Annotated in this window: 52 protein-coding genes and 1 pseudogene (2 of these 53 running past the window's edge); 29 read left to right on the top strand and 24 right to left on the bottom strand. The window is 71.8% G+C overall.

What is annotated here, in order from left to right:
* Both ACLVWQ_RS16000 and ACLVWQ_RS15995 read right to left on the bottom strand, forming a co-directional pair.
* Positions 1 to 412, bottom strand: partial view of an AfsR/SARP family transcriptional regulator gene (locus ACLVWQ_RS16000; RefSeq protein ID WP_414109355.1) — the 5' end (the start) only. The gene continues 419 nt to the left of window position 1, outside the view; only the first 412 of its 831 coding nucleotides appear in the window; the start codon lies at positions 410 to 412; the stop codon falls past the left edge of the window.
* Positions 413 to 459: 47 nt separating this feature from the next.
* The gene (locus tag ACLVWQ_RS15995) at positions 460 to 2163 is read right to left on the bottom strand and encodes a fatty acyl-AMP ligase (protein ID WP_414109353.1); all 1704 of its coding nucleotides are present in this window, start codon (positions 2161 to 2163) and stop codon (positions 460 to 462) included.
* Positions 2164 to 2628: 465 nt separating this feature from the next.
* On the opposite strand from ACLVWQ_RS15995, the gene ACLVWQ_RS15990 reads away from it, so the two are divergent.
* Entirely contained in the window at positions 2629 to 3711 is a 1083-nt protein-coding gene (locus ACLVWQ_RS15990) for a MerR family transcriptional regulator (RefSeq protein WP_414109351.1), read from the top strand.
* A gap of 283 nt (positions 3712 to 3994) precedes the next feature.
* On the opposite strand, the gene ACLVWQ_RS15985 is transcribed toward ACLVWQ_RS15990, so the two are convergent.
* Positions 3995 to 4447, bottom strand: coding sequence for a cupin domain-containing protein (locus ACLVWQ_RS15985; protein ID WP_414109350.1), 453 nt, complete (start codon positions 4445 to 4447; stop codon positions 3995 to 3997).
* A 182-nt stretch (positions 4448 to 4629) separates the two neighbouring features.
* Here ACLVWQ_RS15985 and ACLVWQ_RS15980 point away from each other — a divergent pair, with 182 nt between their 5' ends.
* Positions 4630 to 5526 carry an RNA polymerase sigma-70 factor gene (locus ACLVWQ_RS15980; RefSeq protein WP_414109349.1) on the top strand — a complete coding sequence of 299 codons (897 nt, stop codon included), beginning with the start codon at positions 4630 to 4632 and terminating at the stop codon, positions 5524 to 5526.
* Positions 5527 to 5553: 27 nt separating this feature from the next.
* Here ACLVWQ_RS15980 and ACLVWQ_RS15975 read toward each other — a convergent pair whose 3' ends face one another.
* The 7 genes from ACLVWQ_RS15975 to ACLVWQ_RS15945 all read right to left on the bottom strand — a co-directional run bounded on the left by ACLVWQ_RS15975 (position 5554) and on the right by ACLVWQ_RS15945 (position 13187).
* The gene (locus ACLVWQ_RS15975; RefSeq protein ID WP_414109348.1) at positions 5554 to 6117 is read right to left on the bottom strand and encodes an MSMEG_1061 family FMN-dependent PPOX-type flavoprotein; all 564 of its coding nucleotides are present in this window, start codon (positions 6115 to 6117) and stop codon (positions 5554 to 5556) included.
* 59 nt (positions 6118 to 6176) lie between these two features.
* Entirely contained in the window at positions 6177 to 7466 is a 1290-nt protein-coding gene (locus tag ACLVWQ_RS15970) for a PP2C family protein-serine/threonine phosphatase (RefSeq protein ID WP_414109347.1), read from the bottom strand.
* A gap of 126 nt (positions 7467 to 7592) precedes the next feature.
* A complete protein-coding gene (locus ACLVWQ_RS15965) occupies positions 7593 to 8351 on the bottom strand; it encodes an IclR family transcriptional regulator (RefSeq protein WP_414109345.1) in 759 nt (252 codons plus the stop codon).
* A 485-nt stretch (positions 8352 to 8836) separates the two neighbouring features.
* Positions 8837 to 9748, bottom strand: a complete 912-nt coding sequence (locus ACLVWQ_RS15960) for a 5-dehydro-4-deoxyglucarate dehydratase (RefSeq protein ID WP_414109344.1) — start codon at positions 9746 to 9748, stop codon at positions 8837 to 8839.
* A gap of 81 nt (positions 9749 to 9829) precedes the next feature.
* Complete coding sequence (locus tag ACLVWQ_RS15955; protein ID WP_414109343.1) at positions 9830 to 10807, bottom strand: 2-hydroxyacid dehydrogenase; 978 nt, start codon at positions 10805 to 10807, stop codon at positions 9830 to 9832.
* Positions 10808 to 10823: 16 nt separating this feature from the next.
* Positions 10824 to 12098, bottom strand: coding sequence for a glucarate dehydratase family protein (locus ACLVWQ_RS15950; RefSeq protein WP_414109342.1), 1275 nt, complete (start codon positions 12096 to 12098; stop codon positions 10824 to 10826).
* 105 nt (positions 12099 to 12203) lie between these two features.
* Positions 12204 to 13187, bottom strand: coding sequence for a 2-hydroxyacid dehydrogenase (locus ACLVWQ_RS15945; RefSeq protein WP_414109341.1), 984 nt, complete (start codon positions 13185 to 13187; stop codon positions 12204 to 12206).
* A gap of 239 nt (positions 13188 to 13426) precedes the next feature.
* On the opposite strand from ACLVWQ_RS15945, the gene ACLVWQ_RS15940 reads away from it, so the two are divergent.
* The 8 genes from ACLVWQ_RS15940 to ACLVWQ_RS15905 all read left to right on the top strand — a co-directional run bounded on the left by ACLVWQ_RS15940 (position 13427) and on the right by ACLVWQ_RS15905 (position 21705).
* Positions 13427 to 15016, top strand: a complete 1590-nt coding sequence (locus tag ACLVWQ_RS15940) for an ABC transporter substrate-binding protein (protein WP_414109340.1) — start codon at positions 13427 to 13429, stop codon at positions 15014 to 15016.
* A gap of 1 nt (position 15017) precedes the next feature.
* Positions 15018 to 15947, top strand: a complete 930-nt coding sequence (locus ACLVWQ_RS15935) for an ABC transporter permease (RefSeq protein WP_414109339.1) — start codon at positions 15018 to 15020, stop codon at positions 15945 to 15947.
* A 14-nt stretch (positions 15948 to 15961) separates the two neighbouring features.
* Positions 15962 to 17017: an ABC transporter permease gene (locus tag ACLVWQ_RS15930; RefSeq protein ID WP_414109338.1), complete on the top strand. Its 1056-nt coding sequence runs from the start codon at positions 15962 to 15964 to the stop codon at positions 17015 to 17017.
* A complete protein-coding gene (locus tag ACLVWQ_RS15925; RefSeq protein ID WP_414109336.1) occupies positions 17014 to 18039 on the top strand; it encodes an ABC transporter ATP-binding protein in 1026 nt (341 codons plus the stop codon). The genes ACLVWQ_RS15930 and ACLVWQ_RS15925 overlap by 4 nt, the downstream gene beginning before the upstream one ends.
* A gap of 7 nt (positions 18040 to 18046) precedes the next feature.
* Positions 18047 to 19132 carry an ABC transporter ATP-binding protein gene (locus tag ACLVWQ_RS15920; protein WP_414109389.1) on the top strand — a complete coding sequence of 362 codons (1086 nt, stop codon included), beginning with the start codon at positions 18047 to 18049 and terminating at the stop codon, positions 19130 to 19132.
* Positions 19129 to 19860, top strand: coding sequence for a sulfite exporter TauE/SafE family protein (locus tag ACLVWQ_RS15915; protein WP_414109335.1), 732 nt, complete (start codon positions 19129 to 19131; stop codon positions 19858 to 19860). Before ACLVWQ_RS15920 ends, ACLVWQ_RS15915 begins: the two co-directional genes overlap by 4 nt.
* 169 nt (positions 19861 to 20029) lie before the next feature.
* Complete coding sequence (locus ACLVWQ_RS15910) at positions 20030 to 20395, top strand: DUF779 domain-containing protein (RefSeq protein ID WP_414109334.1); 366 nt, start codon at positions 20030 to 20032, stop codon at positions 20393 to 20395.
* An 80-nt stretch (positions 20396 to 20475) separates the two neighbouring features.
* On the top strand, positions 20476 to 21705 hold the full coding sequence (locus ACLVWQ_RS15905) for a phosphodiester glycosidase family protein (RefSeq protein ID WP_414109333.1): 1230 nt from the start codon (positions 20476 to 20478) through the stop codon (positions 21703 to 21705).
* A 66-nt stretch (positions 21706 to 21771) separates the two neighbouring features.
* Here the strand turns inward: ACLVWQ_RS15905 and ACLVWQ_RS15900 are convergent, their stop codons facing one another.
* The 6 genes from ACLVWQ_RS15900 to ACLVWQ_RS15875 all read right to left on the bottom strand — a co-directional run bounded on the left by ACLVWQ_RS15900 (position 21772) and on the right by ACLVWQ_RS15875 (position 27207).
* Positions 21772 to 21966, bottom strand: coding sequence for a hypothetical protein (locus tag ACLVWQ_RS15900; RefSeq protein WP_414109332.1), 195 nt, complete (start codon positions 21964 to 21966; stop codon positions 21772 to 21774).
* A gap of 125 nt (positions 21967 to 22091) precedes the next feature.
* Entirely contained in the window at positions 22092 to 22952 is an 861-nt protein-coding gene (locus ACLVWQ_RS15895; RefSeq protein WP_414109331.1) for a phosphatidylinositol-specific phospholipase C/glycerophosphodiester phosphodiesterase family protein, read from the bottom strand.
* Between the two features lie 246 nt (positions 22953 to 23198).
* Positions 23199 to 24293: an acyl-CoA dehydrogenase family protein gene (locus tag ACLVWQ_RS15890; protein ID WP_414109330.1), complete on the bottom strand. Its 1095-nt coding sequence runs from the start codon at positions 24291 to 24293 to the stop codon at positions 23199 to 23201.
* Positions 24290 to 25501: an acyl-CoA dehydrogenase family protein gene (locus tag ACLVWQ_RS15885; protein ID WP_414109329.1), complete on the bottom strand. Its 1212-nt coding sequence runs from the start codon at positions 25499 to 25501 to the stop codon at positions 24290 to 24292. The genes ACLVWQ_RS15890 and ACLVWQ_RS15885 overlap by 4 nt, the downstream gene beginning before the upstream one ends.
* Positions 25498 to 26475: an NADPH:quinone oxidoreductase family protein gene (locus tag ACLVWQ_RS15880; protein WP_414109328.1), complete on the bottom strand. Its 978-nt coding sequence runs from the start codon at positions 26473 to 26475 to the stop codon at positions 25498 to 25500. Before ACLVWQ_RS15880 ends, ACLVWQ_RS15885 begins: the two co-directional genes overlap by 4 nt.
* 150 nt (positions 26476 to 26625) lie before the next feature.
* The gene (locus tag ACLVWQ_RS15875; protein WP_414109387.1) at positions 26626 to 27207 is read right to left on the bottom strand and encodes a helix-turn-helix domain-containing protein; all 582 of its coding nucleotides are present in this window, start codon (positions 27205 to 27207) and stop codon (positions 26626 to 26628) included.
* Between the two features lie 152 nt (positions 27208 to 27359).
* On the opposite strand from ACLVWQ_RS15875, the gene ACLVWQ_RS15870 reads away from it, so the two are divergent.
* The 5 genes and pseudogenes from ACLVWQ_RS15870 (at position 27360) to ACLVWQ_RS15850 (ending at position 32117) form a co-directional block, all read left to right on the top strand.
* A complete protein-coding gene (locus ACLVWQ_RS15870; RefSeq protein ID WP_414109327.1) occupies positions 27360 to 28328 on the top strand; it encodes an NAD(P)/FAD-dependent oxidoreductase in 969 nt (322 codons plus the stop codon).
* Positions 28329 to 28379: 51 nt separating this feature from the next.
* Positions 28380 to 29927, top strand: coding sequence for an ATP-dependent DNA ligase (locus ACLVWQ_RS15865; RefSeq protein WP_414109325.1), 1548 nt, complete (start codon positions 28380 to 28382; stop codon positions 29925 to 29927).
* Positions 29924 to 30349, top strand: a pseudogene (locus ACLVWQ_RS15860) (NUDIX domain-containing protein); the annotation flags it as partial. The gene ACLVWQ_RS15865 and the pseudogene ACLVWQ_RS15860, both read left to right, overlap by 4 nt.
* Positions 30350 to 30463: 114 nt before the next feature.
* Positions 30464 to 31849, top strand: a complete 1386-nt coding sequence (locus ACLVWQ_RS15855; protein ID WP_414109386.1) for an NADP-dependent succinic semialdehyde dehydrogenase — start codon at positions 30464 to 30466, stop codon at positions 31847 to 31849.
* A gap of 25 nt (positions 31850 to 31874) precedes the next feature.
* Positions 31875 to 32117 (top strand): DUF6213 family protein, encoded by a 243-nt coding sequence (locus ACLVWQ_RS15850; protein ID WP_414109324.1) that lies wholly within the window; start codon positions 31875 to 31877, stop codon positions 32115 to 32117.
* A 120-nt stretch (positions 32118 to 32237) separates the two neighbouring features.
* Here ACLVWQ_RS15850 and ACLVWQ_RS15845 read toward each other — a convergent pair whose 3' ends face one another.
* Entirely contained in the window at positions 32238 to 32930 is a 693-nt protein-coding gene (locus ACLVWQ_RS15845) for a transcriptional regulator (RefSeq protein WP_414109323.1), read from the bottom strand.
* A gap of 227 nt (positions 32931 to 33157) precedes the next feature.
* On the opposite strand from ACLVWQ_RS15845, the gene ACLVWQ_RS15840 reads away from it, so the two are divergent.
* The 3 genes from ACLVWQ_RS15840 to ACLVWQ_RS15830 are packed head-to-tail and all read left to right on the top strand — an operon-like array spanning position 33158 to position 36004.
* A complete protein-coding gene (locus ACLVWQ_RS15840; protein ID WP_414109322.1) occupies positions 33158 to 34222 on the top strand; it encodes a type III polyketide synthase in 1065 nt (354 codons plus the stop codon).
* A gap of 1 nt (position 34223) precedes the next feature.
* Complete coding sequence (locus ACLVWQ_RS15835; protein ID WP_414109321.1) at positions 34224 to 35480, top strand: cytochrome P450; 1257 nt, start codon at positions 34224 to 34226, stop codon at positions 35478 to 35480.
* Complete coding sequence (locus ACLVWQ_RS15830) at positions 35477 to 36004, top strand: cupin domain-containing protein (protein WP_414109320.1); 528 nt, start codon at positions 35477 to 35479, stop codon at positions 36002 to 36004. Before ACLVWQ_RS15835 ends, ACLVWQ_RS15830 begins: the two co-directional genes overlap by 4 nt.
* A 404-nt stretch (positions 36005 to 36408) precedes the next feature.
* On the opposite strand, the gene ACLVWQ_RS15825 is transcribed toward ACLVWQ_RS15830, so the two are convergent.
* Positions 36409 to 37638 carry an acyl-CoA dehydrogenase family protein gene (locus ACLVWQ_RS15825; protein ID WP_414109319.1) on the bottom strand — a complete coding sequence of 410 codons (1230 nt, stop codon included), beginning with the start codon at positions 37636 to 37638 and terminating at the stop codon, positions 36409 to 36411.
* 169 nt (positions 37639 to 37807) lie between these two features.
* On the opposite strand from ACLVWQ_RS15825, the gene ACLVWQ_RS15820 reads away from it, so the two are divergent.
* Positions 37808 to 38452: a TetR family transcriptional regulator gene (locus tag ACLVWQ_RS15820; RefSeq protein WP_414109318.1), complete on the top strand. Its 645-nt coding sequence runs from the start codon at positions 37808 to 37810 to the stop codon at positions 38450 to 38452.
* A 106-nt stretch (positions 38453 to 38558) separates the two neighbouring features.
* Here ACLVWQ_RS15820 and def read toward each other — a convergent pair whose 3' ends face one another.
* Positions 38559 to 39098 (bottom strand): peptide deformylase, encoded by a 540-nt coding sequence (gene def, locus ACLVWQ_RS15815; protein ID WP_414109317.1) that lies wholly within the window; start codon positions 39096 to 39098, stop codon positions 38559 to 38561.
* A 143-nt stretch (positions 39099 to 39241) separates the two neighbouring features.
* Here def and ACLVWQ_RS15810 point away from each other — a divergent pair, with 143 nt between their 5' ends.
* The 7 genes from ACLVWQ_RS15810 (at position 39242) to ACLVWQ_RS15780 (ending at position 47210) form a co-directional block, all read left to right on the top strand.
* A complete protein-coding gene (locus tag ACLVWQ_RS15810; RefSeq protein WP_414109316.1) occupies positions 39242 to 40480 on the top strand; it encodes a MurT ligase domain-containing protein in 1239 nt (412 codons plus the stop codon).
* A 19-nt stretch (positions 40481 to 40499) separates the two neighbouring features.
* A complete protein-coding gene (locus tag ACLVWQ_RS15805; protein WP_414109315.1) occupies positions 40500 to 41228 on the top strand; it encodes a type 1 glutamine amidotransferase in 729 nt (242 codons plus the stop codon).
* Positions 41229 to 41393: 165 nt separating this feature from the next.
* Entirely contained in the window at positions 41394 to 42419 is a 1026-nt protein-coding gene (locus ACLVWQ_RS15800) for a 6-phosphofructokinase (protein WP_414109314.1), read from the top strand.
* Between the two features lie 137 nt (positions 42420 to 42556).
* On the top strand, positions 42557 to 43507 hold the full coding sequence (locus tag ACLVWQ_RS15795; RefSeq protein WP_414109313.1) for a cytochrome c oxidase assembly protein: 951 nt from the start codon (positions 42557 to 42559) through the stop codon (positions 43505 to 43507).
* Positions 43508 to 43688: 181 nt separating this feature from the next.
* Positions 43689 to 45161 (top strand): DUF6777 domain-containing protein, encoded by a 1473-nt coding sequence (locus ACLVWQ_RS15790; RefSeq protein ID WP_414109312.1) that lies wholly within the window; start codon positions 43689 to 43691, stop codon positions 45159 to 45161.
* Complete coding sequence (locus ACLVWQ_RS15785) at positions 45098 to 47038, top strand: protein kinase domain-containing protein (RefSeq protein WP_414109311.1); 1941 nt, start codon at positions 45098 to 45100, stop codon at positions 47036 to 47038. The genes ACLVWQ_RS15790 and ACLVWQ_RS15785 overlap by 64 nt, the downstream gene beginning before the upstream one ends.
* Positions 47039 to 47051: 13 nt before the next feature.
* Positions 47052 to 47210, top strand: a complete 159-nt coding sequence (locus ACLVWQ_RS15780; protein ID WP_414109309.1) for a hypothetical protein — start codon at positions 47052 to 47054, stop codon at positions 47208 to 47210.
* Between the two features lie 61 nt (positions 47211 to 47271).
* Here ACLVWQ_RS15780 and ACLVWQ_RS15775 read toward each other — a convergent pair whose 3' ends face one another.
* Genes ACLVWQ_RS15775 through ACLVWQ_RS15760 form a run of 4 tightly spaced genes read right to left on the bottom strand, consistent with a single transcriptional unit; the run spans position 47272 to position 51453 of the window.
* Positions 47272 to 48486, bottom strand: coding sequence for a histidine kinase (locus tag ACLVWQ_RS15775; RefSeq protein ID WP_414109307.1), 1215 nt, complete (start codon positions 48484 to 48486; stop codon positions 47272 to 47274).
* The gene (locus tag ACLVWQ_RS15770) at positions 48483 to 50294 is read right to left on the bottom strand and encodes a cation acetate symporter (protein WP_414109306.1); all 1812 of its coding nucleotides are present in this window, start codon (positions 50292 to 50294) and stop codon (positions 48483 to 48485) included. Before ACLVWQ_RS15770 ends, ACLVWQ_RS15775 begins: the two co-directional genes overlap by 4 nt.
* 36 nt (positions 50295 to 50330) lie before the next feature.
* The gene (locus ACLVWQ_RS15765) at positions 50331 to 50687 is read right to left on the bottom strand and encodes a hypothetical protein (RefSeq protein WP_414109305.1); all 357 of its coding nucleotides are present in this window, start codon (positions 50685 to 50687) and stop codon (positions 50331 to 50333) included.
* A 10-nt stretch (positions 50688 to 50697) separates the two neighbouring features.
* On the bottom strand, positions 50698 to 51453 hold the full coding sequence (locus tag ACLVWQ_RS15760; protein ID WP_414109304.1) for a LytR/AlgR family response regulator transcription factor: 756 nt from the start codon (positions 51451 to 51453) through the stop codon (positions 50698 to 50700).
* Between the two features lie 99 nt (positions 51454 to 51552).
* On the opposite strand from ACLVWQ_RS15760, the gene ACLVWQ_RS15755 reads away from it, so the two are divergent.
* From ACLVWQ_RS15755 to rocD, 3 genes are all read left to right on the top strand, one after another.
* Positions 51553 to 52083, top strand: a complete 531-nt coding sequence (locus ACLVWQ_RS15755; protein WP_414109303.1) for an Lrp/AsnC family transcriptional regulator — start codon at positions 51553 to 51555, stop codon at positions 52081 to 52083.
* 145 nt (positions 52084 to 52228) lie between these two features.
* Entirely contained in the window at positions 52229 to 53050 is an 822-nt protein-coding gene (ddaH, locus tag ACLVWQ_RS15750) for a dimethylargininase (RefSeq protein ID WP_414109302.1), read from the top strand.
* Entirely contained in the window at positions 53047 to 54279 is a 1233-nt protein-coding gene (gene rocD / locus ACLVWQ_RS15745; protein WP_414109301.1) for an ornithine--oxo-acid transaminase, read from the top strand. Before ddaH ends, rocD begins: the two co-directional genes overlap by 4 nt.
* 732 nt (positions 54280 to 55011) lie before the next feature.
* Here rocD and ACLVWQ_RS15740 read toward each other — a convergent pair.
* On the bottom strand, positions 55012 to 55221 hold the 3' end of the coding sequence (locus ACLVWQ_RS15740; protein WP_414109300.1) for a catalase. It continues 2157 nt past the right edge of the window; only the last 210 of its 2367 coding nucleotides appear in the window; its start codon lies beyond the right edge, outside the window; its stop codon occupies positions 55012 to 55014.

The raw sequence follows: 55221 nt of genomic DNA, 5'->3' as shown, positions 1-55221 counted from the left end.
TGCGGAACAGGTCCGCCGCCGACTCGTGGTCGCCCCTTTCGAGCGCCCGGTGTCCGCCGCCGGAGAACCGCTCGTACTCGCGCACGTCCACGGCGCCGCCCTGGGTGTCCAGCAGATAGCCGCCGGGCTGGGTGACCAGCACGCTCTTCGCTCCGTGCGGCAGATCGGGCGACGGCCCTCCGACCGCCGCGGTGATGAGATTGCGAAGTTGGAGAATGTACGTCTGCAGCGTCGTCGACACGCTCGGCGGCGGCGACTCGCCCCATACCTCTTCGATGAGTACCCCGACGGACACCGGCCGGTCGGGGTTGAGCGCCAGAACGGCGAGCACCTTGCGCGGTTTGACCGCGGAAGGCACTACTTGTTTGTCGGACTGAGTCACCCTGCATGTGCCGAGTACATTGATATCCATCGGCATTCTGTTGTCCCCCAAGGTCGTTACATGGTGTTACGCCGGACTCAATTCGTGCTCAAGTCACACTCAAGTGCGGGACCGTGGTGGTACAGAGGGCGGATTCCACCGTCCTCCAACACCCTCCGAATGGCGGACCGCTGAAGCTTCCCGCTCGTCGTACGGCGCACCACTCCCGTGCGTACGAGCAGAACGGCTGCGTCCGTCACGCCGAACTCTCCTTCCAGATGCCGCTGAACCACATCGGCCAGCTCGGGGAACTCGCTGTCGAGCAGTCCTTCGTCATGTACTTCCTGTATCACGACGAGCCGATCGAGATCCGTGCCCGCGATGAACACCGCGGTATTTCTGAACAAAGGATTCTGCTCCTGTACCGAAGCCTCTATCTCCTCCGGAGCAACGTCCGCACCATTGATGTTGACGTTTTCCTTGATCCGGCCGATAACGAACAGCTCACCTTCCTCGTCCTTGACACCCAGGTCTCCGCTGCGCAGAAAGCCTCCCTCTCCATAGCCCGTCCTCGCCCCGAAGCTCACACCGGACTCCGCTCGGCCGCCCCAGTAGCCCGCTCCGACGCTCTCTCCGCGGACCCAGATCTCGCCCACCCGGCCCGGTTCCAGGACCTGCCGGGTCTCGGGGGCGACGATCAGCACCTCGGAGCCGAGTGGCCGCCCCACCCCGACCAGCGTCCGCCGCCGGCCGCCGGGCACGGGCGCGGCGAGCCGGCCCGCGGCGAGCGCGACGGCGTCCACCGAGCGCCGCGAGTGAGCGCGTCCGGGGACGCCGCCCGCGACCAGCAAGGTCGCCTCCGCGAGTCCGTACGCCGGGTACAGCGCCTCGGGACGCAGTCCGGCCGGCGCGAACTTCCGCGCGAACGCGCGCAGTGTCGTCTCCCGGACCGGTTCGGCACCGTTGACCGCGACTCGCCAGCCGCTCAGATCCAGCTTCTCGACCTGCTCGTCCGCCACCTCCCGCACACACATGGCGTACGCGAAGTCGGGGCCTCCGGAGACCGTCACACCGTGCTTCTCGATCATCTCCAGCCAGCTCAGCGGCCGCCGGGCGAACGCGCCGGCCGGCATGACCACTCCGCACGCACCCAGATGGAGAGGGTGCAGCAGTTGGACCAGGAGCCCCATGTCGTGGAACGAGGGCAGCCAGCCCCCGACGACCGACGTGCCGGACGTGCCCAGAGCGCGGGTGAGGGTGCGCTGCGCGGCCAGCAGGTTCCGCTGGGTGATCAGGACGCCGTTGGGGCGGGCCACCGACCCGGAGGTGTACTGGATCAGGGCGATGTCGTCGTCGGCCGGGTGCGGCGGGCGCCAGTCGTCAGGGCTCGGCAGTTCCGCCCGGTCGGCGGCCAGGCACACCAGGAGACCGCCCGCGAGGACGCGGGATACTTCGGGGGCGGTGGCGGAGTCGGCGAGCACCAGGGCGGCGTCGGTGTCCTTGGCGATGAGCGCCAGGCGGCGGGCGAACCGACCGCCGCTCAGTGGAGACGGGCAGGGCACCGCGATCGCGCCCGCGTAGAGACAGCCGAGCAGTGCCTCGATCTGCAGGGGGCCGTCGCAGTGCGGGAGCAGGACCCGCTCGCCCTTGGCTCCCCTCATCTGCAGCCATGCCGCCAATGCGCGTGCACGGCGGTCGAGTTGACCGTAAGTCAAAATACGGTCTGACGTGCTCTTCCGATCGTCGCCAGATGCGACTCCGACAAAACGGAATGCCTCACCGTCCGCGTTCGGATTCGTCATCCGGCACAGTAAGGATCCGACGAAATCACCCATTATGAATCGCCCCCGTCCGCCGCAGTGGCACCTGCCTACTGACCACCACTCAAGGATCGCCCGAATCCCTCTGGATCCCCGATACGACCCTCCTCGTATCGGCATCGACAAACATCGTCGTACACAGGGCGATCACCAGTTCTAAAGCGTAACCCGCGAACGCCTTATCGATCATACGAACGAGGCGAGTTCGCCTGCCGTAGATCCCCGGATTGCGGCAGAGCCGATCATTCGCGAGTGCCGGCAGCCTCCGCGCGAAAACCTCAGCCAACACTCTGCCATCACTCGGAACACGCAATTGCCGACCGCCCCTCCGACACGTCCGGTGAGGGAAACGTGAAGGCGTACGCCCCGAGGACGGGTCGGGCAGGGTTGACGGGGGTTGACCCTCGACCTTGTCGAGGGTTCAGGGTTCCGGATGTGGAGAACGAGATGCGCAGCATCGGGGAGATGGCCCGGGACGGCGGACTGAGCGCGAGCGCGCTGCGGTTCTACGACCGGGCCGGTGTGCTGGTCCCCGCGTGGGTGGACCCGGTCAGCGGCTACCGCTGGTACGAGCCCCAGCAGTTGGCCGAGGCCCGCCTGCTGGCCCGGCTGCGGCGGGCGGGTATGCCGCTGGCCGACATCCGGCTCGTCCTGGCCGGCTGGGCCGGCGCGGACACGGACCTCGTACGAGGTCTCCTCGACGCACACCTGCGCCGCCTGGAACTGGGGCTGTCCGAGGCCCGCGGCGAGTTCTCCACGATCCGAGCACTACTCGACCGCAGGGAGAACTCGATGACCTCGCTCCGCACCACCGCCGCCCGACTGTCCGTCCCCGCCCGGGAGTTGGCCGCCTCGCTGGACACCGTCCGGTTCGCCGCGGGTACCGACCCCGAGCTGCCGATGCTCGGCGGGATCCTCTTCGACATGGAGGGCGATGAGCTCCATGTCGTGGCCACCGACCGCTACCGGCTGGCGGTCGCACGGGCACGCACGACCGGGCACGGCGGGCCCCGGACGCAGGTGGTCGTGCCGCTCCCCCTCGCCGACGCGATGCGGGCGCTGCTGACCGGTGAGGAGCCCGCCCGGCTCACGGTGGACGGGGACAGGGTCACGCTGGAGGCCGGGGACCGGCAGACGGCGGGCCGGAACCTGGGCCACGAGTTCCCCGACTACCGCCGCCTCGTCCACCTCCCGGCGGGCCGCAGGGTCCGTTTCGACACGGCGGCCTTCCGGGCGGCGCTGGAGAGCGGCCCCGTCCGCGGGAGCGATACGCGTGAGCAGGGCGGCGAGCCTCGCGACCTCAGCGTGCTGCGGGTGGCGGGGGACGGAACCGTGATCGTGTGCGCCGACGGTGACGACGACCCCGACAACGTGGCCGTCGACCGCGAGTTCCTGCTGCACGCGCTCACCGCCGCCGCCCGGGACGAACTGCTCCTGGAACTGGGCGCACCCACGGCCCCACTGGCGATCCGCCGCCCCGACGACGAGAGCGCCTTCTCCCTCCTCATGCCGGTCCGCTGGGAGAACTGACCGGCTCGACGACAACGGCTCGGACCCTCGCTGTGCTGTGGGGAGCGGTGGTCCGAGCCGGTCAGAGACCCGACGGACGGCCGGACAGCCGGTCGACATACGACTCACGCATCCGGTCCCGTTCCTCGGACGTGGCGAGGAAGACGTCGGCGCCACCGTCGTAGGGGTGGTGGTCGACGGAGGGCTCGAACTCGTCTGACAGTTCTGACAGTGGAGTACCGCTGCCGGTCGGTGGGTCGACCGACCGGCAGCGGTATTTCCGAAGTTCCCTTCGAGGGGGCGGTCAGGCCGTGGGGCGGGGAGCGCGCAGGTGGGCCCGCTTCTCCAGTTCGTCCTCGTCGACCAGTTCGAGCATGGGCCGGCCCGGCGCGCACATCATGGTCACCACGAACCGGGTTCGCGCGTCCGTCAGCGCGTTGCCGTCCTGGTAGTGGATCACGTCACCGCCGGGCTCCCAGAAGGTGCCGCCCGCTTCGACGACCCGCTCGGGCTCACCCTCCAGTTCGAAGCGGACCGCGCCCTCGACGACGTAACCGAAGGCGGGACCGGAGTGACGATGCGGAGGGGTTCCCGGGTCGCCCGGCTCCCACTCGACCTGGATGGTCATCGCCGAGGCGCCCTCGGGGACGGTGATCGGCGAGGCGTCCTGGAGCATCGTGGCGGCGGTCGTCCAGCCGGCCGCCGCCCCCGGCCGCTCGTCGGCCCCGTGTACGTGTCCTGCGTGATTCTCCGGCACAGTTCGCACCTTCCGTGGGTTGCTCGCGTGGGTTGCTCGGACGGGCCACTCAGTTGGGTCGCGTCGCGCAAAGGGTTCGGGTCTTGGCAGAGTTGACCGGACGCACGACCGATCTGTGACAGCCACGGCGGCCTTCGCACGCCCGCTGTAATATGACGGGCCTTTGGACAGAAGGGACTCCGATGCCCACCGGGGACGACGCCAGCTCTCTGCAGACAGCGACGAGGCAGTTCGTCGCGGCGCGTCCTCAGCTCTTCGGAATCGCCTACCGCATGCTCGGCAGCGCCGCCGAGGCCGAGGACGTGTGCCAGGAGACCTGGGTGCGGTGGCAGAACGCCGACCGCTCGGGCGTCGTCGAACCGGCCGCCTTCCTGGCCACCATCGCCACGCGCCTCGCGATCAACACGGCCCAGTCCGCCAGGGTGCGGCGCGAGTCGTATGTCGGTCCGTGGCTCCCCGAGCCGATCGACACCGGCCCGGACCCGCAGGTCGGGGCGGAACGGGCCGAGGCGGTCGAGATGGCGGTCCTGCTCCTCCTCGAAAAGCTGAACCCGGTGGAACGGGCCGCGTACGTCCTGCGGGAGGCGTTCGACTACCCCTACCGGCAGATCGCCGAGATCCTGGAGACGAGCGAGGCCAACACCCGTCAGCTGGTGAGCCGTTCGCGCAAGCACCTGGCCGCCGAGCGGAGGGAACAGGTCAGCCGCAGCGAGCACCGGCGGCTGCTGGAGGTGTTCCTCACGGCGGCGCAGACGGGTGACCTCAAGGCGCTCGAGGACGTCCTCGCCGCGGACGTCGTCAGCTACTCCGACGGCGGAGGGATGCGGGGCGCGTCGAGGATCCCGGTCGTGGGACTACCGCACGTCTCCCGTTACCTCGCGGCCTTCGCGCCACGGTTCTGGCCGGGGTCGGACGTCCGCTGGGTCGAGGCCAACGGCCGTCCCGCCGTCCTCGTCCGGTCCGGTGGCCGTCCGGTGGCCCTGCTCACCGTCGACGTCTCGGCGCAGGGCATCGACCGGATCATGTGGCTGATGAGCCCGGCGAAGCTGGCACCCTACGTGGCGTCGCTGGACGCCTGAGCCCCTTTCGGGTGTCCGGCCGGCGGCTCAGGCCGTGTGCCACGACGCCGGATCCCAGACGCCCGAGCGGCGCAGTGACGCCGGGCAGTGCAGGTAGATCTCGTGGATCTCCAGGAGCAGCGCCAGTGCGGGCCGCTGGCCCTTCACCGTCATGGCGTCGAAGAACGGGGCGTCGGTGAGGATGCGCGCCTTGCCGTTGACCCGCAGGACCTCTTTGCTGCCGGGGATCAGGTACAGCAGGCCGGCGTGCGGGTTGTCCAGGATGTTGTGGAAGCTGTCGCCCCGCCGGTTTCCCGGCCGGTCGGGCAGGGCGAGCGTGCCGGAGTCGACGACGTGGGTGAAACCCGGGGTGTCCCCTCGCGGCGAGACGTCGCAGTTGCCGCGCGAGTCGGAGGTGGCCAGCAGGCAGAAGGGCGAGCGGGCGATGATGTCCTGATCCTGGTCGGCGAGCCGGTCGTGGACCTTCTCGATCACGACCGGCCAGGGCTCGCCCAGCAACTCGCGCAGCTCGGCGCTCGACCTCAGCTCGACCCAGCCTTCCTCGGTCACGGCGTCCGGCGACTCTTCGGCGGTGTCGATCGTGTGCGGCAAGGCCGACTCCAAACATGCGTGCGTCCGGCGAGTACGTGCACGGGGAACACTAACTGACGTTAGGCATGCCTTACCTGACGGTCCGGACGTGACCGGGGCGGGGGCGCGCCGCTCTCGCCTCGCCGTCGGGCGGGCAGGAGGGGAGCGGGGTCGGGAGCGGCCGCCTCCACAGGGGCCGGCTTGCGGATCAGGAGCATCGCCGCGTCGTCGTGCAGCCGGCCGCCCACGTGCGCCAGCAGTTCCTCGTGGATCGCGTCGAGCGTACGGGCCGGGTCGTCGCCCACGTGCCGGGTCAGACCGTCGGCGAGCGGGTAGAACGCACGACCGCGGTCGCGGGCCTCGGTCACTCCGTCCGTGTAGAGCAGTAACTGGTCGCCGTCTGCGAAGGGGAGCGTCTGCAGGGCCGGGGCGTGATCCGTGAGGGCCCGCAGTCCCAGGGGCGGGGCGTGATGCGCCGGCTCCGCCGCGACGATGTTCCCTGACGCCTCCACCAGCAGCGGCGGCGCGTGTCCGCAGTTCGCCACTTCCAGGAGCCCGGCCCGCGGGTGTCCGGCGACGACGGCGGTCACGAAGTCGTCGTCACCGAGGTTGCGTGCCAGGCTCCGCTCGATCCTGTCGACGACGGCGAGCAGATCGGGTTCGTCGTAGGCGGCCTCCCGGAAGACGCCGAGCACCAGCGCGGCGGTCCCCACCGCCGGCAGACCCTTCCCCCGCACATCACCGACGATCAGGCGTACCCCGTACGGGGTGGGTATCAGGGCGTAGAGATCCCCGCCGATCCGGGACTCGGCCGCAGCGGCGCTGTAGCGGACGGCCACCTGGAACGGGCCGACCGTCGCGGGAACGGGCGTGAGTACCGCGTGCTGGGCGGTCTCCGCGACCGAGCGGACCGCCGCGAGCACCCGTTCCCTGCGGCCGCGCAGCGCGCTCGCCAGGGCTCCCGCCAGGGTGACGGCAAGGAGGGCCGCCAGCACGGCCGCCAGTTCGCGGTCCGGAACGCCGTCGTGGATTCCGAACGTCGCGCCGAGCACAGCGGCGAGGAGGCCCACGCAGAAGACTCCGGGCGGGCCGTTGGTGGTGGCGGCCAGGGCGGGTCCGGCCACCAGCAGGGGCAGCCAGATCATTCCCGCTCCGCCGAAGAGGTCGGTGAGCGCGACGGCCGCGACGATCAGTGCGGGCAGGACGGGCAGGACGGGGGCTCCGACGGCCAGCCGCGTGGCGGCGCGCTTGAGGCGCGAGGTGCCTGTGCCTGTACCGGCGCCTGTGCCGGCCGGGCCCGAGCCGGTTGTGTGGGGCCAGGTCGGTCGTGCCGTCCGGTGGTCGCCGCCGTGATGTCGCGCGTGACTCATGTTCGGCCGCAGTCCTCACTCTGTGTGTGGCATGCACACGGGTACGCGACCTGCGGGGCCGCGCTCCCGAAATGCCTGTTTCCTCCAGGAAACGACGTGGGTCCGGGGTGCCACAAGAAGAGGATTTCAGATAGTGAGCGAGAGGCCCCTGGTCACACGAGTGGCGGCGGGGATCAACCGCGCGCCGATCTCCGCCAGCAGGGAGAGCCTGTGCACGGGCAGCGAGACGCCGAGCGAGCCGAGCGTGTCTCCGCTGTAGACCGGGACGGCGACGCAGACGGTGCCCAGGGCGTACTCCTCCAGGTCCGTGACGGCCGGAGCCGTGGGTGAGGAGTCCAGGCGCCGGAGCAGTTCGGGTCTGCTGGTGATCGTCCGGGGGGTGAGGTCGGCGAGCCGGTGGCGGGACAGGTAGTCCTCGCGGGCCTCGCCGTCCAGCTCCCGCAGCACGGACTTGCCCAGGGCGGTGGCGTGGCCTGCCTCCTCGAAACCCACCCAGAGGTCGACGCGGGGTGCGCGTGGGCCGTCGACGATCTCGGCCACCCTGATCTCACCCTCCTCGTAGAAGGTGAGGTAGGCGGCGGCCGCGAACTCGTCGCGCAGTGCGGCGAGTGCGGGGCGGACGCGGTTGAGGAGGGCCTGGCCGCGGCCCGCGCTGCGCAGGGTCTGCATCTTGTCGCCCACGACGAAGCCGCCGTCCTCCAGCTTCCGGAGGTAGCCGTCGTGGACGAGGGTGCGCAGCAGGTGGTAGGCGGTCGCCAGCGGCAGGTCCGTCTCCCGCGCCAGCTGTTTCGCCGGTGCGCCGTTCTCGTGCGCGGTCACCGCTTCCAGCAGGCGGAAGGCTCGCTGGACGGAGGTGATCAGCGTGGGGCCGTCGGTGGCAGCCATACCGCCCAGCGTGCGTCACGGTGTCGCGGCGGGCAACGCGAGCCCGGGTTCCGGGGGCCCGGAGCCCGGGACGGCGCGGGGCCCCCACCCGGGCCGCGGTGTCGTTCGTGCGCGGGCCGGTGGGGGCTGGGCGCGCAGTTCCCCGCGCCCCTAAAAGCGGCAGGGCGCCTCTCCTCGCGCCCGCGCCCAGCCACCAAGAACCGGCCACCGTGTGTGTCGTACGGCCGCGGGCCCGTCGGGGCTGAGCGCGCAGTTCCCCGCGCCCCCAAAAAGCGGCAGGGCGCCTCTCCTCGCGCCCGCACCCAGCCACCAAGAACCGGCCACCGGGTGTGCCGTACGGCCGCAGGCCCGTCGGGGCTGAGCGCGCAGTTCCCCGCGCCCCCAAAAAGCGGCAGGGCGCCTCTCCTCGCGCCCGCACCCAGCCACCAAGAACCGCGCCCCTGAAAGCGCCTCGTTTCGTAATCCGGCTCGGCCCCGGGCAGTCGTCAGGTGGTGAGTACTGTGCGGGCCTCTGTGATGATGGCTGCCAGTTCCTTGATCTCTTCTGTGCCCAGGGACGTCAGTGGTGGGCGGACCGGGCCCGCCTTGGTTCCCTCCAGGGTCACCCCCGCCTTCACCAGGGCCACCGCGTAGCCGGGGACCCGCTTGCGGAGCCTGACCAAGGGGTGGAAGAAGGTTCGCTGCAAGGCGTCGACCCGTGCGAGGTCGCCCTCCTCCACCGCGCGGTAGAAGGCCAGGGAGATGTCGGGCGCGAAGGCGAACGCCGCCGAGGAGTACAGCCGTACACCCAGGGCGCGGTAGGCCGGCTGGCTCGCCTCCGCGGTGGGCATGCCGTTGAAGAACTGGAACTCCTTGCCGGACGCGGCCAGCGACTCCCGTACGGCCGGGATGATGCGCGCCAGGAGATCGAGGTCGCCGGTGCCGTCCTTCAGGCCGGTCACCGTGGGCAGCTGGGCCACCTGGGACGCCGAGTTCTCGTCGAAGCGCGCGTTCCCCCGGTGGTAGACGATCACCGGCAGGGCTGTCTCCGCGGCGACCGCGCGGGTGTACGCGACCAGCCCCTCGGCGGGCGACTCGACCAGGTAGGGAGGCATGAGCAGCAGGCCGTCCGCGCCCGCCTCGGCCGCGGCCCTGGCGAAGCGCCGGGCCAGTCCGAGCGCGCCACCGGCCCCGGCGTACACCGGGACCCGGCCGGCCACCGCCTCCACGGCGGTCCGTACCACCGCGGTGTACTCCTCGACGTCCAGCGCGTGGAACTCACCGGTGCCGCACGCGACGAACACACCGCCGGGTCCGGCCTCGGTCCTCTCCGCGATGTGCCGGCGCAGGACGGCGAGGTCGACCTCGCCGCTGTCCGTGAAGGGGGTGACGGGAAAGAAGAGGACGCCTTCGAGCATGAGGGTCTACAACTCCTGGGGCAGTAGGACAGCAGGCGGTAGGCCGGCAGGGGGTGAGGGGGCTGGGGTCGAGGTCGGCCGTCAGGGTGCCGTGGTCGCGCCCGCGCGCACCACGTTCGCGAGCGGCCTGCCCTGTTCCAGGCGGTTGATGTTGTCGGCGATCTCCGCCGCTCGGGCGGCGAAGGTGTCGGTCGTGTGACCCGAGTGGTGCGGGGTCATCAGCACGTTGGGCAGGGTGTGGAACGGCAGCCGGCTCGGTGCCTGCGGCGGGCCCGACCACCACACGTCGAGCGCGGCGCCGGCGATGACCCCGGAGTCGAGCGCCTCGTACAGCGCCTCCTCCTGGACGACCGGCCCGCGGGCCACGTTGACCAGCAGGGCCCCCGGTCCCATGGCCGCCAGTTCGGCGGGGCCGATCAGCCCGCGGGTGGCGGGGCCGAGCGGAACCGTGACCACCACGACGTCGGACTCGGCCAGCAGCTCGGGCAGCCGGTCGTCGCCGCCGATCCAGTCGGTCCGCAGGTCGTCCGGGACCGGCGCGGAGGGGTCGCGGCGCACGGCACGCACCCGCAGCCCCACCGCCTGGCAGAGGCGGGCCACCTCGGTGCCGGTCTCGCCGAACCCGATGATGCCGACCCGGCGCCCCTGGAGCGTCGTCCCGAACGGCAGCTCCGGGTCGACGGCCACGTTGCGCCACTGTCCGGCCCGCAGCGCGCGGTCGGCGCCCAGGACGTCGCGGGACAGCATCATGACGGACATGAGCACGTGCTCGGCGATGGAACGGCCGTGGTGGTGCGTGGTCGTGACCGACACCTGAGGGCCGAGCGCGTCCAGCGGGATGCCGTCGTAGCCGGCGCCGACGACGTGGACGAGCCGGAGCCGTCCGGCGCGCCGGGCGTCCTCGGCGCTCAGCTGTGAGCCCACGAACACCTCGGCGTCGGCGACGGCCTCGGAGATCCGTGCGGCGTCCCAGTCGAACGACTCCAGCCAGGTGTGCCGGCCCTGCGCGCGGGCCTTGAGCGGTTCGTGGAAACGGCTCAGGATGCGGTGGTTGAGCATGATCTGCACGGTCGGGTCACCACCGGGGGGTCTTGGTCGAGAACGAGGGGTCGACGCGGCGCATGTAGCCGGTGTCGTCGCGGTCGCGCAGCCCGCAGTCGAGGTACTGCCGGTGGAGCCGGGCGAGCGCGTCCCGGTCCAGTTCCACGCCCAGGCCGGGGGCTGTCGGCACGGTGACCCGGCCTTCCTTGAACCGCAGCACCTCGGTGTCCACGACGTCCTCGTCCGGCTGCTTCCAGGGCGTGTGCGTGTCGCACGCGTAGGTGAGGCGCGGGGTGGCCGCCGCCAGGTGGGTCATCGCCGCGAGGCTGATGCCCAGATGGGAGTTGGAGTGCATCGACAGGCCCAGGCCGAAGGTGTCGCAGATCGCGGAGAGCTGTCCGCAGCGCCGCAGCCCGCCCCAGAAGTGGTGGTCGGACAGCACGATGCCGACGGAGCCGCGGGCCACGGCCGGGGCGAGGTCGTCGAAGGAGACGACGCACATGTTGGTCGCCAGGGGTGTCGTCGTCCCCGCGGCCACGGCCGCCATGCCGTCGATGCCCTCGGTCGGGTCCTCCAGGTACTGAAGGTCACCGTCCAGCTCCCGGGCGACCCGCAGTGAGGTCTCCGTGCTCCAGGCGGCGTTGGGGTCCAGGCGCAGCGGCAGGTCGGGGAAGGCCTTCCGCAGGGCCCTGACCGCGGCGATCTCCTCGTCCGGCGGGAAGACGCCGCCCTTGAGCTTGATGGAGGAGAAGCCGTACGTGTCGATCATGCGGCGGGCCTGGTCGACGAGGCCGGCCGGGTCGAGGGCGGCGCCCCAGTCGTCGTCCTCCTCGCCGGGGTGCGCGGCCCACTTGTAGAAGAGGTAGGCGCTGTAGGGGACCGAGGGGCGTACGGCGCCGCCCAGCAGGTCGCTGACGGGCCTGCCGAGGAGCTTGCCCTGGATGTCCAGGCAGGCGACGTCGAACGGAGACATGACCCGGTCCACGGCACTGCTGCCGGTGACCATCCCGGACATGCCGTCGCCGCCGGAGGTGTCCGGGCCCAGGGCGCTCTTGGTGCGGGCGATCAGGTCGTTGAGGTTCCAGACGTCCAGGCCGGTCAGTTCCTCGGCGGCGCGGCGCAGCCGTGCCAGGTGGAGGGTGCCGCCGTACGTCTCGCCGATGCCGGTGACACCGGACTCGGTGGTCATCTCGACGATCGTGCGCAGCGCGTAGGGCTCGTGCACCCCGACCGTGTTGAGCAGTGGGTAGTCCCGGAAGGCCACGGGGGTCACGGTGACGTCGGCGATGCGTGCTGCGTTCCCTGCCATCAAAGCTATCCTCATATGTAGTCCGCGTTCTCATTTGTAGACAGACGGCCATGGGGCTGTCAATGGCCGCGTCCCCCACGGCCGTCCACGCGGCGTGCGGGCGGTCTACGGAACCGGTGTGAGCAGAACCCCCTCCGTCAGGAACCGCTCGACGTTGTCCAGGACCAGGTCGCCCATCGCCTGCCGCGTCTCATGGGTCCCGCTGGCCACGTGGGGCAGCAGGAGCACCCGGTCCGACTCCAGCAGCGCCCGCGGCACGTTCGGCTCGTCGGCGAAGACGTCGAGGGCCGCCCCGGCGATCCGCCCCTCCCGCACCGCCGCGACCAGGGCCGGCTCGTCGACGACGCTCCCGCGTGCGACGTTGACCAGGTAGCCCCGGGGGCCGAGCGCTTCGAGCACCTCCGCCGAGACCAGTCCCCTGGTGTCCGCCCCGCCCGCGACCGTGACGACGAGCGCGTCGCACTCGGCGGCCAGCTCCCGCGCGGTGGGCAGGTGGCGGTGGGCGACGTCGGGCACCGGGACCCGCGAGCAGTACGCGATGTCCATGCCGAAGCCTTCGAGGCGGCGCGCGACGGCCCGGCCGATCCGGCCGAGGCCGAGGATGCCCACCCGCTTCCCGCTCACCCGGGAGGTCAGCGGGTAGGGCGCGGCGGTCCACCGGCCCGCCCGCACGTACCGGTCGGAGGCCGACAGCTCGCGCATGACGTCGATCAGACCGCCGACGGCGAGGTCGGCCACGCAGTCGGTGAGCACGTCGGGGGTGTTGCTGACGTCGATGCCGCGCGCCCTGGCACGGGCCACGTCCGTGGTCTCGTACCCGACGCCGAAGTGGACGATCGCCCCCAGCCGCGGCAGCGCGTCCATCAGGGCGTTGCCGACGCCGAACCGCGCGCTGGTCACCGCGGCCACCACGCCGCCGGCCTCCTCGCGCAGATACGCCTCGGGGTCGAGCAGCTCGTGCAGACGTACGGTGCGGTAACGCTCGTCCAGCGCCTTCTCCAGGGCGGGGAGCAGCGGGGACACCTGCAGGACGGTGCCCTGGGCCGCCGGATCGGCGGAGGTGGTGGAGGAGGCGTGGGACAGGGACATGGTGGTACTCCCGTCGTGGTCGAGGGTTCGGGGATCCGAGGGTTCTCGGGACGTCCGGGCGCCGTGGTGACGACGGGCCCGAGGAGATCCGACGTCGCACATGTATTGACGCTGCCACTGCGTCGGTTTAGCTTCGGCGTTCACGGATGCGGACCGAGTACGCAATTGTAGACAGCTTCCGGAGGTAGCCCCGAACTCGGAACGTGACACATCAGCACTCCCCCGGAGATACGCCGACGATGAAGTCCTCCGTTTCTTCCCGCCCGCCCGAACGACGGCGGCCCCGCACGACGACCGCCCTGCTGCTGGCGGGCACGGTGCTGGTGTCCAGTGGCTGCGCCGTGGCCAACAGCGCCGGCGGCGACGCCGGCCGGGCCGACGGCCGCACCCTGCGCGTGGTGCTCACCCAGGAACCACCCACGCTCGAACCCTGTGAAGCCTCACTGACCAGTACCGGCGTCGTGGTCCGGTCCAACATCACCGAGCCGCTCGTCGAACGCGACCCCGACTCGGGCGACCTGCACCCCCTGCTCGCGACCGGTTGGAAACAGACCTCGCCCCGCACCTGGGCCTTCGACACCCGCAGCGGGGTGACCTTCCAGAACGGTGAGCCGTTCACCGCGAAGGACGCCGCCTTCTCGATCGACCGCGCGGTCAACTCCGACCTCGCCTGCAACGTCGAGGGCTATGTCTTCGGCGACGACGACCTCAAGGTCAAGGCGGTCGACGACAACCGGCTGACCGTCACCACCCCCGAGCCCGACCCGATCCTCCCGCTGCGTCTGAGCTTCGTGGAGATCGTGCCGCGCACCACCGACACGAAGGCCAAGGTGCGCGTCCCGATCGGCACCGGCCCCTACGCCGTACGCTCCTGGCAGGCCGGCACCTCGATCTCGCTCAACCGCTACGACGACTACTGGGGCAAGGCTCCCGACTTCCCCCGGGCCCGCTACGTCTGGCGCAGCGACGCCAGCGTCCGGGCCGCCATGATCGACAAGGGTGAGGCGGAGATCGCCGTCGCGCTCGACTCGATGGAGGCGGAGAAGGACACCACCGCCTCGTACCCCAACAACGAGACGACCGCGCTGCGCCTCGACGGCCGCGAGGCACCGCTCGACGACCTGCGGGTACGCCGGGCGATCGACCTGGCCGTCGACCGCCAGGGCATCATCGACGCCCTGCTCGGCGGACTGGCCGAACCCGCGGGCCAACTCGTCCCGCCCGGAGTGGTCGGGCACAGCGACGCGATCGAACCGCCCCGGCAGGACGTGGCGAAGGCCCGGTCCCTGGTGAAGGAGGCGAAGGCCGACGGCGTACCCACCGGCCGCACCATCACCCTGGTCGCCCGCAACGGCATGTTCTCCGGGGTTTCGGAGACCGCGGAGGCCCTCCAGTACCAGATGAAGCAGATCGGGCTGAGCGTCCGGGTGCGGATGGCCGACACCGCCACCCAGCTCCAGTACCAGCTGAGGCCGCTGCCGAAGAACGTGGGGCCCATCGCCCTGCTGATCATGCACGGCAACCAGGCCGGTGACGCGGCCTTCACCGCCAGCCAGTACCTGCTCAGCGACGGCCCGCAGTCCACCTTCGGCACCGAGGACCTCGACCGGCGCCTCGCCGCCGCGAACCTGCTGTCCGGCGAGAAGCGCCAGAAGGCCTTCGCCGACCTGCTGAGGCGCCAGAACGAGACCGTCGTGCAGTACACCCACATCGCCCATATGACCGGACTGCTCGGTCTGTCACCGTCGATCCACTACGAACCGAACTCCGCCACCGGGGACGAACTACGGCTGGCCGAGGTCGGCCCGGCCGAGGGGGCGAAGCACTGACATGTTCCCCTTCCTGCGCAAACGCATCATCTCCAGCGCCATCCCGCTGTTCTGTGTGGTGCTCGGCGTCTTCTTCCTGGCCCGGATGACCGGCAATCCGGTCGACCTCTACCTCCCGCTGAGCGCCACCGCACAGCAGCGCGCGGACTTCTCCGCCGCCCAGGGCTTCGACCTGTCGATCCCCGCACAGCTGTGGAACTACCTCGTCGACGCCGCTCACCTGGACTTCGGCACCTCGCTGCGGACCGGGCAGCCGGCCACCGACATGGTGCTCGACGCCTTCCCGGTCACCCTGCAGCTCGCCGGTGTGACCATGCTGCTCGCGATCACCGGAGCGGTGCTGGTCGGCAGCCTGGCCGCCTACCGGCCCAACTCCCTGGTCGACCGGATCGCCAGTCTGCTGTCGATGACGGCCGCCAGCATCCCCGACTTCTGGTTCGCCATCATGGGCGTGCTCGTCTTCGGGGTGAGCCTCGGCTGGCTGCCGACCTCGGGCACGCTCGGCGGACCCGAGATCTGGGTCCTGCCCATCGCCACCCTGCTGATCCGGCCCTTCGGCGTCCTCGTCCAGGTGGTGCGCGGCAGCATGGTCTCCGCGCTCTCCGCCCCCTATGTCAAGGTCGCCCGCAGCAAGGGCGCCACGCCCCAGCGGGTGATCTTCGGCCACGCCCTGCGCAACGCGGTGACACCGGTCCTGACCGTGGCCGGCGACCTGGCGGTGGGCCTCGTCAACGGCGCGGTGATCGTCGAGACGATCTTCGGCTGGCCCGGCATCGGCAAACTCATGATCGACTCCATCCTCCAGCGCGACTTCGCGGTCCTCCAGGCGGCGGTCCTGCTCACCGCGGTGACGATCTTCGCGCTCAACATCCTGGTCGACGTCTGTCACGCGCTGACCGATCCCCGTGTGCGCCAGGCGGTGCCGGCGTGAGCGAAGGAAGCACCATGCCCCGAGAAGACCCCAGCGCCGAAGCCCCCCGCACCGAAGATCCGCACGCCGAAGGCCCCAGCGCCGAGAGTCCCACCACCACGAAGGACACCGGGCCCGGCTCCGGTCCTGGCTCCGGCCCCGAGCCCGACCGGCCCGGACCCCACCGGGCGAACTGGTGGCGGATGCTGGGCCGCGACCGTGCGGCGGCCGTCGCGGCCGTCGTCCTCACCGTGGTCGCCCTCGTGGCGCTCTTCGGCCGGCTCGTCATCGGCGACCGCGCGCAGCAGCAGGACCTGCACGCCTCCTTGCGGCCACCGTCCCTGGACGACGGGGTGTACGGGCTGCTCGGCACCGACGTCCTGGGGCGCAGCGTCCTGGCCCGGCTGGTGGACGCCGCCGCGACGACCCTGTCCGTGGCCGTCCCCGCCGTGCTGTGCTCGCTGGTGATCGGCGCGGCACTCGGCCTGTGGGCCGGCTACCACGGTGGCCGCCGCGAGAGCATCGCCATGCGGGTCGCCGACGTGATCCTCAGCTTCCCCTCGCTGCTGATCGCGGTGGTCGTGCTGTACGTGTTCTCGCCGAGCGCGCTGAACATCGTGCTGATCCTCGCGGTGGCCCGTGTCCCGGTGTATCTGCGCACCGCGCGGGCGGAGGCGGCCGAACTGCGCAGCCGGCTGTTCGTGGACGCGGCCCGCACCTTCGGCACCCCCAGCCGGAACATCATCTACCGGCACATCCTGCCGATCGCCCTGCCGACCCTGCTGACGGTCGCCACCCTCGACTTCTGCTTCGTGATGCTGACCGAGTCGTCCCTGAGTTTCCTGGGCATCGGCATCCAGCCGCCGGACGTCAGCTGGGGTCTGATGGTCGCCCAGGGGCGGCAGTACCTCCAGACCGCCTGGTGGATCACCGTGCTCCCGGGGCTCGCCATCGTGTTCACGACGGTGTCCGCCACGGTGCTCGCCGCCTGGGCCCGCATCGCCACCGACCCCGCACAGCGCTGGCGGCTGACGCTGCCCACGAAGCGCCGCGGTGCCTCCGCCGCCGTACCCCCGGAGTTGATCCCGTGACGACCACCGCCGTGCCCTCGCCGCCCGCCGCCGACGACGCCTCCGACACCCCCGCCCTGGACGTCGAGGGGCTCTGCGTCGACCTGAGCACGCCCAAGGGGCGGGTACGCGCCGTCGACGGTGTCAGCTTCAGCGTCCGTCGCGGCCGCACCCTGGCTCTCCTCGGCGAGTCGGGCTGCGGCAAGTCCATGACCGCGCTGTCGGTCGTGGGGCTGCTGGACCCGGCGGCCGACGTGACCGGCGGTGCCGTGCGGGTCAGGGGCGACGACACGCTGAGGATGAGCCCGGCCCAGCGCCGCAAGCTCGCCGGACCCGTGCTGTCCATCGTGTTCCAGGACGCCCTGACCGCGCTCAACCCGGTGCAGCCGGTCGGCCGGCAGATCGGCGAGCCGTTCCGCATCCACCGCGGACTCTCCCGGCGTCAGGCCCACGAGAAGGCGATCGAGCTGATGACCCGGGTGGGCATCCCGGAGCCGCGGCAGCGGGCCCGTTCCTACCCGCACCAGTTCTCCGGCGGTATGCGGCAGCGGCTGCTGATCGCGATGGCGGTCGCCCTCGACCCGGACGTCCTCATCGCCGACGAACCCACCACCGCGCTGGACGTGACCGTGCAGGCGCAGATCATGCGGCTGCTGCGGGACCTCCAGGACGAGCGGGACATGGCCCTCGTCCTGATCACCCACGACCTGGCCGTGGTCGCCCAGCGCGCGGACGACGTGGTCGTCATGTACGCGGGCACCGTCGTCGAGAACGGGCCGGTGCGCGAGGTCTTCGCCGACCCCCGGCACCCCTACACGAGGGGGCTGCTCGACTCGGTTCCGGAACACGCCGTGCGCGGGCGCCCGCTGCCCGCCGTGCCCGGCAGTCCGCCCGAACTGAGCGCGGTGCCGGCCGGCTGCGTCTTCCAGGACCGCTGCCCGCTGGTGCGTGAGCGCTGCGTCCAGGAGCGGCCGGTCCTGCGCCCGTCGGGCGACGGACGCTCGGCCGCCTGCCATTTCTCCGAGGAGCTCGCCCGTGCCTGAGAGCCGCATGCCTGACAGCCGCGCCACCACCGCAGCCGACGCCGCCACGGACACCGCCGCCGCTGCCACCGACGGGCACCGTGCCGACGGACCGCAGGGGTCCGGGTCCCTGCTGGAGGTCCGCGGCATCACGAAGACCTTCGGCCACGGCCGCCGCCGGCTGACCGCCCTGGACGGGGTGGACATCCAGCTCGGCCGGGGCGAGACCCTCGGCCTCGTCGGCGAGTCGGGCTGCGGCAAGTCCACCCTCGCCCGGGTGCTGCTCGGCCTGGAACGCCCGGACGCGGGCACCGTACGGTTCGACGGCACCGACCCCTTCGCCCTGCGCGGCAAGGACCTGCTGGCCTGGCGCCGCCGTGTCCAGATGGTCTTCCAGGACCCCTTCGCCTCGCTCAACGCCCGGATGTCGGCCGCCGACCTGATCGGCGAGCCCTGGCGCACCCACCAGGACGTCGTGCCCGGTGCGAAGGCCCGCGACAAGCGCGTGCGCGAACTGCTGGCCCTGGTCGGGCTGCGCGAGAGCGACGCCCACCGCTACCCCAACGAGTTCTCCGGCGGACAGCGCCAGCGCATCGGCATCGCCCGCGCGCTGGCCCTGGACCCCGACCTCATCGTCTGCGACGAGCCGGTCTCCGCCCTGGACCTGTCGGTGCAGGCCCAGGTCCTGAACGTCCTGTCGGAACTGCGTGAACGCCTCGGCGTCGCCTACGTGTTCATCTCCCACGACCTGTCCGTGGTGCGGTACATCTCCGACCGGGTGACCGTGATGTACCTCGGCAAGGTCGTCGAGCACGGCGCCACCGAGGACGTCTTCGAGCGGCCCCGGCATCCGTACACCGCTGCCCTGATGTCGGCCGCGCCGGTCCTGGACGCCTCCCGCGCCGGCGGCGACCGGGAGATCCTGCTCCAGGGGGAGATCCCCTCCCCCTTCGACATCCCGTCCGGCTGCCGCTTCCGCACCCGGTGCCGGCACGCCGAGGACGTGTGCGCCACCCAGGAGCCACCGCTGTTCGTACGGGAGACGCGGGGCGCGGCGGACTCCCACACGGCTTTGTGCCACTTCCCGTTGGAGGCGGAGACCGCGTGGGCGTGAGCGGGGTGGGCATGAGCGGGGCGGAGTTCGCTCTGCTCTCCCTCACCGTGGGGATCGGCGCGCTGCTGCAGGTCTCCATCGGTTTCGGCCTCGGCATGATCGCGGCGCCGGTCTTCGCCCTCGTCGACCCGTCCATGGCCCCGACGGTGGTGCTGCTGCTGGCCACCGGGGTGACGGCGACGGTCGTGGCGCGCGAACGGCACGGGGCGGACCTGCGCGGCTGCGGCTGGGCGCTCGTCGGACGGGTGCCGGGGGTACTGGCGGGCGCGCTGCTCGTGGCGCTGCTGCCCGCCCGGTACCTCACGCTGTTCATCGCCGCGGTGGTGCTCGGCGGGGTGGCGCTGAGCATCGCCGGCTACGTACCCCGGGAGCGGCGGTCCTCGGTGCTCCTCGCCGGTATGGCGTCGGGGCTGATGGGCACCGCGACGTCCATCGGCGGCCCGCCCATGGCCATGGTGTGGCAGCGGCTGAGCGGTGCGCGGTTGCGGGCCACGATGAGTTCCTTCTTCCTCGTCGGTTCGCTGATGAGCCTGGCCGCGCTGACGGCGGCCGGCGCGGTGGGCGCGCACTCCTTGCGGCGCACCGCGCTGCTCGCTCCCGCCGCGCTGGCGGGTGTGCTGCTCTCCCGTCCGCTCAGCCGTCACCTGGACGTGCGGCGTACCCGGGCCGCGGCGATGGCGGTGGCGGTCGCCGGGGCGGGGGTCCTGGTGGTGCAGCAGGTCGTCTGAGCGGTCCATGGGCACGCCGCGCAGGTGGTCCGGCAGATGGTCCGGCAGGTGCGGCTCCGGTGGGGGCTGAGCGCGCAGTCCCCCACGCCCCTGAGGAGACCGGGGCGAAGCCGCACATATATACACCGTCCCTTCCCGCTCGGTACAGTCCGGTGAGGAGTGATGCCCGGTGCCCCAGACCAACCCCGCCCCCGCCGTGGAACTGACACCCGCCGCGACCGAGCTGCTGCGGAAACTGCGAGCCGTACACGGCCCCCTGATGTTCCATCAGTCCGGCGGCTGCTGTGACGGCAGCGCGCCCATGTGTTATCCGGAGGGTGAGTTCAAGACCGGCGGCTCGGACGTGCTGCTCGCCTCACTGGCCGTCGAGGGCGTCGAGGAACCCGTCTCGTTCTGGATGTCCCGCAGCCAGTACGACGCCTGGAGCCACACCCGGATCATCGTGGACGTGGTGGAGGGCAGGGGCAGCGGCTTCTCCCTGGAGGCACCCGAAGGGGTACGTTTCCTGACCCGTTCACGTCTCGTCGGCACGTAGTCGTCGTCACGACACCCACTCTGTGGTGAACTCCCCTGTGTCCTGGGCCATTTGAGGAGACAGCGGAGAGCAGGGGCACCGTGACACGACGCACCGGACGACTCAGAACCGCAACAACGGTCTTCGCCGCCTGGAGCGCGCTGGCCGGTGCCGCCCTCGTGGGTGCGGCACCGGCCGACGCCGCACCGGACGTCAACAGGGTCGCGCCGGGCGTGCGCTACTCGGAGTTCGACATTCCGGCCGCCAAGGGTGTGACCCACGCACACGTACTCAGCGTCGACCTCGGCGACCCCCGGGTGAGCGTCGACCTGCTCCACCCCGGCGCGGTCGCGGCACGGGCCCCGGTCTCGCGGCTGGCCGACGCCCAGGGTGCCGTCGCGGGCGTCAACGGCGACTTCTTCAACATCACCGAGACCCAGCACCCGGGCGTCGAGGCGACCGGGGCGTCCGTCGGCCCGGCCGTCGGGCACGGGCACACCTTCAAGGCGGCGGTCCCGGACGGCCAGCGCTTCGGCCCCGCCCTGCCGCCCGGCACGAGCACCGAGGACGTGCTCGGCGTGGGCACGGACCACCGGGCCCGCCTCGACAGCCTGGCCCTGGACGGTTCGGTCTCGGCCGACGGGACACGGTTCCCGCTCGGCGGCCTCAACCAGTACGCGCTGCCCGAGGGCTCCGTGGGGGCGTTCACCTCGGACTGGGGCCAGGTCTCCCGGGTGCGGGCCACCTGCGGGACCGACACCGACCGGGCCGCGCCCTGCAGTACGGACACCCATGAGGTGACCGTCCAGGACGGCCGGGTCGTCTCCTCGACCGACACCCCCGGCAGCGGAGCCGTCGCCGCGGACACCACGGTGCTGGTCGGCCGGGAGGCGGGCGCCCAGCAGCTGCGGAAGCTGTCCGTGGGCGAGCGGGTCGTGGTGCGGCACCGGTTGGTGGCGGCCGCGTCGGGAGTCCCGTACCGCTTCGCGATCGGCGGGTATCCGGTCCTGCGCGGCGGCCGGCCGCTCGCGGGCCTCGACGACACGACAGCCGCGGTACGGACCGCGGTGGGGGTCTCGGACGGCGGTACCCGGCTGCTGCTCCTGGCCCTGGACGGGGCGCCGGAGTTCCGCAGCGGTCTCACCGTCGCGGAAGTCGCCGACACCATGCGGCGGTTGGGTTCGGTGGACGCGTTCAGCCTGGACGGCGGCGGCTCCACCACACTGGCCGCCCGGGAGCCGGGCTCGGCCACCGCCGCCGTACGCAACCACCCCAGCGGCGGGGCCGAACGCCCGGTGCCCAACGGGATCGGCGTGTTCTCACGGACCTGACGCACGGATCCGTCCCGCACGGATCCGGCCCGCACGCCTCACGCGTGCGGGTTCACCGGCGCGGGCTCACGGCCTGAGACCGCTGACGATGTCGGCGGTCGCCGTGAGCCCCTCCTGGATGGTCGGCGCCATGCTGGTGCTCGCGAGATAGAAGCCGAGCAGGACGCAGACCACGGCGTGCGACATCTTCAGCGCGCCGTTGCGCAGGAAGATCACCGTCAGAATCACGAGCAGCAGCACCACAGAGATGGAAATGGCCACCGTCAACCTCCTCCGCCACGTCCACACCGCGGCTTTCGGCCGCAAGTGTGACGTAGCGGGGAGTTCGTCCGTGCGGCTGACATGACCGCCGAACGTGTGTTGACTGCGTGTGACCGGGCGCGGGGTCACGCCCGTCGACGGGCGTCCAGGAAGGCTTCGAGTCCCGCGAGGTCGTCGGTGTTGAGGTGGTCGGCGTCCGCGGCGAGGAGTTCGCCCCAGACCGCGTCACGCTCGGGACCCGCCAGATCCGGGGTGGCCCAGAAGCGGACCCGCTGTCCACGGGAGTGCGCCGCCGAGATGATCCCGCGCAGCTTGCTCCGCTCGGCCTCGGGGAAGGTGCCGACGCCCTGCCAGGTGAAGTTGAGTGTCCAGTTGTCGCTGATCAGCGGGATGAAGGAGGCCGGGGCCGCGCTGCCGAGATCGGTGAGCCGGCCGTCGTAGAAGGCGCGCCGCACGCTCTGGGCCTCCATGGGCACCCGGGCGGCACGGTCGCCGGAGATCACGGCGGTCACCGCGCCGGGCAGCACGCGGCCACGGGCGTACGTGGTGAACAGGTGCCGGTAGGGGCGCAGCCGGCGGTCCAGTTCGAGGTAGGTGGCCGCACCCTCGGTCTTGATGTCGATGAGCAGTTGGAGGGGCCTGCGGTGTCCCCGGTACACCGCGCCGCCGCCCGCCTTCACGCGGGCGGCGAGCGGGTTCAGGTAGAGGGACTCCAGGGTGCGGGCCGGGTCGAGCTCCACCGGGTCGTGGGCGACGAGGAGTTGGCCGTCGACGAGGTAGATGTCGGCCTCGACGCTGCCGAAGCGGTGGTCGAGGGCGTCGAGGAGGGGCCGGGGGTGGAGGTAGTCGTTGTGGGCGTGCGCGCGCCACAGCGGACGCGGGCGGTGCCTGTCCTCGCCCGCCTGTGCGTACGCGGGCAGGGCGATGCTGCCCGCCAGTCCGGCGGCGAGGGTGGTGAGGGCTCTGCGACGGGTGGTGAGGGCCATGTCTGCCTCCCTGGGGGATGCCGTGCGGGGTCACGGTGGCGCCCCGGCGGTGCGGCCGGGGCTGGGGAGAGTATGGAGTGCCGACATGGCCGAAGAGCAGAGCCGTGCGGGGAGTTGGCCGGACTGCCACGGTGAGTTCACTTCGCCGGGAGCACCCGGCGAGGGCCCGCTCCTCCAGGAGCGGGCCCTCGTGGGTTCGGTGCGGGCCGGCGAGCCGGTGGGCCCACGGGTCAGGGAGTCTGCGGGTCAGGGGGCCTGGAGGTCCACCAGGCCGGCCAGTGCCTCCCGGTGGCTGCCCGCCGTGCCGTACGCGAGCGAGTCGGCCTTGGCCCGCTTCAGGTACAGGTGCGCCGGATGCTCCCAGGTCATGCCGATCCCGGCGTGCAACTGGAGCGCCTCCTCGGCGGCGTGGACGGCGACGGGCGCCGCGTACGCCTGGGCGACGGCGGCCGCCACGTCGGCGTCCGTGCTCCCGGTGGCCAGCGCGTCGGCCGCGTAGCGGGCCGCGGCGCGCACGCCGACGGTCTCCAGCCAGAGCTGGGCGAGCCGGTGCTTCAGCGCCTGGAAGCCGCCGACCGGGCGGTTGAACTGCTTGCGCTCCTTGAGATAGCGGACCGTCTCCGTCAACGACCATTCGGCGAGGCCGAGTTGCTCGGAGGCGAGGAGCCCGGCTCCGGCGCGCAGGGCACGGCGTACGGCGGGTCCGGCGTCTCCGACACGGCGGGCGGCCGCTCCGTCGAGGACGACCTTCGCCACCGGACGGGTCATGTCCAGGGACACCTGCGGGGTGACGGTCACGGCCTGTGCGTCGACCGCGTACAACCCGCCGTCCGCCGCGGGGACGAGCAGCACATCGGCGGCGGCCGCGTCCGCGATGCCGGTCAACTCCCCGTGCAGGGCACCGTTTTCGAGCCGCACGGTCTGGTGGGCGGCGCCCGGAGCGACGTTCAGGGCGACGGCCAGGGCGCCGATGCGGCGGCCGGACGCCAGCTCGGCGAGCAGGTCGTCGGCGTCGCACGCCAGCAGCGCCTCGGTGGCGACGACCGCGCTCGTCAGATACGGGACGGGCGCGACGGAGCGGCCCAACTCCTCCAGGACGACGGCGGCTTCGCGGTGGGTGGCGCCCTGGCCGCCCCGCGCCTCGGGCACCAGCAGACCGGCGAGGCCCATGCCGTCGGCGAGCGCCTTCCACGCCTCGCGGTCGAGGGGCGCGCCGGACTCCGTACGGGCGATCACGCCGGCCGGGGCGCAGTGGTCGGCGAGCAGGTCGCGGACGGCGGCGCGGAGGGCCTCTTCCTCCTCCGAGTACAGCAGGTCGGGCTGTGCGCTCTGGGTGGTCATCGGGCGAGGTCCTTCCAGGCGACGTCCTTGTCGGTGCGCGGCTCGGAGGGCAGGCCCAGCACGCGTTCGGCGACGATGTTCAGCAGGACCTCGCTGGTCCCGCCCTCGATGCTGTTGCCCTTGGCACGGAGGTAGCGATAGCCGGCGTCGCGGCCGGTGAAGTCGACGGAGTCGGGGCGCCGCAGCGTCCAGTCCTCGTACAACAGGCCCTCTTCGCCGAGGAGTTCCACCTCCAGGCCGCTGATCTCCTGGTTGAGGCGGGCGAACGCGAGCTTCATGCCGGAGCCCTCGGGGCCCGGCTGTCCCGCGACCAGCTGCTGGCGCAGGCGTTCACCGGTGAGCCGCGCGACCTCGGCCTCGACCCACAGCTTCAGCAGCCGCTGGTGGGAATCGTGGGTGCGCAGGTCGGGCCGCTCGCGCCAGGTCTTCGTGACGGTGCCGATCATCCCGCCCTCGCGCGGGATGCGCATGCCGCCGATGGAGACCCGCTCGTTCATCAGCGTGGTCTGCGCGACCCGCCAGCCGTCGCCGACCTCACCTAGCCGGTGGGCGTCGGGGATGCGGACGCCGGTGAGGAAGACCTCGTTGAACTCGGCCTCGCCGGTGATCTGGCGCAGTGGCCGCACCTCGACACCGGGGTCGGTCATGTCGCAGATGAAGTACGTGATGCCGCGGTGCTTGGGCACGTCCGGGTCGGTGCGGGCGATGAGGATGGCCCAGCGGGCGACGTGGGCGCTGGACGTCCACACCTTCTGCCCGTCGACCACCCAGTCCCCCTCGCCGTCGCGTACCGCGCGGGTGCCCAGGGCCGCCAGGTCGGAGCCGGCGCCGGGCTCGCTGAACAGCTGGCACCAGGTCTCCTCGCCCACCCACAGGGGCCGGAGGAAGCGGCGCTTCTGTTCCTCGGTGCCGAAGCCGAGGATCGTCGGCGCGGCCATACCGAGGCCGATGCCGATGCGCCGCGGGTCGTTGTCGGGAGCTCCCGCGGCCTCCAACTCGGTGTCCACGACGGCCTGGAGGGAGCGCGGCGCGCCGAGGCCGCCGAGCCCCTGCGGATAGTGCACCCAGGCGAGTCCCGCATCGAAGCGGGCCTTGAGGAAGTCCAGGCGGTCGGTGCTGCCGACCGGATTCTCGGTCAGCAACTCCTGGGTACGGCGGCGCAGTTCGGCGGCGTCGATCGTCCCGCTCCTGCTCGCGGCGTCGGTCATGCGGCCGCTCCGTTCGTGAGGGAGGGCACCACGGTGACCCGGCCCGTGGTGACGCCGTCGGCCAGCCGCTGGACCGCGTCGGCGGCGCCGGCCAGCGGCACGCGCTCGCTGACGAGCGGCCGAATCGCCCCCCGGGCGGACAGCTCGGTCAGCTGCTCGTGGCAGCGCAGGACCAGCTTCGGGTCCTTGGTCCCGTACAGACCCCAGTGCAGGCCCAGGATCGCGTAGTTCTTCACCAGGGCGTGGCTGAGCGACGGGCTGGGGATCGTCCCGCTCGCGAAGCCGACAACCACGATCCGGCCCTCGAAGGCGACGACCTTGGTGGACTGGGTGTAGGCGTCCCCACCGACGGGGTCGTAGATCACGTCGGCGCCCCGGCCGCCGGTGGCCTCCTTGACGGCGCCCACGACGTCCTCGGCGCGCCGGTCCACGACGACGTCGCAGCCCAGTTCCCGGGCGACCGCGGCCTTCTCGGCGCCGCCCACGACGCCGATGACCCGCGCGCCGGCCGCCTTCCCGAGCTGCACGGCCGCGCTGCCGACCCCGCCCGCGGCGGCGTGCACGAGCAACGTCTCGCCGGCCTCCAGACGGGCCCGCCGGTGCAGGCCGAACCAGCCGGTCTGGTACCCGATGTGCAGGGCGGCCGCCTCGGCGTCGTCCAGCGACTCGGGCGCGGGCAGCAGGGCCGCGGCGTCCGCAACGGCGTACTCGGCGAAGCCGCCGTGCGGCAGCGCCGGGTTGGCGATGACCCGCCGTCCGTCCTCGGTCTCACCGCAGATCTCCACGCCGGGCGTGAACGGCAGCGGCGGCCTGACCTGGTACTGCCCGCGACACATCAGCGCGTCCGGGAAGTTGATGTTCGCCGCGCGCACCTTCAGCAGGACCTGGCCGTCACCGGGCGTGGGCCGCGCCACCTCGGCGAGTCGCATCACCTCGCCGGGCTCGCCGTTCTCGTGCACTTGCCATGCCTGCATGCGGGGCCTCCACGGGACTGCTTCGTCTGACCGGGTTCCACCGCATACTAAGCGGTCGCTTGCCGATCAGGGAACAGTCGGCGCCCGCCCGCGTAGGCAGCCGCCGGCTTCGACCGCCCACCGCCCTCCACACGCCACGCACCGCTGGTGTCAGTCGTCCCGGCCGCCACGCTTGGGACGCGCCCGGACATGCATCCGCTCCCCCTGCCGCCCGAAGAGGCTCAGGAACTCCACGGGCCCCTCCCCCGTCGACCCGAACCAGTGCGGCACACGGGTGTCGAACTCCGCGGCCTCCCCCGCGCCGAGCACCACGTCATGGTCGCCGAGCACGAGGCGCAGCCGCCCCGAGAGCACGTACAGCCACTCGTAGCCCTCGTGGGTACGCGGCTCCGGCTCCTGCTTCCGCCGGGGTTCGAGCACCTTGTAGGCCTGGAGGCCGCCGGGCTGGCGGGTGAGCGGCCAGTGCGTACGGCCGTGCATGACGATCGGTTTCGCCGCGCGGACGCGCGGGTCGTCGACCTGGGGTGCCCCGACGAGTTCGTCGAGGGGCACGTGGTGGGCGCGCGCGATGGGCAGCAGCAGCTCCAGGCTGGGTTTGCGCAGCCCCGACTCCAGCCGGGAGAGGGTGCTCACGGAGATGCCCGTGGCGGTGGACAGGCCCGCGAGGGTGGCGCCGCGCTCCTTGCGGATGCGGCGCAGCCGGGGGCCGACGTCCGCGAGGACCCCCTCCATGTCGGCCGTGTCGGCGTCGGCCGCGTCGTCGGCGGCGGCTTGGCCCGTGCCGGTCCCCGTGTGCCCTTCGTGATCCGCGTGCTCGCTCATACCTGTATTGCAGTTTCGGCAACAGTATTTGTCAATACGGCGGCTGTGGGGCGACCTTCTCAGTGGAGGTGGTCACCTTGACCCGTACAACCGATACCTATGAAGTGGTCGTCGTCGGTGGCGGCGCGGCCGGGCTGTCCGCGGCGCTCGTCCTGGGGCGCGCCCGCCGGAGCGTGCTCGTGATCGACGCGGGCGAGCCGCGCAACGCACCCGCCGCCCATATGCAGGGCTATCTGACCCGCGACGGGATGTCACCGGCCGAGTTTCTCGCCGTGGGGCGCGAGGAGATCGCGCGGTACGGGGTCGAGCTCGTCCGGGACCGGGCGGTGGACGTGGCGCGGGACGCGGACGGGGAGTTCGACGTGACACTGGAAGGAGGGCGCGCGGTGCACGGGCGCAGGCTGTTCGTGGCCACCGGCCTCGCCGACGAGCTGCCGACGGTGCCGGGGGTCGCCGAGCGCTTCGGCCGGGACGTGCTGCACTGCCCCTACTGCCACGGCTGGGAGGTCCGGGACCAGGCCTTCGGCGTACTCGCCACGACCCCGATGGGTGTGCACCAGGCCCTGATGGTCTCCCAGTGGTCCAAGGACGTGACCCTGTTCCTGCACACGGTCGCCGAGGAGGACCTCACGGACGAGGATCTGCGCAGGCTCGCCGCGGCCGGGGTCGCCGTGGTGCCCGGCGAGGTCGCGGGGCTCGACGTCGTCGACGACCGGCTCACCGCGGTGCGCCTGGCGGACGGTACGGCGCACGAGCGCGCGGTGCTGTTCGTGGCGCCCCGGCCGGTCCCGCGCACCGGTCTGCTGGAGCGGCTGGGCGCCGAACTCCAGGAGACGCCCTTCGGCACGTACGCCGTGGTCGACGCGACGGGCCTGACCAGCGTGCCCGGCGTGTGGGCCGCGGGCAACGCGATCGGCTTCGGCGAGCAGGTGGTGAACGCGGCGAGCGGCGGCTACCGGGCGGGGGCCACGATCAACGGCGAACTGCTCTTCGCGGACCTCGACGCGGTCGCCCCGGCGTCCCGGGTGTAGAGACGCGACCGCCCGGGTGTGGACCCGCCGTCCGCGTTGCACCATGGCTGCATGCTGCTGAGCCGGCTCGCCCGTGTGTCCCAGGAGGTCGCCGCCACCTCGGCGCGGTCCCGGAAGGTCGCTCTGCTCGCGGAGCTGTTCCGGGACGCCGAGGCGGACGACGTACCGGTCGTCATCCCGTATCTGGCGGGCCGGCTGCCCCAGGGGCGGCTCGGTGTCGGCTGGAAGATCCTCGGCGTGCCCGTCCCGCCCGCCGAGGAGGCCGTCCTGACCGTGCGGGAGGTGGACGCCCGGCTCACTGAGCTGGGCGCGGTCTCCGGCACCGGCGCGCAGGCCCGGCGGGCCCGGCTGGTCGGGGAATTGCTGGGCGCGGCCACCGAGCCCGAGCAGCGGTTCCTGCTCGCGCTGCTCGGCGGGGAGGTCCGCCAGGGCGCCCTGGACGCCGTCGCGGTCGAGGGCCTCGCCCTGGCGACCGGCGCGCCCGCGGCCGACGTACGCAGGGCGGTGATGCTGGCGGGCTCGCTGCAAAGCGTGGCCGAGCGGCTGCTCGCCGAGGGGCCCGGGGCGCTGGAGGCGTTCCGGCTCACCGTCGGCCGGCCCGTCCTGCCGATGCTGGCGCACAGCGCCCCGTCCGTCGCCGAGGCGGTCGACAAGCTCGGCGCCTGCGCGGTCGAGGAGAAGCTCGACGGCATTCGCGTCCAGGTCCACCGCGACGGCGACACCGTACGCCTCTACACCCGCACCCTCGACGACATCACCGACCGGCTGCCCGAACTCACCGACGCCGCCAGGAAGTTGAAGGGCGAGCGGTTCATCCTGGACGGCGAGGTCATCGCGCTCGACGACAGCGGGCGGCCCCGGTCCTTCCAGGACACCGCGGGCCGCGTCGGCTCCCGGGTGGACGTCGCCACGGCCGCCGAGGCGGTGCCCGTCTCCCCCGTCTTCTTCGACGTCCTGTCCGTGGACGGCCAGGACCTGCTCGACCTGCCGTTCACCGACCGGCACGCGATGCTCGCCCGGCTGGTCCCCGAGCCGATGCGCGTACGCCGCGCCCTCGTGACGGACCCCGCGGACGAGACGGCGCGGGCCGGCGCCGAGCGGTTCCTCGCCGACACGCTCGCGCGCGGTCACGAGGGGGTCGTCCTCAAGTCCCTGGACGCCCCCTACAGCGCGGGCCGGCGCGGTGCCTCCTGGCTGAAGGTCAAGCCCGTGCACACCCTCGACCTGGTCGTGCTGGCCGCCGAGTGGGGTCACGGCCGCCGCACCGGCAGGCTCTCCAATCTGCACCTGGGCGCGCGCGGGCCGGACGGTTCGTTCGTGATGCTGGGCAAGACGTTCAAGGGCATGACGGACGCGATGCTGGCCTGGCAGACCGAGCGGCTCCGGGAACTCGCCGTCGAGGAGAGCGGATACGTGGTGACGGTCCGTCCGGAGCTGGTCGTGGAGATCGCGTACGACGGTCTGCAGCGCTCGACCCGCTACCCGGCGGGTGTCACCCTGCGCTTCGCCCGGGTCGTGCGCTACCGCGAGGACAAGACCCCGGCGGAGGCCGACACCGTCGAGACGCTGCTCGCCGCGCACCCGGAGGTGACCCCGTGACCGCCGCCGCCTCGGCCCGGAAGCGCAGTGCGGGCCTGCTCCTGTTCCGCCGCGGCGGTGACGGGGTGGAGGTGCTGCTGGGGCACATGGGCGGCCCGTTCTTCGCGCGGCGCGACGCCGGGGCGTGGTCCGTGCCGAAGGGCGAGTACGGGCCCGACGAAACGGCCTGGGACGCCGCGCGCCGCGAGTTCGAGGAGGAACTGGGCCTGCCGCCGCCCGCCGGCCAGGCCGTCCCCCTCGGCGAGGTCACCCAGACGAACGGGAAAGTCGTCACCGCCTGGGCCGTGGAGGCGGACCTCGACCCGGCGGCCGTGGTCCCGGGCACCTTCACGATGGAGTGGCCCCGCGGCTCGGGCCGTCTCCAGGAGTTCCCCGAACTGGACCGCGTGGCGTGGTTCCCCCTGAACCAGGCCAGAGCCTTGCTGATCAAGGCCCAGACGACGTTCCTGGACCGTCTCGAAGGGCACTCGTGCCTCGAAGGGGCGCGGGGAACTGCGCGACCGGCCACAACGCACCCGCACCAGGAGGTCAAAGCCATGCCCATCGCCACCGTGAACCCGGCAACCGGCGAAACACTCAAGACCTACGACGCCCTCACCGACAAGGAGATCGAGCACCGGCTCGCGACCGCCGAGGCCGCCTTCCACACCCACCGCACCACCTCCTTCGCCGAGCGCGCACGCCTGCTGCGCCGGGCCGCCGACCTCCTGGAGGGCGACGCGCCGGACATCGGCCGGGTGATGACCACCGAGATGGGCAAGCCGGTCGAGCAGGCCCGCGCGGAAGCGCTGAAGTGCGCCAAGTCGATGCGCTGGTACGCCGACCACGCCGAGGAACTGCTCGCCGACGAGGAGGGCGCCAGGGCCGACGCCGAGGACTCCGGCGCCTCCCGGGTCCTCGTGCGCTACCGCCCGCTCGGACCGGTGCTCGCCGTCATGCCCTGGAACTTCCCGCTCTGGCAGGTGATCCGCTTCGCCGCGCCCGCGCTGATGGCGGGCAACGTCGGACTGCTCAAGCACGCCTCGAACGTCCCGCAGACCGCCCTCTACCTGGAGGACCTGTTCCGGCGTGCGGGCTACCCGGAGGGCTGTTTCCAGACACTGCTCATCGGCTCGGGCGCGGTCGAGGACATCCTGCGCGACCCGCGGATCAAGGCGGCCACCCTGACCGGCAGCGAACCCGCGGGCCGCGCGGTCGCCTCGGTCGCCGGGGACGAGGTCAAGAAGACCGTCCTGGAGCTGGGCGGCAGCGACCCGTACGTGGTGATGCCCTCGGCGGACCTCGACCGGGCGGCGAGGACCGCGGTGACGGCCCGGGTGCAGAACAACGGGCAGTCCTGCATCGCCGCCAAGCGGTTCATCGTCCACACCGACGTCTTCGACGCCTTCGCCGAGCGTTTCGCCGCCGGCATGAAGGCCCTCACCGTGGGCGACCCGCTCGACGAGGACACGGACGTCGGACCGCTCTCCACCGAGCAGGGCCGCGACGACCTGACGGAACTGGTCGACGACGCCGTCGAGAACGGAGCGACCGTGCTGTGCGGCGGTGAGCGCCCCGAAGGGGACGGCTGGTACTACCCGCCCACCGTCCTCGCCGACATCACCCCCGAGATGCGCATCCACCACGAGGAGGCGTTCGGGCCCGTCGCCACGCTCTACCGCGCCGCCGATCTCGACGAGGCGGTGGCCATCGCCAACGACACGCCGTTCGGGCTGAGTTCCAACGTCTGGACCCGCGACGAGACCGAGACCGACCGTTTCGTCCGGGATCTGGAGGCCGGCGGGGTGTACTTCAACGGGATGACGGCGTCCCATCCGGCGTTCCCGTTCGGCGGAGTCAAGCGGTCGGGCTACGGTCGGGAACTCTCGGGGCACGGAATCCGAGAGTTCTGCAACATCACCACCGTATGGCACGGAGCGTGAGCGTTCCGCGGCTACGATCCCCCCTGTGAACCGCGAAGTGACCCTGCCTCTGATCGTCGACGACCGCGGGACCTTGCAGGTGGCTGCCGCCGATGTGAGCAAGCTGCTGCGCACGATGGGCGGCCGGTGGCTGTATCTGGTGGAAGCGGGGCAGGACGGGCTCGACGAGGACACCGTGGCCGCGCTCACGATCGAACTGGCGAAGCTCGCCGACCGGATCGATGTGGCGTGCATCGCGCACAGCAGCGGTCGTGCCTCCGGCGGATGACGGGCTGGTCCGAGGTCGCTCGACCGCTGCGGGTGCGTCGTGGTTGAGCTCGCAGTTTCCCGCGCCCCTCATGGGGCGCCCCATGAGGGCCCCTGCACGGCGGTTCGCGAGGAGCGGGCCTTACGGGGCCTGCCGTTGGTCCAGTTCGTACAGGGCTTGCCAGAAGGCGGACTCGTAGGTCGCCAGGAGGCGGCCGTGGTGGTGGGCCCTGGTCTCGTCCAGGGAGTCCGTGTCCAAGGCCGTCTCCACGGCCGCCAGGGCCTTCCGGTCCAGCTCGGCCGACGGTTCGGCGAAGAAGTCGAAGAACGCGCACGCGGCGTCGTCGAGGCCGTAGTGGCGGCGCAGCGCCCCGGCGATCGTGGCGCAGTAGCCGCCCCAGGCCGCGAAGTTGGCGGTGAGGGCGAGGACTGTCTCGGCCGGTGAGCCGTTCAGCGCCAGCCAGGCCACGTACGCGGGATAGGCCTGGCAGTCGGCGAGCGGCTCGTACGCCGCCTCCCGGGCCGCGTCCACGCCGCAGGCCGCCGCGTACGCCCCGAGCCGGTCCTGGGCCAGCGCCTCACCCTCCGCGAGCATGGTGAAGAACGCGGCGCACTCGGGCCCGGCCGGTTGTCCGTCCGCCGCCGAGCGTTCGGCCAGATGGAGGAACGCCCGGAGGTCGGCGGCGATCACATGACGCTGTTCGAGGGCGAGGTGCGCGAGTGTGCCGCGGTGGGCCGCGCCCCTCTCGATCAGCGGGAGGAGCCGGTTGGCGTGCGGCTCCGGAGCGAGGCTTCCGGTGGTGTTCTCCAGCAGTTCCCTGGCCGTGCTCGTCATCGCGCGCGTCCCTTCGGTTCGGCCGGCTCGCTGTCGTGCGCACAGGATCCCACCCACCGGCCCTCTCTCCGACCTGGAGTCCGGCCCGGCCCGGACTCCGGCCCGGCGCCGCGTCCCTGGTCTGGAGTAGCCCCGCGCGATATCCGGGCCCCGCCGGGTCATCGTGGTGGGACCACCCTTCCGCCGGGGGGCGGGAGTCCCCGGCGGGCTAGAGAAGGCGCAGGCCCATGGCGACTTTGTGCAGACCCGCGGTCTCCGTTCCGGAATACGTGATCACGATGGAGGAGACGCTCGAGCTGGCGCGCTCCCGCCACCCCGATCACCCCCAACTGCCGCTCGCGCTACGGCTGATCGAGAACACCGGGGTACGCACCCGGCACATCGTGCAGCCCATCGAACAGACGCTCAAGCACCCCGGCTTCGCGGACCGCAACAAGGTGTACGAGACCGAGGCGAAGGCCCGCGTCCCGGCGGTCGTCCAGCGGGCACTCGACGACGCGGACGTCCTGGCCGGCGACATCGACGTGATCATCTACGTCTCGTGCACGGGCTTCATGATGCCCTCACTGACGGCCTGGCTGATCAACTCCATGGGCTTCGCCAGCGACACCCGCCAGATACCCATCGCACAGCTCGGTTGTGCCGCCGGTGGCGCCGCGATCAACCGGGCCCACGACTTCTGCCTGGCCTACCCCGGCGCCAACGCGCTGATCGTGGCCTGCGAGTTCTGCTCGCTGTGCTACCAGCCGACCGACCTCGGCGTCGGCTCGCTGCTGTGCAACGGACTGTTCGGGGACGGCATCGCCGCCGCGGTGGTCCGCGGCGAGGGCGGCGAGGGCATCCGCCTGGAGCGCAACGGCTCCTACCTGGTCCCCAAGACCGAGGACTGGATCATGTACGACGTACGGGCCACCGGCTTCCACTTCCTGCTGGACAAGCGGGTGCCCGGCACCATGGAACCGCTCGCCCCCGCCCTCCAGGACCTCGCGGGACTGCACGGCTGGGACGCGTCCGACCTGGACTTCTACATCATCCACGCCGGGGGTCCCCGCATCCTCGACGACCTCAGCAAGTACCTCAAAGTGGCACCGGAGGCCTTCCGGTTCAGCCGGGCGACGCTCACCGAGTACGGGAACATCGCCAGCGCCGTCGTCCTGGACGCGCTGCGCCGGCTGTTCGACGAGGGGGGCTCCCATCACGAGGCCCGCGGGCTGCTCGCCGGTTTCGGGCCGGGGATCACGGCCGAGATGTCGCTGGGCCGCTGGCACCGTACGAGTGAAGAAACGGCGTGACATGACCCTGAACCAAGAGACGACGAACCAGACGAACCAGACGAACCAGCCGGACCAAGAGACGACGGCGCCTCCCCCGGTACGCCACTGGCCGGCCCTCGACCTGACCGGCGTCGACTTCGACCCCGTCCTGTCCGAGCTGATGCGCGAGGGCCCCATCAACAGGATCCAGCTGCCCAACGGCGAGGGCTGGGCCTGGCTGGTCACGCGCTACGAGGACGTACGCCTGGTGACGAACGACCCCCGGTTCAGCCGCGCGGCGGTGCTCGGCCGCGAGGTCACCCGGCTGGCACCGCACTTCATCCCGGCACCGGGCGCGATGAGCTTCGTCGACAAGCCCGACCACGCCCGGCTGCGCAGGGCGGTGAACGCGGCGTTCACCACGCGCGGTGTCGAGCGGCTGCGCGCGAACGCCCGGCGGACCCTCGACGCGATGGTCGACGACATGCTCAGGGACGGCCCGCCGGCCGATCTGATCGACCGGGTCCTGTCCCCCTTCCCCATCGCCGTCATCTGCGAGCTGATGGGGGTCCCGGCCGGCGACCGGCACCTCATGCACACCTGGACCCAGGCGATCCTCTCCTCCTCGCACGGCGCCACGGCCAGCGAGGCGGCCAAGCGGGACATGGAGGGGTACTTCGCCAAGCTCGTCGCCGAGCGCCGCGGCGCCACCGGCGAGGACGTGACCTCGCTGCTCGGCGCGGCGGTCGGCCGGGGCGACATCACCCAGGAGGAGGCGGTGGCGCTCGCGGGCCCGATCCAGATCGGCGGCGAGGCCGTCACCAACAACACCGGGCAGATGCTCTACATCCTGCTGACCAGGCCCGCGCTGTTCGACCGGCTGCGGGACGACCCGGCGCTGCGGCCCCGGGCCCTGGACGAACTGCTGCGGTACATCCCGCACCGCAACGCCGTCGGGCTGTCCCGGATCGCCACGGAGGACGTCGTGCTGCACGGCGTGCGGATCAGGAAGGACGACGCGGTCTACGTGTCCTACCTGGCCGCCAACCGGGACCCGGACGTGTTCCCCGACCCCGACCGGATCGACTTCGAGCGCGGCGCCAATCCGCATCTGGCGTTCGGGCACGGTCCGCACTACTGCGTGGGCGGGATGCTCGCGCGGCTGGAGTCGGAGCTGATGGTGGACACGCTCTTCGACCGGGTTCCGACGCTGCGGCTGTCCGTCTCGGCGGACGAGGTGCCGTGGCGGCGCGGCGCGCTGATCCGCGGGCCCGAGGCCCTGCCCGTCACCTGGTGACCGCGCTCACGCCGCCCGAGGGGCTGCTGGTGCCACCGGGACACGGCCGTACGGTCCGGACCCGGGCCCAGCACGTGACCTTCAAGGTGACCGGTACGCACTCCCGGGCGGCGTCCAGTTTCGAGGTGGTCGTGCCGCCCGGCTTCGACGTCGGCGCGCATGTGCACGCGCGCAGCGAGGAGCTGTTCTACGTTCTCGAAGGCGAACTGGACGTGCTCGCCTTCGAGCCGCTCGTGCGGACGCCGGACCACTGGCAGCGCTGGCGGTCGGGGTCGGGCAACCAGGTGGTACGGGCGACGCCGGGGACGGTGATCGTGGTGCCGCCCGGCTGTCCGCACGCGTTCGCGAACCCGACGGGGGAGCCGGCGAAGATGTTCTTCCAGGCGTCGCCGCCGCCGGATCACGAGCGGTACTTCGAGGAACTGCTGAAGATCCTCGACGTGGGTCCGCCGGACGGGGCGGCGATCGAGGAGCTGCGGTCGAGATACGACATCGAGCAACTGACACCGTTGCGCCACGGCTGAGTGTCCGCGGTCGGGATGGTGCGGGTGAGCGGCGGCTGGTCGCGCAGTTCCCCGCGCCCCTAAAGAGCGGGGCTGCACCCCGGGGCGTCACGTGGTCGACTGCGGGTGGGCGGGGGCTGAGCGCGCAGTTCCCCGCGCCCCTGAAAAGCGGGGCTGCGCCCCAGCTTTTCGTCTTTGAGGGGCGCGGGGAACTGCGCGACCAGCCCCACCCGACCCGCACCCGACAGACAGCCAGGGAGGCGCGGGCGAAGCCCCGCCTCCAAGGGGCGCGGGGAACTGCGCGCTCAACCACACCCGACCCGCACCCGACAGACAGCCAGGGAGGCGTGGGCGCAGCCCCGCCTTCGAGGGGCGCGGGGAACTGCGCGGCCAGCCACACCCGGCCCGCACCCGGCGGACGGCCGTCAGCGGATCGGCATGCCCGACAGGGTTCGTGCGATCACCAGGCGCTGGATCTCACTCGTGCCCTCGAAGATCGTGTAGATCGCGGCGTCCCGGTGCATCCGCTCCACCGGATACTCCCGCGTATACCCGTTGCCACCGAGAATCTGGATCGCCTGCCCGGTGACCTTCTTCGCGGTCTCGCTGGCGAACAGCTTCGACATGGAGCCCTCCGCGGAGGTGAACTGCTTCCCGCTCACCGCCATCCAGGAGGCGCGCCACACCAGCAGCCGGGCCGCGTCGATGGACGTCCGCATGTCGGCGAGCTGGAAGGCCAGACCCTGGTTGTCGATGATCGGGCGGCCGAACTGCTCACGCGTCTTCGCGTAGTCGAGGGCCACCTCGTACGCGGCCCGCGCCGTGCCGACCGCCATGGCCCCGACGGCCGGGCGGGACGCCTCGAACGTGGCCATCGCCGCGTTCTTCGTCCGCTCACCGCCGCCCGCCCTGGCCCGCTCCCGCGCGCGGGCCAGCCGCTCGTCGAGCTTCTCCTTGCCCCCGAGGAGGCAGGACCCGGGGATCCGGACGTTCTCCAGGACGACCTCGGCGGTGTGCGAGGCACGGATGCCGTGCTTCTTGAACTTCTGGCCCTGCGACAGACCGGGCGTGCCGGGCGGGACGATGAAGGACGCGTGCCCCTTGGAACCCAGCTCGGAGTCCACGACGGCGACCACGACGTGCACGTTGGCGATACCGCCGTTGGTCGCCCACGTCTTCGTGCCGTCGAGGATCCACTCGTCCTTGGCCTCGTCGTACACGGCCCGCGTACGCATCGAGGCGACGTCGGAGCCGGCGTCGGGCTCGGAGGAGCAGAAGGCGGCGACCTTGACGTCGTTGGCGTCGCCGTACATCTGGGGGATCCAGGTACCGATCTGCTCCTCGGTGCCGTTGGCGAGGACGCCCACGGCGGCGAGGCCGGTGCCGACGATCGACAGGGCGATGCCCGCGTCACCCCAGAACAGTTCCTCCATGGCCATGGGGATACCGAGACCGGTGGGGTCGAAGTACTGCTGGGCGTAGAAGTCCAGGGAGTAGATGCCGACCTTCGCGGCCTCCTGGATGACCGGCCAGGGAGTCTCTTCCCGCTCGTCCCATTCGGCGGCCGCGGGGCGGATCACGTCGGCGGCGAAGCCGTGGATCCAGTCCCGCACCTCCTTCTGTTCGTCGTTGAGCTCCATGGTGAACTCGGCCATGTCCCCTCCAGCGCTGCACTCACGTGTTACTTGCGGTAACAGTAGCCTGTTACCGATGGGTAGTAAAAGTCAACTCCCCGTTCCAGCTCGGCAGCCCGTTCGAGGTGCGGTCGGCGCATGGTGTTACGTTGCGCAGGCGTCACCGAATCAGCACGGGTGGGGAGAGATCATGGACACCACGCAGCGGACCGATCAGCAGAGGTCCGCCGACCGCCGACGGCGCGAGCTGTTGGAGGCCGCCGACCGGGTGGTGCTCCGCGACGGCCCCGGCGCCTCGATGAACGCCATCGCGGCGGAGGCCGGTATCACCAAGCCGATCCTCTACCGCCACTTCGGCGACAAGGGCGGACTGTACGCGGCCCTCGCCAAGCGTCACACGGACGCCCTCCTCGGCGCGCTGCGGGCCGCGCTGGACGCGCCCGCCGAGCGCCGGGAGCGGGTGGAGGCCACGCTCGACACCTACCTCGCGGCGATCGAGGCCCGCCCGCAGGTCTACCGCTTCCTGATGCACCCGTCGGAGGCCGGCCCGCAGAACGACCAGGGCTTCGACATCGGGGCGTACTCGTTCCCGCTGCTGCGCCGCATGGGCGAGGAGCTCGCCCAGGTCATCGAGGAGCGCGTCGACCTGGGCCCGAACGGCGCACGGCTGGCCCGGGTCTGGGGCCACGGCATCGTCGGCATGATGCACGCCGCCGGCGACTGGTGGCTGGGCGAACGCCCCTGCTCCCGCGCCGAGTTGGTCCAGGCCCTGGCCGACCTCCTATGGGGCCGCCTGGCAGCGGCATCCGACAAGGCGGGCGGCCCGGGCTTCTGACTTCCGGGGGCACGGGGAACGGCGCAGTCTTTTGCTTTTAGGGGCGCGGGGAACGGCGCGCCCCGCCACCACGGGCCCGCATCCGACGAACCGCCCGCGCCCGCCCTCACCGCTCCCACTTGGCGCGCCGCGCCTGCCACAGCACCCGCCGACGCCGCCACCCCGTCACCCGGTCCACGTACAAACCACCGTCGAGGTGATCGCACTCATGCTGAAGGCACCGGGCGAACCACCCGGTCCCGTTCACCCGCACCGGCTCCCCGTCCAGGGTCACCCCCTCCACCACCGCCCGGTCGTACCGCTCCGTCCCCGCCTCCAGCCCCGGCAGCGACAGACACCCCTCGGGCCCGCGCAGCACCACCCCGTCCGCCTCGACCAGCCGCGGGTTCACCACATGCCCCACATGCCGCCGGTCGTCGTCATCGGGGCAGTCGTATACGAAGAGCCGCAACGACCGTCCGACCTGGTTCGCGGCCAGCCCGACCCCCTCCGCCGCGTACATCGTCGCGAACATGTCCTCGACCAGTCGCGCCAGTTGAGGACCGAACTCGGTGACTTCTTCACACCGTGTGTGCAACACGGGGTCACCGAGCAAAGACAGGGGAAGGGCGCGCCCTCGGGCGCCGGGGATCGAGCCGTGTCGCATGGCCGCAAGGGTACGGTCCTCAATGTCGCGTGGGCGCCTGGGTGGTGCCGCGGTTCGGGCACGTGAGTGGATCTCGATAGGCTGAGGGCCACACGTTGCCGGGAGCAGTGCGCGGCGCCGTACGCAAGGAGGATCGAGAACTGATGGCAGGCAACTCGGACCCGCTGTCCCCGCGGGCCAAGCTGGCCGTGACGGCGGGCAAAGCGGTCGCGGCGGCTTCACGTGCCGCGGGCCGCGGCAGCGGATCGGTGATCGGCGGCCGGGTGGCGCTCAAACTCGACCCCGACCTGCTGGCCAGGCTGGCCCAGCACCTGGACGTCATCCTGGTGTCGGCCACCAACGGCAAGACCACCACGACCCGGCTCATCGCCGAGGCGCTGCGGGCCGCGGGGCCCGTCGTCTCGAACGCGCTGGGCGCCAACATGCCCGCGGGCATCACCTCGGCGCTGGCCGGCGGCTCGGACTCACGGTTCGCCGTCATCGAGGTCGACGAGAAGTATCTGTCCGGGGTGGCGCGGGACACGGATCCCAAGTGCATCGCGCTGCTCAACCTCTCGCGCGACCAGCTCGACCGCGCGGCCGAGACCCGCATGATGGCCGAGCACTGGCGCGAGGGCCTGGCCGGGTCCAAGGCGGTCGTGGTGGCCAACGCCGACGACCCGCTGGTCGTCTGGGCCGCGTCCTCCTCACCAAACGTGGTGTGGGTGGCCGCCGGCCAGATGTGGAAGGACGACGCCTGGTCCTGCCCGTCCTGCGGCGGTGTGATGCAGCGCCCCGGCGACGACTGGTTCTGCGGCGACTGCGGTTTCCGCCGCCCCACGCCGAGCTGGGCGCTCTCCGGTGACCACGTCCTGGACCCGCACGGTTCGGCCTGGCCGATCCACCTCCAGCTGCCGGGCCGCGCCAACAAGGCCAACGCGGCCTCGTCGGCGGCCGTCGCCGCCGTCTTCGGCGTACCGCCGCAGGTCGCCCTGGAGCGCATGTACCAGGTCCAGGCCGTGGCCGGACGCTACGACGTCGTGCAGTTCATGCAGCGCGACCTGCGTCTGCTGCTGGCCAAGAACCCGGCGGGCTGGCTGGAGACGTTCTCCCTGATCGACCCGCCGCCGACCCCGGTGATCCTGTCGGTGAACGCCCGCGGCGCCGACGGCACCGACACCTCCTGGCTGTGGGACGTCGACTACACCCAGCTCACCGGCCACCCGATCTTCGTGCTCGGCGACCGCAAGCTGGACCTCGCCGTGCGCCTGGAGGTCGCCAACCAGTCGTTCCAGGTGTGCGAGAGCCTCGACCAGGCGGTGCAGCTCGCGCCGCCCGGCCGGATCGAGGTCGTGGCTAACTACACCGCTTTCCAGGACCTGAGGCGTCGTGTCGGCAACTGAGCCCCGAAGGACGAAGAGAATGAGTGACAACAGCCTGCGGCTGGTGTGGATCTACCCGGACCTGCTGAGCACGTACGGCGACCAGGGCAACGCACTCGTCGTCGAGCGCCGGGCCCGCCAGCGCGGTCTGGACGTGGCCCGTCTCGACGTACGCAGCGACCAGCCCATCCCCACCTCCGGTGACATCTACCTCATCGGGGGCGGCGAGGACCGGCCGCAGCGCCTCGCGGCCGAGCGGCTGCGCCGCGACGGCGGTCTGGACCGGGCGGTCGGCAACGGCGCGATCGTCTTCTCGGTGTGCGCCGGCTACCAGATCCTCGGCCACGAGTTCATCAACGACCTGGGCCAGCGCGAGCCGGGCCTCGGGCTGCTCGACGTGGTCTCCACGCGCGGCGAGGGCGAGCGGTGCGTCGGTGACGTGCTGGGCGACATCGACGCGCGGCTCGGGCTGCCTCCGCTGACCGGCTTCGAGAACCACCAGGGCGTCACGCACCTGGGCCCCACCGCCCGCCCCTTCGCGAACGTGCGGCTCGGCAAGGGCAACGGCACGGGCGACGGCACGGAGGGCGCGTACAACGACACGGTCTTCGGCACGTACATGCACGGGCCCGTGCTCGCCAGGAACCCGCTGATCGCGGATCTGCTGCTCAAGCTGGCCCTCGATGTGAACGCGCTGCCGCCGATCGACGACCGGTGGTACGAGGCGCTGCGCTCCGAGCGCATCGCGGCCGCCCAGCAGCCCGCCTGACCTCAGGGGAACAGCCCGTCCGACGACGTGCCCGCTCATCTGTGCGGGCACGTCCAGCAGGCGGACGCACAGTGTGGACCCGCCCCCTGCCGCCGGTAGGGTGGCGGCGTCCTGCCGGACAGCGTGGTCCGGTTCCCGGCCCACGTTGAGAAGGTATTTCGGGCTATGCGCATTGGTGTCCTCACGTCCGGCGGCGACTGTCCCGGTCTGAACGCCGTCATCCGGTCCGTCGTACACCGTGCCGTCGTCGACCACGGCGACGAGGTCATCGGCTTCCGCGACGGCTGGAAAGGCCTCCTGGAGGGCGACTACCTCAAGCTCGACCTCGACGCCGTGAGCGGCATCCTGGCGCGCGGCGGCACCATGCTCGGTTCCTCCCGGGTCCAGCCCGCCCAGCTGCGCGACGGGGTGGAGCGGGCCAGGGGCCATCTCCAGGACCTCGGCCTCGACGCGATCATCCCGATCGGCGGCGAGGGCACCCTGAAGGCGGCCCGGCTCCTGTCGGACAGCGGACTGCCGATCGTCGGCGTGCCGAAGACCATCGACAACGACATCGCTGTCACCGACGTCACCTTCGGCTTCGACACGGCCGTCGGCGTCGCCACCGAGGCGCTCGACCGGCTGAAGACCACCGCCGAGTCGCACCAGCGGGTCCTGATCGTCGAGGTCATGGGCCGCCACACCGGCTGGATCGCGCTGCACTCCGGCATGGCCGCGGGCGCCCACGCGATCGTCGTGCCGGAACGGCCCTTCGACATCGCCGAGTTGGCAGCCAAGGTCGGCGAGCGCTTCTCCGCCGGCAAGAAGTTCGCCATCGTCGTCGTCGCGGAGGGCGCGAAGCCCCGTGAGGGCACGATGAGTTACGACGAGGGCCGCAAGGACGCGTACGGGCACGAGCGCTTCTCGGGCATCGCCCGGCAGCTCTCCATCGAGCTGGAGGAGCGGCTCGGCAAGGAGGCGCGTCCGGTGATCCTCGGGCACGTCCAGCGCGGGGGTACTCCCACCGCGTACGACCGAGTGCTCGCGACGCGGTTCGGGTGGCACGCGGTGGAGGCCGTGCACCGGGGTGAGTTCGGGAACATGACCGCGCTGCGGGGCACCGACATCGTGATGGTGTCCCTGGCGGAGGCGGTGGAGACGCTGAAGACGGTTCCTGATGAGCGGTACGCCGAAGCGGAGTGCGTTCTCTAGTCAGGCTCTAGTCAAGCCTCGGGCAGGCGCGTGTGGTCGGCTGCGCCCCCACCCCCCGGTCGCCGGTGTGACCGGGGGCGGTTCTAGTCTGGGTCCGGACAGACAGCGCTCAATCAGTACGAACCAGGAGCCGGCGGATGGATCACAGCGGGCACGGCACGACCATGGATCTACCGCCGTTCACGCTGGGGCGGGGCCTCGAATGGTCTCCGGACCCGTTCTTCCTCGTCGCCTGCCTGGTGGGGCTCGCCCTGTACGCGTGGGGTGTGGTGCGGCTGGTGCGGCGCGGTGACGCGTGGCCCGTCGGGCGGATCGTGGCGTTCGTCGTCGGCGTCCTGAGCGTCATGCTCGTCCTCTGCACCGGGCTGAACGACTACGGCATGGTCATGTTCAGCGTGCACATGGTGCAGCACATGGTGATCAGCATGCTGTCGCCGATCCTGATCCTGCTCGGCGCGCCGATCACCCTCGCACTGCGCGCGCTGCCGACCGCGGGCCGCGACCGCAAGGGGCCGCGCGAGCTGCTCCTGATGCTGCTGCACAGCTGGTTCATGCGGATCGTCACGCATCCGGCGTTCACCATCCCGCTGTTCATCGCCAGCCTGTACGCGCTGTACTTCTCCCCGATCTTCGACTTCCTGATGGAGTCCAGGGCGGGTCACATCGCGATGATGTGCCACTTCCTCGCCGTCGGTCTGGTGTTCTTCTGGCCCATCATGGGCGTCGATCCCGGCCCGCACCGGCCCGGCTATCTGATCCGGATGCTGGAGCTGTTCGCCGGTATGCCGTTCCACGCGTTCTTCGGCATCGCGTTGATGATGGGGTCCGAGCCCATGGTCGAGACCTACCGGAACCCGGCCGCCTCGCTGGGCATCGACGCGCTCTCCGACCAGAACGCGGCGGGCGGTATCGCCTGGGCGTTCAGCGAGATCCCGTCCGTGCTCGTGCTGCTCGCGCTGCTCTTCCAGTGGTACCGCTCCGAACAGCGGCAGGCACGGCGTTCGGACCGGGCCGCCGACCGGGACGGCGACAAGGAACTCGAGGCGTACAACGCCTATCTGGCCTCGCTCAGCGCACGCAGTCGCTGAGCCCCTTTTTCCTCCTTTCCGTCACTCCGCGCACTGTGATAATTCCCCTTGACTGAAAGGCTTTGCCATTCAGTAGCATGTTGCGTGACGCCCTGCTTCCGCTCTGCAGGGTTCGGGGGAACCGCCGCCGGGGGGAGCGGTCATGAAAATTCACGCATGCTTGCCGAGGGTCGGAAAAGCCGTGGTCCGAAGGCTTGCCGTACTACTGGCCGCCGCACTGATCCTCAGCGGATGCTCCGAGCAGCGTCTGTTCGCGGTGAAGGCCGTCGCAGCCGGAATACCGTCACTCGCACCTTTCTTCGAAGAGGACGGTTCCCTGGGCAGGGACCGCACGCAGGTCCCGTCGGAGCAACCGCACAGCGGCCTGCAACAGGGCAACACCCCTGGTCTGTACGGGGGCACACGCGACCAGCAGGTCTGTGACGTCGAGCAGCTCAAGGATTTCCTCACGGATCCCAAGAACAAACAAAAGGCCCGGGAATGGGCACGGATCGTGGGTATTACGACCGACCGGATCGAGGAGTACATCGACGGTCTCACACCGGTCCTGTTGCGTCACGACACCCTCGTCAAGAACCACGACTACAAGAAGGGCAAGGCGGTCCCCTACGACGCGTTGCTCGAGGCGGGGGTCGCGGTATTGGTGAACGACCAGGGACTTCCCGCGGTGAAGTGCTCCTGTGGAAATCCACTGAAGGCCTTCGACAAGGATCCTGCGAAGATCTCCGTCAAGTTCGAGGCCGGCAACAAGAAGTGGGACGGCTACGAGAAGTCCGACGTGGTGACCGTCAAACCCGCGCCGCAGCCGCTGGAGCGGATCGCCCTCCTGGACGTGGACGATCCCGGCACGGCCATCACCCGCCCGGTCGGCACCACGGGCGAGCGGGACAGGACGTTCGACGCGACGAAGCCGCACAAGGTGCCTCCCGTGGCGGGGATGACCTTCGACCAGGCCGGTCAGAAGCTGTCCGGAGTCGGACTGGCCGCGGCGTACTCCGGGGACGGGCTCCCCGCGGGCGACGCGCTCGTCACCGGCTCCTCGCCCGGCCCCGGGACACCACTGGCGTTCGGAGAGGCCGTGACACTGACCGTGGACTCGGACTCCGGCTCCGGCTCCGGCTCCGGCTCCGGCTCCGGCGAGAAGCCCACCCCGTCGTCACCCGGCGGGACGACCTCCCCATCGCGCGACGGGACGCCGTCCGAATCGGGCAAGGCGACACCGTCGGGCAAGGAGTCCGAACCCGGTGGCGGGACGTCGTCGTCGGGCAAGAAGACGACCCCCGGCGGCGGCACACCGTCCGGGACGCGGTCGACGCCCGGCGGGGGGACCGCCTCCGCGACCGAGCCCTCGCCCGGCGGCACGACGCCCACCGCGACGGAGTCGACACCGGTCGAGAAGCCGCCGCCGTCCGCGGACCCCACGACCCCGACCGCGTCGACCACGGCGCCCACGGCCGCCCCCACGTCCACCGGCCCCACGCAGGTGGAGCCCACCCGCAGTGAGCCCTCACCCAGCGAGCCGGGCACGGACCCGGCGGCCCTGAGCCCGGCCCAGGCCCACGCAGAGCAGCACCCCGGGAGTGACACCGGATGGCATCAGGAACACCGCAGTCGGGGATCGGCCGGGTCATCGCCGGCCGGTACCTCCTGCTGAACCAGCTGGGCAGCGGCGGCATGGGCCATGTCTGGCTCGCCTACGACCAGCGGCTGGCCTGCGAGGTCGCGCTCAAGGAGATCCTGTTCCGCGACCCGGGCGAGGCGGACCACGACCGCTCGGCCCGGGTCGCCCGCGCCCGCGCCGAGGCCCGGCACGCCGCGGGCCTGCGCGGCCACCCGCACGTCGTGACCGTGCACGACGTCCTGGAGCACGAGGGCCTGCCCTGGATCGTGATGGAGTACGTGGCCGGGGCCCTGGACCTCAGCGCCCTGGTCGCCCGGCGCGGGGCCGTCGCCCCCGCCGAGTGCGCCCGCATCGGGCTCGCCGTCCTGGACGCGCTGACCGCCGGGCACGAGCGTGGTGTCATGCACCGGGACGTGAAGCCCGCCAACATCCTCCTGGCCCCGGACCGCACCGGGTCGCCGTACGCCCGGGTCCTGCTCACCGACTACGGCATCTCCGTGCGGCCCGACGGCGACGAGACCCGGTACACGCTGACCTCCGCGCTGGTGGGCACCGCCGGCTATCTGGCGCCCGAGCGGGCCCAGGGCGGGCCGCCCACCGCGGCCGCCGACCTGTTCTCGCTGGGCTGCACGCTGTACTACGCGGTCGAGGGTTACGGCCCCTTCGACCGTGAGTCGGGCCTCGCGGCGCTCACCGCCGTGGTCCTGGAGGAGCCACGGCCCATGCTGCACGCGGGCGCCCTGGAGCCGCTCCTGTCGGCGATGCTCACCAAGGACCCGGTCCACCGGATCACCGCCGCGCAGGCCGAGGCGGCGCTGTCCGCGGTCCTGACGCCCCAGCCGCACCCCCGGACCCAGCTCGACCCGGGCTCGGAACCCCCGTGGGCGGACGGGAACACCCATACGGTCCCGCCGCGCGCTCCCGCGTACCGGCCGCCCGTCTCCGGGGCCGCGCGGGACCACGAGGCCGGTGCCCGGTGGTACGCGCCGTCCGCAGGCCAGGAGTCCTCCGCGGCTCCTCCGCACCAGGAGAGCCCGGTGGGCCCGGCCGTCCCGGCGATCCCGGCGCCCCCGGGACGACGCCGCCGCAGGCGCAACCGCGTCCTGCCTGCCCTCCTCGGGGCCCTGCTCGGGCTGGCCGTCGCGGGCGGCGGGGCCTGGTACGCCATGGCGTACCTGCCGGGGAAGGGCGCCACCGGCGGCGCCAAACCGTACGGGGACGCCATCGGGCTGACCGAGCCGCTCGTGGACGGGAACTGCGTCGCCACACGGTGGACGAGCACGCCCTTCACCGGAGACCCGCGGCTCCAGGTCGTGACATGCCTCAGCGACCAGACGTACGGGCAGGTGATGGCCGTGTTCGAGGCGGGGTCGGCCGACGACGCCCGCTCGGCCGGCGCCACCCGGTGCGAGCAGCGCACCGAGGAGACCCGCAGGAAACTCGCGGACGTGCGCTCCTACGCCGTCGTGCCGACCTCCGAGGGCTTCGCCGCCGCCGGGCACCGCGTCGCCTGTCTGCTGCTCGACGCCCGCGGCAAACCGCTGTTCGGACCGATCGGGGACCATCGTCCGCGCGGTACGCGGTTCAACGACACGGCCACCATGCAGAAGCGGGACTGCCTCGACAGGATCTCCGACAACAGCGCCCAGCTGGTCCCGTGCGCGGGACCCCATCAGCAGCAGGTGCTCGACTTCCACCGGATGAGCCCGGACACGACCCTCGCGGAGGCGAGGCGACAGGCGACCGCGGCCTGCCGGGAGGAGGTACCGCCCAACGACTACGGCTACGACCCGAACGTCTACACGGGCTCGTCCTGGGTGGGCGAGAGCGCCTGGAACTCCGGGACACATTTGGTCGTCTGTACTGCAATTCGCAAGGACGGGGGCACCATGGAGAGGGACGAACCATGAGGAGGGTGTTGCGATGCCCGGTTCCACGAAGACCATGGGAGTGCTCACCGTCGGCAGTCTGGTGATGGTCACGGCCTACACGGTGACGCTCGGCAGCAGCGGCTGGCTGTGGTTCGGCTGGGTGGTGCTCGGCCTGATCACACTGGCGATGGTGGCCTCGCGCCCCACCTGAGGTACCGAGCGAAGTACCGCGCGAATGGTCCTCCGGGGGCCCTGTGGTCTTCCCGGAGGGCTCATTCGCGGGGCAGCCGTCCCGCAGGGTGCACGCCCGGCTGGTACTTCGGCAGCCGGGCCGTGATCTTCATGCCCGCACCCCGCGCGGTCTCGATGACCAGGCCGTGGTCGTCGCCGTACACCTGCCGCAGCCGGTCGTCGACGTTCGACAGCCCGATGCCGTCCGAGGGACTGGCCTCGCCGGCCAGGATGCGGCGCAGCCGGCCGGGGTCCATACCGGGGCCGTCGTCCTCGATGACGACGAGCGCCTCGGCGCCCGCGTCCTGCGCGCTGATGCTGATGCGGCTCTTGTCGACCTGGCCCGTGCCGCCCTCCAGGCCGTGCTTCACGGCGTTCTCCACGAGCGGCTGCAGACAGAGGAAGGGCAGGGTCACCGGCAGCACCTCGGGGGCGATCTGCAGGGTCACCGAGAGCCGGTCGCCGAACCGGGCCCGGACCAACGCCAAGTAGTGGTCGATGGCGTGCAGTTCGTCGGCGAGGGTGGTGAACTCGCCGTGCCTGCGGAACGAGTAGCGGGTGAAGTCGGCGAACTCCAGCAGGAGTTCACGGGCCCGCTCGGGGTCGGTGCGCACGAACGAGGCGATCACCGCGAGCGAGTTGAAGATGAAGTGCGGGGAGATCTGGGCCCGCAGCGCCTTGATCTCGGCCTCGATCAGCCGGGTACGGGACTGGTCGAGGTCGGCGAGTTCCAGCTGGACCGACACCCAGCGGGCGACCTCTCCGGTGGCCCGGACCAGCACGGCCGACTCACGGGGCGCGCAGGCGACGAGCGCGCCGTGCACCCGGTCGTCGACGGTGAGCGGCGCCACGACGGCCCAGCGCAGCGGGCAGTAGGGCTCGTCGCAGGCCAGCCGGAAGGCCTCACCGCGGCCGGTCTCCAGGGGGCCGCCGATCCGCTCCATGATCTGCTCGCGGTGATGCTCCCCGACGCCCTCCCAGGCCAGCACGGTGTCCTGGTCGGTGAGGCAGAGGGCGTCGGTGCCGAGCAGGGTCCGCAGCCGCCGCGCGGACTTGCGGGCCGTCTCCCCGGTCAGGCCCGCGCGCAGCGGAGGCGCGGCGAGCGACGCGGTGTGCAGGGTCTCGAAGGTGGCGTGCTCGACGGGGGTGCCGAGGCCGCCGGGGCTCGGTGAGCGCGCGGTGCGTCTGCCGTACCAGAAGCCGGCCGCCAGCAGCGGGAGCACGGCCACGCACAGTCCCGCCAGGAAACCGCTCATGCCTTGATCTCCTTGCTCCTGGGCTCCTTGCTCCTGGACTCCTTGCTCCTGGGCTCTCTGCTCCTGGGCTCCTTGGTCCTGGGTTCCTTGGGCTCCGTGCGTACCTGTCCCCCGGTCAGTTCCTCCGGCAGATGGAACCGGGCGAGGATAGCCGCCGTACCGGCCGGCACCCGGCCGGGGGTGGCCAGCGACACCAGCACCATCGTGAGGAAGCCCAGCGGCACGGACCACAGCGCCGGCCAGGCGAGCAGCGCGTGCAGCGAGCCCGTCCCCGGGAAGCCGGCCATGGTGGCAGCGACCGCCAGCAGCGCCGAGCCGCCGCCGACGAGCATCCCGGCGGCCGCCCCCGGCGGGGTGAGCCGGTGCCACCAGATGCCGAGGACGAGCAGCGGGCAGAACGACGAGGCGGAGACCGCGAAGGCGAGCCCCACGGCGTCGGCGACCGGCAGCCCGCCCACGAGCATGCTCGCCACCAGCGGCATGATCATGGCGAGGACCGTGCCGAGCCGGAAGTGCCGTACGCCGCGGGACGGCAGCACGTCCTGGGTGAGCACCCCCGCCACCGCCATGGTCAGGCCCGACGCCGTGGACAGGAAGGCGGCGAAGGCCCCGCCGGCCACCAGCGCGCCGAGCAGGTCCCCGCCGAGCCCGCCGATCACCCGGTCGGGCAGGAGCAGTACGGCCGCGTCGGCGTCCCCGGTGAGGGTGAGTTCGGGGGCGTACAGGCGGCCCAGCGCGCCGTAGACCGGGGGCAGCAGATAGAAGGCGCCGATCAGGCCGAGTACGACGACGGTGGTGCGGCGGGCGGCCACCCCGTTCGGGCTGGTGTAGAAGCGGACGACGACGTGCGGCAGCCCCATGGTGCCGAGGAAGGTGGCGAGGATCAGCCCGTACGTGGCGTACAGCGGGCGTTCCTCGCGGCCCGCGGCGAGCGAGGTGGACATGCCGCCGTTGCCGCCGCGGTCGGCGACGGGCACGGGGTCGCCCTTGCCGAAGGCCAGCCGGGTGCCCTTCTCGATGCGGTGGACGCCCGCAGGCAGGTCGACCCGCCGGCCCTCGTACCGGACGCCGTCGACCGTGCCGTCCGCGGTGACGGTCAGCGGCCCGCCGAGTTTCAGGTCGAGCCGGGCGTCGACCCGTACGACCCGGTGCTCACGGAATCTGGCCGGTTCGTCGAAGGCGTGGCGCGACGCCCCGTCGTCCTGCCAGGCGAGGACCAGGAAGAGCGCGGGGACGAGCAGGGCGGTGAGCTTGAGCCAGTACTGGAAGGCCTGCACGAAGGTGATGCTGCGCATGCCGCCCGCGGCGACGGTCGCCACCACGACGACCGCGACGATGACGCCGCCGAGGGACTTCGACGCCCCGGTCAGCACGTTCAGGGTGAGCCCGGCGCCCTGGAGCTGGGGCAGCAGGTACAGCCAGCCGACACCGACGACGAAGGCCCCGGCCAGCTTGCGCATGCCCTGCGAGGCGAGCCGTGCCTCGGCGAAGTCGGGCAGGGTGTAGGCGCCGGAGCGGCGCAGCGGGGCCGCGACGAAGATCAGCAGGACGAGGTAGCCGACGGTGTAGCCGACCGGGTACCAGAGCATGTCCGGGCCCTGGACGAGGACGAGGCCCGCGATGCCGAGGAAGGAGGCGGCGGAGAGGTATTCGCCGCTGATGGCGGCGGCGTTCAGCCGGGGGCCCACCGTGCGCGAGGCGACGTAGAAGTCGGAGGTGGTGCGGGAGATGCGCAGGCCGAAGGCGCCCACGAAGACGGTCGCGACGACCACGAGCGCGACCGCCGGGACGGCGTAGTTCTCGTTCACGGACTGCTCTCGCTCACGCCTGCTCCGCGCATGGGCTCAGCGGTCCTCGACGAGGCGGACGAAGTCCTTCTCGTTGCGGTCGGCGCGGCGCACGTACCAGCGGGCGAGCAGCACCAGCGGCGGGTAGACGCAGAAGCCGAGCACGATCCATTCCAGGCTGGAGCTGTCCCCCGTCACGGCGAACACCAGCGGCAGCGGGCCCACCAGGAGGATGAGCACGGCGAAGACGGTGAGCGCGGCCCGCAGTTGGCTGCGCATCAGGGAGCGGACGTAGGTGTGGCCGAGCGTGGTCTGCTCGTCGATCTCGGTCCGCGGCCGGGAGCGGCTCAGCGGGCGCGTACGACGGGGCGGGCCGGTGACGACGACTCGGCGGTCGGTGGGGTCGTGGGGCAACTCCGGCTCCTCAGCTCGCGGTCCGGCGCATCAGCAGGTCCCGCAGTTCTCGTGCGTGACGGCGGCTGACCTGGAGTTCGACCGACTCGACCAGGACACTCACCGTACCCGCGTCCAGACGGAGTTCGCTGATGTGGCCGAGAGCGACGAGATGACGGCGGTGGATGCGGACGAACCCGCGCGAGCGCCAGCGCTCCTCGAGGGTGGAGAGCGGGATGCGGACGAGGTGGCTGCCCTGGGCGGTGTGCAGTCGCGCGTAGTCGCCCTGGGCCTCGACATGGGTGATGTCCTCGACGGCGACGAAGCGGGTGACCCCGCCGAGCTCGACGGATATGTGGTCGGGGTCGGGTTCGTGGACGGGTATCAGCGGGGCGGCGTCCATCTGCTCGACGGCCCGTCGGACGGCCTCGGCCAGCCGCTCCCTGCGGACCGGCTTCAGGACGTAGTCGACGGCCTTGAGGTCGAAGGCCTGGACGGCGAACCCCTCGTGAGCGGTGACGAACACGACGAGCGGCGGCTTGGCGAACCCGGCGAGCAGCCGTGCCATGTCGAGTCCGTCGAGTCCGGGCATGTGGATGTCGAGGAAGACGACGTCGATGCCCTCGTCCCCACCGGGGCCGCTCTCCAGGGCCCGGTTGATCCGGCGCAGCGCCGCCGTGGCGTCGCTCGCGCCCTCGACGCTGCTCACCCGTGGATCGGCGTCCAGCAGGTAGAGCAGTTCCTCGAGGGAGGGCGGTTCGTCGTCGACGGCGAGGGCGCGCAGCATGAACCCGGAGTGTAGGAGCAATCCGTACGCCTGCACATGCGATGGGCAAGGTCGTCGTCGTGGGACCGGCACGGGATCGTCGCTGGATACAGTGCCCGCATGAGATCCACGTCCGCGTCCTTCGACGATCTCGACCGCAAGATCGTGACGGCTCTGATGGCGAACGCCCGCACGAGTTTCGCCGAGATCGGCGGGGCGGTCGGGCTGTCCGCCACCGCGGTCAAGCGCCGGGCCGACCGGCTGCGCGAGACGGGGGTGATCACCGGGTTCACGGCCACGGTGAAACCGGCCGCGCTCGGCTGGCGTACGGAGGCGTACGTGGAGGTGTACTGCGAGGGAGCGGCGCCGCCGCGGCGGCTCGCGGAGGTGGTGCGCAACCATCCGGAGATCACGGCCGCGATGACGGTGACGGGCGGCGCGGACGCGCTGCTGCATGTACGGGCCCGGGACGTGGAGCACTTCGAGGAGGTGCTGGAGCGGATCCGCGAGGAGCCCTTCATCCGCAAGACGGTCAGTTTCATGGTGCTGTCGCATCTGCTGCCGGAGAGCCCGGAGGCGGGGGCGAACCAGCCGGCACCGGAGGCGGGGGCGGGAGCGGGCAGGGACTCTTCTTTCACTCCTACGGGTTAACCGCGCAGCAAACGTGCGTCGAACAGACGTAAGACGCAGCATTCCTGCGGTGGCGCGCAATCTCTGATTCTTGTCGCGCCGCTCCCCCGCTTCCTACCGTTGAGGCATCCCACTCGACACCTCAGAAAAGCGGAGGAACCCCTCTGTGCCCATGAGCCGTGTGCCGCGCCCGAGGCGATTTCTGGTCTGCGAGCCCAGACACTTCGCCGTGCAGTACGCCATCAATCCCTGGATGCATGAGGACACACAGGTCGACGTCGACCTGGCCCGAGGCCAGTGGGCGGAGCTGATCCGCGTCTACCGCGCCCACGGCCACACCGTCGACCGCGTGGAGCCGGTCGCCGGCCTGCCGGACATGGTCTTCGCCGCGAACTCGGCGCTGGTCGTGGCCGGCCGGGTCTTCGGCTCGTACTTCCACGCGCCGCAGCGCCGCCCGGAGTCGACCGCGTACGACACGTGGTTCAAGAACGCGGGCTTCGACGTCTACCGGCCCGAGTCGGTGTGCGAGGGCGAGGGCGACCTGGTCTTCGCCGGCCGCCACCTGCTGGCCGGCACCGGGTTCCGTACGGACCGGGCCGCCCACCACGAGGTGCAGGAGTTCTTCGGCGTCCCGACCGTCGGGCTCACGCTGGTGGATCCGCGCTTCTACCACCTCGACACCGCGCTGTTCGTGCTCGACGACGGCCCCGAGGCCAACATCGCGTACTACCCGGAGGCCTTCTCGCCGGGCAGCCGCGAGGTGCTCCGCAGGCTCTTCCCGGACGCGGTGACCGCCACCCACGAGGACGCGATGGTGTTCGGGCTGAACTCCGTCTCGGACGGCCGCCACGTCTTCATCGCGCCCCGCGCCGAGACCCTCGCGGGTGAACTCGCCCGGCACGGCTATGTTCCCGTCCCCGTCGACCTGTCGGAGTTCCAGAAGGCCGGCGGCGGCATCAAGTGCTGCACCCAGGAGATCCGCTCATGACTGTCGCGCCCAGCCGTTCACCGCGCTCGTCCGCCGAGCTGATCCGCGCCGAGGAGCCCGTCCTCGCGCACAACTACCATCCGCTGCCCGTGGTCGTCGCCCGCGCCGAGGGTGCCTGGGTCGAGGACGTGGAGGGCCGTCGCTACCTCGACATGCTGGCCGGTTACTCGGCCCTCAACTTCGGGCACCGCCACCCGGCCCTGATCGAGGCCGCGCACCGGCAGCTCGACCGGCTCACCCTGACCTCGCGTGCCTTCCACAACGACCGGCTGGCCCGGTTCGCCGAGTCGCTGGCCCGGCTGACGGGGCAGGACATGGTGCTGCCGATGAACACGGGCGCCGAGGCCGTGGAGAGCGGCATCAAGGTGGCCCGCAAGTGGGCGTACGACGTGAAGGGCGTCGCACCGGACCGGGCGACGATCGTGGTGGCCGCCGACAACTTCCACGGCCGTACGACGACCGTCGTCAGCTTCTCCACCGACGAGAGCGCCCGCGCCGGGTTCGGTCCCTTCACTCCCGGCTTCCGTGTGGTCCCGTACAACGATCTCGCCGCGCTGGAGGCCGCCGTCGACGAGACGACGGCGGCCGTGCTGATCGAGCCGATCCAGGGCGAGGCGGGGGTCGTCATCCCGGACGACGGCTATCTGCGGGGCGTGAGCGAGCTGACCCGGCGGGCCGGGTGCCTGTTCGTCGCCGACGAGATCCAGTCGGGCCTCGGGCGCACGGGCCGCACCCTGGCCGTCGAGCACGAGGGGGTCGTCCCTGACGTGCTGCTGCTCGGCAAGGCGCTCGGCGGGGGCATCGTGCCGGTCTCCGCGGTGGCCGCGCGGCGCGAGGTGCTCCAGGTGCTGCGGCCCGGCCAGCACGGGTCGACGTTCGGCGGCAACCCGCTGGCCGCGGCGGTCGGTTCGGCCGTGGTGGAGCTGCTGGAGACCGGTGAGTTCCAGCGCAGGGCCCAGGAGGCGGGCGTGGTGCTGCGGGAGGGTCTGGAGTCGCTCGTCGGCAAGGGCGTACAGGGCTTCCGGGCGCGCGGGCTGTGGGCGGGCGTCGACATCGACCCCGCCGTCGGTACGGGCCGCGAGATCAGCGAGGCCCTCATGCGCGAGGGCGTCCTCGTGAAGGACACCCACGGCTCGACGATCCGACTCGCCCCGCCACTGACGATCACGGACGACGAACTGCGCTCGGCACTCGGCACGCTGGAAACGGTGCTGACGAAGGGGGCGTGAGGGGCTGGGGGCCTGCCAGGCCCGGGAGGCGGTTGAGCCGCGGGGCCTGGCAGGTCCGGGAAGCCGGGGGCCTGGCAGGTCCGGGAGCCCGAAGGCCGCGGGCCGCGAGCCGCGGGGCCTGGCAGGTCCGGGAACCGGGAGGTCGCGGGGCTGAGGGGCCGCGGCGGTGCGCCAGGCCCGGGAACCAGGAGGCCGCGGAGCCCGACCGGCCCGGGGACCGGAAGGCCGAGGGGCCGCAAGGACCCGGGAGCCGGTGGGGCCGCAAGGCCTGGCAGGGCCGGGAACCGGGGACCTGGCAGGCCCGGGAGCCTGGAGGCCACGGGGCCGGGGGCCTGGAGGTCCGGGGCCGGGGGCCTGGAGGTCCGGGGCCGGGGGCCTGGAGGTCCGGGAACCGGTCGGCCGAGGGGCCGCAAGACCGCGGAACCCGCCCGGCCCAGGAACCAGGAAGTCGCGGAACCTGAACGGGCCCGGGGACCGGAAGGCCGCGGGACCTCGGCAGTGCGCCAGGCCGGGAACCAGGAGGCCGCGGAGCCCGCCAGGCCCCGGAAGCCCGGAGACCAGGAGACGCGGAGCCGGCCGGCTCCAGGCGGCCGCAGGGCCTGCCAGGGCCGGGAGTCGGGGGCCTGGCAGGTCCGGGAGGCCCGGGGGCGGTTGTTGCGGTGGTGTTTGGTCCCTGGGGTCCTTGACGGTTCCTGAGCTGTCCTCAGGGTTTGGCGGGGTGGGACGCGTGCGTCAGAGTGTCGGCGCGAAGCGGTCCCAGACGCGGTGTTCGCCGAGTAGCTGGACGAGTGTCTCCAGGGCGGCCGGACCGCTGTCCGCGAGGACGACTCCCGCGGCGTCCACCGGGATACCGGCGGCCGCCAGCACCCCCTCGGCACCGGCCCAGCCGCCGATGGCCTTCCCGTGCCGGAAGGCCTCCGCCAGCATGAGCGTCACCCGCGG

The sequence above is a fragment of the Streptomyces sp. CWNU-52B genome (assembly GCF_047444975.1).
Classification (GTDB): domain Bacteria; phylum Actinomycetota; class Actinomycetes; order Streptomycetales; family Streptomycetaceae; genus Streptomyces.
This window is presented reverse-complemented; position numbering and strand designations above follow the sequence as displayed.

What these genes read in the sequence shown, in the direction of transcription:
- ACLVWQ_RS15995 (WP_414109353.1), bottom strand. Translation starts at nt 2,163, where the DNA reads ATGACGAATCCGAACGCGGACGGTGAGGCATTCCGTTTTGTCGGAGTC.
- ACLVWQ_RS15990 (WP_414109351.1), top strand. Translation starts at nt 2,629, where the DNA reads ATGCGCAGCATCGGGGAGATGGCCCGGGACGGCGGACTGAGCGCGAGC.
- ACLVWQ_RS15980 (WP_414109349.1), top strand. Translation starts at nt 4,630, where the DNA reads ATGCCCACCGGGGACGACGCCAGCTCTCTGCAGACAGCGACGAGGCAG.
- ACLVWQ_RS15970 (WP_414109347.1), bottom strand. Translation starts at nt 7,466, where the DNA reads ATGAGTCACGCGCGACATCACGGCGGCGACCACCGGACGGCACGACCG.
- ACLVWQ_RS15965 (WP_414109345.1), bottom strand. Translation starts at nt 8,351, where the DNA reads ATGGCTGCCACCGACGGCCCCACGCTGATCACCTCCGTCCAGCGAGCC.
- ACLVWQ_RS15960 (WP_414109344.1), bottom strand. Translation starts at nt 9,748, where the DNA reads ATGCTCGAAGGCGTCCTCTTCTTTCCCGTCACCCCCTTCACGGACAGC.
- ACLVWQ_RS15955 (WP_414109343.1), bottom strand. Translation starts at nt 10,807, where the DNA reads ATGCTCAACCACCGCATCCTGAGCCGTTTCCACGAACCGCTCAAGGCC.
- ACLVWQ_RS15950 (WP_414109342.1), bottom strand. Translation starts at nt 12,098, where the DNA reads ATGGCAGGGAACGCAGCACGCATCGCCGACGTCACCGTGACCCCCGTG.
- ACLVWQ_RS15945 (WP_414109341.1), bottom strand. Translation starts at nt 13,187, where the DNA reads ATGTCCCTGTCCCACGCCTCCTCCACCACCTCCGCCGATCCGGCGGCC.
- ACLVWQ_RS15940 (WP_414109340.1), top strand. Translation starts at nt 13,427, where the DNA reads ATGAAGTCCTCCGTTTCTTCCCGCCCGCCCGAACGACGGCGGCCCCGC.
- ACLVWQ_RS15935 (WP_414109339.1), top strand. Translation starts at nt 15,018, where the DNA reads ATGTTCCCCTTCCTGCGCAAACGCATCATCTCCAGCGCCATCCCGCTG.
- ACLVWQ_RS15930 (WP_414109338.1), top strand. Translation starts at nt 15,962, where the DNA reads ATGCCCCGAGAAGACCCCAGCGCCGAAGCCCCCCGCACCGAAGATCCG.
- ACLVWQ_RS15920 (WP_414109389.1), top strand. Translation starts at nt 18,047, where the DNA reads ATGCCTGACAGCCGCGCCACCACCGCAGCCGACGCCGCCACGGACACC.
- ACLVWQ_RS15895 (WP_414109331.1), bottom strand. Translation starts at nt 22,952, where the DNA reads ATGGCCCTCACCACCCGTCGCAGAGCCCTCACCACCCTCGCCGCCGGA.
- ACLVWQ_RS15890 (WP_414109330.1), bottom strand. Translation starts at nt 24,293, where the DNA reads ATGACCACCCAGAGCGCACAGCCCGACCTGCTGTACTCGGAGGAGGAA.
- ACLVWQ_RS15885 (WP_414109329.1), bottom strand. Translation starts at nt 25,501, where the DNA reads ATGACCGACGCCGCGAGCAGGAGCGGGACGATCGACGCCGCCGAACTG.
- ACLVWQ_RS15880 (WP_414109328.1), bottom strand. Translation starts at nt 26,475, where the DNA reads ATGCAGGCATGGCAAGTGCACGAGAACGGCGAGCCCGGCGAGGTGATG.
- ACLVWQ_RS15875 (WP_414109387.1), bottom strand. Translation starts at nt 27,207, where the DNA reads ATGGAGGGGGTCCTCGCGGACGTCGGCCCCCGGCTGCGCCGCATCCGC.
- ACLVWQ_RS15865 (WP_414109325.1), top strand. Translation starts at nt 28,380, where the DNA reads ATGCTGCTGAGCCGGCTCGCCCGTGTGTCCCAGGAGGTCGCCGCCACC.
- ACLVWQ_RS15855 (WP_414109386.1), top strand. Translation starts at nt 30,464, where the DNA reads ATGCCCATCGCCACCGTGAACCCGGCAACCGGCGAAACACTCAAGACC.
- ACLVWQ_RS15845 (WP_414109323.1), bottom strand. Translation starts at nt 32,930, where the DNA reads ATGACGAGCACGGCCAGGGAACTGCTGGAGAACACCACCGGAAGCCTC.
- ACLVWQ_RS15840 (WP_414109322.1), top strand. Translation starts at nt 33,158, where the DNA reads ATGGCGACTTTGTGCAGACCCGCGGTCTCCGTTCCGGAATACGTGATC.
- ACLVWQ_RS15835 (WP_414109321.1), top strand. Translation starts at nt 34,224, where the DNA reads ATGACCCTGAACCAAGAGACGACGAACCAGACGAACCAGACGAACCAG.
- ACLVWQ_RS15825 (WP_414109319.1), bottom strand. Translation starts at nt 37,638, where the DNA reads ATGGCCGAGTTCACCATGGAGCTCAACGACGAACAGAAGGAGGTGCGG.
- ACLVWQ_RS15820 (WP_414109318.1), top strand. Translation starts at nt 37,808, where the DNA reads ATGGACACCACGCAGCGGACCGATCAGCAGAGGTCCGCCGACCGCCGA.
- def (WP_414109317.1), bottom strand. Translation starts at nt 39,098, where the DNA reads ATGCGACACGGCTCGATCCCCGGCGCCCGAGGGCGCGCCCTTCCCCTG.
- ACLVWQ_RS15810 (WP_414109316.1), top strand. Translation starts at nt 39,242, where the DNA reads ATGGCAGGCAACTCGGACCCGCTGTCCCCGCGGGCCAAGCTGGCCGTG.
- ACLVWQ_RS15805 (WP_414109315.1), top strand. Translation starts at nt 40,500, where the DNA reads ATGAGTGACAACAGCCTGCGGCTGGTGTGGATCTACCCGGACCTGCTG.
- ACLVWQ_RS15800 (WP_414109314.1), top strand. Translation starts at nt 41,394, where the DNA reads ATGCGCATTGGTGTCCTCACGTCCGGCGGCGACTGTCCCGGTCTGAAC.
- ACLVWQ_RS15795 (WP_414109313.1), top strand. Translation starts at nt 42,557, where the DNA reads ATGGATCACAGCGGGCACGGCACGACCATGGATCTACCGCCGTTCACG.
- ACLVWQ_RS15785 (WP_414109311.1), top strand. Translation starts at nt 45,098, where the DNA reads ATGGCATCAGGAACACCGCAGTCGGGGATCGGCCGGGTCATCGCCGGC.
- ACLVWQ_RS15780 (WP_414109309.1), top strand. Translation starts at nt 47,052, where the DNA reads ATGCCCGGTTCCACGAAGACCATGGGAGTGCTCACCGTCGGCAGTCTG.
- ACLVWQ_RS15775 (WP_414109307.1), bottom strand. Translation starts at nt 48,486, where the DNA reads ATGAGCGGTTTCCTGGCGGGACTGTGCGTGGCCGTGCTCCCGCTGCTG.
- ACLVWQ_RS15760 (WP_414109304.1), bottom strand. Translation starts at nt 51,453, where the DNA reads ATGCTGCGCGCCCTCGCCGTCGACGACGAACCGCCCTCCCTCGAGGAA.
- ACLVWQ_RS15755 (WP_414109303.1), top strand. Translation starts at nt 51,553, where the DNA reads ATGAGATCCACGTCCGCGTCCTTCGACGATCTCGACCGCAAGATCGTG.
- rocD (WP_414109301.1), top strand. Translation starts at nt 53,047, where the DNA reads ATGACTGTCGCGCCCAGCCGTTCACCGCGCTCGTCCGCCGAGCTGATC.